Annotated in this window: 53 protein-coding genes, 1 tRNA gene, 3 other RNA genes and 1 pseudogene (1 of these 58 cut by a window edge); 34 read left to right on the top strand and 24 right to left on the bottom strand. The window is 56.7% G+C overall.

The window, feature by feature from the left end; translation table 11 throughout:
* A protein-coding gene (gene dauA, locus ABFX35_RS00290; RefSeq protein WP_346078496.1) for a C4-dicarboxylic acid transporter DauA crosses the window boundary here: on the bottom strand, positions 1 to 933 show its 5' portion. Its footprint begins 756 nt before the window's first position; only the first 933 of its 1,689 coding nucleotides appear in the window; the start codon lies at positions 931 to 933; its stop codon lies beyond the left edge, outside the window.
* Positions 934 to 1,604: 671 nt separating this feature from the next.
* On the opposite strand from dauA, the gene ABFX35_RS00285 reads away from it, so the two are divergent.
* Positions 1,605 to 2,690 (top strand): GGDEF domain-containing protein, encoded by a 1,086-nt coding sequence (locus ABFX35_RS00285; RefSeq protein ID WP_279025718.1) that lies wholly within the window; start codon positions 1,605 to 1,607, stop codon positions 2,688 to 2,690.
* 43 nt (positions 2,691 to 2,733) lie between these two features.
* Here the strand turns inward: ABFX35_RS00285 and ABFX35_RS00280 are convergent.
* From ABFX35_RS00280 to ABFX35_RS00255, 6 genes are all read right to left on the bottom strand, one after another.
* A non-coding RNA gene (locus ABFX35_RS00280) (RtT sRNA) lies at positions 2,734 to 2,855 on the bottom strand.
* Positions 2,856 to 2,901: 46 nt separating this feature from the next.
* Positions 2,902 to 3,003, bottom strand: a non-coding RNA gene (locus ABFX35_RS00275) — RtT sRNA.
* A gap of 46 nt (positions 3,004 to 3,049) precedes the next feature.
* Positions 3,050 to 3,171: non-coding RNA, RtT sRNA (locus ABFX35_RS00270), on the bottom strand.
* A gap of 45 nt (positions 3,172 to 3,216) precedes the next feature.
* A tRNA-Ser gene (locus ABFX35_RS00265) sits at positions 3,217 to 3,306 on the bottom strand.
* Between the two features lie 208 nt (positions 3,307 to 3,514).
* Positions 3,515 to 5,881 (bottom strand): glycoside hydrolase family 31 protein, encoded by a 2,367-nt coding sequence (locus ABFX35_RS00260; RefSeq protein ID WP_346078493.1) that lies wholly within the window; start codon positions 5,879 to 5,881, stop codon positions 3,515 to 3,517.
* A 27-nt stretch (positions 5,882 to 5,908) separates the two neighbouring features.
* Positions 5,909 to 7,246 carry an MFS transporter gene (locus tag ABFX35_RS00255; RefSeq protein ID WP_341464498.1) on the bottom strand — a complete coding sequence of 446 codons (1,338 nt, stop codon included), beginning with the start codon at positions 7,244 to 7,246 and terminating at the stop codon, positions 5,909 to 5,911.
* A gap of 309 nt (positions 7,247 to 7,555) precedes the next feature.
* On the opposite strand from ABFX35_RS00255, the gene ABFX35_RS00250 reads away from it, so the two are divergent.
* The 8 genes from ABFX35_RS00250 (at position 7,556) to ABFX35_RS00215 (ending at position 16,434) form a co-directional block, all read left to right on the top strand.
* Positions 7,556 to 8,626, top strand: a complete 1,071-nt coding sequence (locus ABFX35_RS00250) for a LacI family DNA-binding transcriptional regulator (protein WP_346078491.1) — start codon at positions 7,556 to 7,558, stop codon at positions 8,624 to 8,626.
* Between the two features lie 265 nt (positions 8,627 to 8,891).
* Positions 8,892 to 10,076, top strand: a complete 1,185-nt coding sequence (uxuA, locus tag ABFX35_RS00245; RefSeq protein ID WP_279027769.1) for a mannonate dehydratase — start codon at positions 8,892 to 8,894, stop codon at positions 10,074 to 10,076.
* Positions 10,077 to 10,157: 81 nt separating this feature from the next.
* A complete protein-coding gene (locus tag ABFX35_RS00240) occupies positions 10,158 to 11,624 on the top strand; it encodes a fructuronate reductase (protein ID WP_346078488.1) in 1,467 nt (488 codons plus the stop codon).
* 16 nt (positions 11,625 to 11,640) lie between these two features.
* Positions 11,641 to 13,056 (top strand): glucuronate isomerase, encoded by a 1,416-nt coding sequence (gene uxaC, locus ABFX35_RS00235; protein ID WP_346078486.1) that lies wholly within the window; start codon positions 11,641 to 11,643, stop codon positions 13,054 to 13,056.
* A 139-nt stretch (positions 13,057 to 13,195) separates the two neighbouring features.
* A complete protein-coding gene (locus ABFX35_RS00230; protein ID WP_346078484.1) occupies positions 13,196 to 13,969 on the top strand; it encodes a GntR family transcriptional regulator in 774 nt (257 codons plus the stop codon).
* Positions 13,970 to 14,051: 82 nt separating this feature from the next.
* Positions 14,052 to 14,993 carry a glyoxylate/hydroxypyruvate reductase GhrA gene (gene ghrA, locus ABFX35_RS00225; protein ID WP_346078482.1) on the top strand — a complete coding sequence of 314 codons (942 nt, stop codon included), beginning with the start codon at positions 14,052 to 14,054 and terminating at the stop codon, positions 14,991 to 14,993.
* A 99-nt stretch (positions 14,994 to 15,092) separates the two neighbouring features.
* Positions 15,093 to 15,830: a phosphatase gene (locus ABFX35_RS00220; protein ID WP_095844558.1), complete on the top strand. Its 738-nt coding sequence runs from the start codon at positions 15,093 to 15,095 to the stop codon at positions 15,828 to 15,830.
* 43 nt (positions 15,831 to 15,873) lie between these two features.
* Entirely contained in the window at positions 15,874 to 16,434 is a 561-nt protein-coding gene (locus ABFX35_RS00215; RefSeq protein WP_346078479.1) for a TorD/DmsD family molecular chaperone, read from the top strand.
* 73 nt (positions 16,435 to 16,507) lie between these two features.
* On the opposite strand, the gene ABFX35_RS00210 is transcribed toward ABFX35_RS00215, so the two are convergent.
* The 3 genes from ABFX35_RS00210 to mdtH all read right to left on the bottom strand — a co-directional run bounded on the left by ABFX35_RS00210 (position 16,508) and on the right by mdtH (position 19,281).
* On the bottom strand, positions 16,508 to 17,071 hold the full coding sequence (locus ABFX35_RS00210; RefSeq protein ID WP_346078477.1) for a lipoprotein: 564 nt from the start codon (positions 17,069 to 17,071) through the stop codon (positions 16,508 to 16,510).
* A 200-nt stretch (positions 17,072 to 17,271) separates the two neighbouring features.
* Positions 17,272 to 17,916 (bottom strand): glutaredoxin 2, encoded by a 645-nt coding sequence (gene grxB, locus ABFX35_RS00205; RefSeq protein ID WP_279027749.1) that lies wholly within the window; start codon positions 17,914 to 17,916, stop codon positions 17,272 to 17,274.
* Between the two features lie 159 nt (positions 17,917 to 18,075).
* A complete protein-coding gene (gene mdtH / locus ABFX35_RS00200; protein ID WP_279027747.1) occupies positions 18,076 to 19,281 on the bottom strand; it encodes a multidrug efflux MFS transporter MdtH in 1,206 nt (401 codons plus the stop codon).
* 318 nt (positions 19,282 to 19,599) lie between these two features.
* Here mdtH and rimJ point away from each other — a divergent pair, with 318 nt between their 5' ends.
* From rimJ to murJ, 4 genes and pseudogenes are all read left to right on the top strand, one after another.
* Positions 19,600 to 20,184 carry a ribosomal protein S5-alanine N-acetyltransferase gene (gene rimJ / locus ABFX35_RS00195; protein ID WP_279027772.1) on the top strand — a complete coding sequence of 195 codons (585 nt, stop codon included), beginning with the start codon at positions 19,600 to 19,602 and terminating at the stop codon, positions 20,182 to 20,184.
* An 8-nt stretch (positions 20,185 to 20,192) separates the two neighbouring features.
* Entirely contained in the window at positions 20,193 to 20,834 is a 642-nt protein-coding gene (locus tag ABFX35_RS00190; protein WP_279027745.1) for a YceH family protein, read from the top strand.
* Positions 20,831 to 21,751: pseudogene (locus ABFX35_RS00185) on the top strand (Gfo/Idh/MocA family protein). Before ABFX35_RS00190 ends, ABFX35_RS00185 begins: the two are co-directional and overlap by 4 nt.
* A gap of 123 nt (positions 21,752 to 21,874) precedes the next feature.
* A complete protein-coding gene (murJ, locus tag ABFX35_RS00180; RefSeq protein ID WP_346078475.1) occupies positions 21,875 to 23,413 on the top strand; it encodes a murein biosynthesis integral membrane protein MurJ in 1,539 nt (512 codons plus the stop codon).
* Between the two features lie 113 nt (positions 23,414 to 23,526).
* Here the strand turns inward: murJ and argS are convergent, their stop codons facing one another.
* Complete coding sequence (gene argS, locus ABFX35_RS00175) at positions 23,527 to 25,257, bottom strand: arginine--tRNA ligase (RefSeq protein WP_346078473.1); 1,731 nt, start codon at positions 25,255 to 25,257, stop codon at positions 23,527 to 23,529.
* 867 nt (positions 25,258 to 26,124) lie between these two features.
* Here argS and ABFX35_RS00170 point away from each other — a divergent pair.
* Positions 26,125 to 26,688, top strand: a complete 564-nt coding sequence (locus ABFX35_RS00170; protein WP_346078471.1) for a VOC family protein — start codon at positions 26,125 to 26,127, stop codon at positions 26,686 to 26,688.
* Here the strand turns inward: ABFX35_RS00170 and ABFX35_RS00165 are convergent.
* Positions 26,685 to 27,833: a MalY/PatB family protein gene (locus ABFX35_RS00165; RefSeq protein WP_346078469.1), complete on the bottom strand. Its 1,149-nt coding sequence runs from the start codon at positions 27,831 to 27,833 to the stop codon at positions 26,685 to 26,687. The two genes, ABFX35_RS00170 and ABFX35_RS00165, sit on opposite strands and share 4 nt — an antisense overlap.
* A gap of 106 nt (positions 27,834 to 27,939) precedes the next feature.
* Here ABFX35_RS00165 and cutC point away from each other — a divergent pair, with 106 nt between their 5' ends.
* Positions 27,940 to 28,698, top strand: a complete 759-nt coding sequence (gene cutC, locus ABFX35_RS00160) for a copper homeostasis protein CutC (protein ID WP_121525830.1) — start codon at positions 27,940 to 27,942, stop codon at positions 28,696 to 28,698.
* 51 nt (positions 28,699 to 28,749) lie between these two features.
* Here cutC and cmoB read toward each other — a convergent pair whose 3' ends face one another.
* From cmoB to ABFX35_RS00135, 5 genes are all read right to left on the bottom strand, one after another.
* Positions 28,750 to 29,721 carry a tRNA 5-methoxyuridine(34)/uridine 5-oxyacetic acid(34) synthase CmoB gene (cmoB, locus tag ABFX35_RS00155; protein WP_346078467.1) on the bottom strand — a complete coding sequence of 324 codons (972 nt, stop codon included), beginning with the start codon at positions 29,719 to 29,721 and terminating at the stop codon, positions 28,750 to 28,752.
* Positions 29,718 to 30,461 carry a carboxy-S-adenosyl-L-methionine synthase CmoA gene (cmoA, locus tag ABFX35_RS00150; RefSeq protein WP_346078465.1) on the bottom strand — a complete coding sequence of 248 codons (744 nt, stop codon included), beginning with the start codon at positions 30,459 to 30,461 and terminating at the stop codon, positions 29,718 to 29,720. Before cmoA ends, cmoB begins: the two co-directional genes overlap by 4 nt.
* Before the next feature lie 317 nt (positions 30,462 to 30,778).
* Positions 30,779 to 31,174, bottom strand: a complete 396-nt coding sequence (locus tag ABFX35_RS00145) for an MAPEG family protein (RefSeq protein ID WP_121554594.1) — start codon at positions 31,172 to 31,174, stop codon at positions 30,779 to 30,781.
* Positions 31,175 to 31,276: 102 nt separating this feature from the next.
* Complete coding sequence (locus tag ABFX35_RS00140; protein ID WP_346078513.1) at positions 31,277 to 32,092, bottom strand: DUF72 domain-containing protein; 816 nt, start codon at positions 32,090 to 32,092, stop codon at positions 31,277 to 31,279.
* A gap of 272 nt (positions 32,093 to 32,364) precedes the next feature.
* A complete protein-coding gene (locus tag ABFX35_RS00135) occupies positions 32,365 to 32,937 on the bottom strand; it encodes a hydrolase (protein ID WP_346078463.1) in 573 nt (190 codons plus the stop codon).
* A 140-nt stretch (positions 32,938 to 33,077) separates the two neighbouring features.
* On the opposite strand from ABFX35_RS00135, the gene ABFX35_RS00130 reads away from it, so the two are divergent.
* From ABFX35_RS00130 to ruvB, 7 genes are all read left to right on the top strand, one after another.
* Complete coding sequence (locus ABFX35_RS00130; protein ID WP_341464483.1) at positions 33,078 to 33,446, top strand: FmdB family zinc ribbon protein; 369 nt, start codon at positions 33,078 to 33,080, stop codon at positions 33,444 to 33,446.
* 16 nt (positions 33,447 to 33,462) lie between these two features.
* Entirely contained in the window at positions 33,463 to 35,244 is a 1,782-nt protein-coding gene (aspS, locus tag ABFX35_RS00125; protein ID WP_279027482.1) for an aspartate--tRNA ligase, read from the top strand.
* Positions 35,244 to 35,690 carry a dihydroneopterin triphosphate diphosphatase gene (gene nudB / locus ABFX35_RS00120; protein WP_095844539.1) on the top strand — a complete coding sequence of 149 codons (447 nt, stop codon included), beginning with the start codon at positions 35,244 to 35,246 and terminating at the stop codon, positions 35,688 to 35,690. Before aspS ends, nudB begins: the two co-directional genes overlap by 1 nt.
* Before the next feature lie 19 nt (positions 35,691 to 35,709).
* Positions 35,710 to 36,453: a YebC/PmpR family DNA-binding transcriptional regulator gene (locus ABFX35_RS00115; protein WP_279027479.1), complete on the top strand. Its 744-nt coding sequence runs from the start codon at positions 35,710 to 35,712 to the stop codon at positions 36,451 to 36,453.
* 64 nt (positions 36,454 to 36,517) lie between these two features.
* On the top strand, positions 36,518 to 37,039 hold the full coding sequence (ruvC, locus tag ABFX35_RS00110; protein WP_095844537.1) for a crossover junction endodeoxyribonuclease RuvC: 522 nt from the start codon (positions 36,518 to 36,520) through the stop codon (positions 37,037 to 37,039).
* A 113-nt stretch (positions 37,040 to 37,152) separates the two neighbouring features.
* Complete coding sequence (gene ruvA, locus ABFX35_RS00105; RefSeq protein WP_279027476.1) at positions 37,153 to 37,767, top strand: Holliday junction branch migration protein RuvA; 615 nt, start codon at positions 37,153 to 37,155, stop codon at positions 37,765 to 37,767.
* A gap of 19 nt (positions 37,768 to 37,786) precedes the next feature.
* Positions 37,787 to 38,794, top strand: coding sequence for a Holliday junction branch migration DNA helicase RuvB (gene ruvB, locus ABFX35_RS00100; RefSeq protein ID WP_346078460.1), 1,008 nt, complete (start codon positions 37,787 to 37,789; stop codon positions 38,792 to 38,794).
* A gap of 50 nt (positions 38,795 to 38,844) precedes the next feature.
* On the opposite strand, the gene znuB is transcribed toward ruvB, so the two are convergent.
* From znuB to ABFX35_RS00085, 3 genes are read right to left on the bottom strand one after another with little or no spacing between them, the layout of a single operon-like run.
* Positions 38,845 to 39,630 carry a zinc ABC transporter permease subunit ZnuB gene (znuB, locus tag ABFX35_RS00095; RefSeq protein WP_346078458.1) on the bottom strand — a complete coding sequence of 262 codons (786 nt, stop codon included), beginning with the start codon at positions 39,628 to 39,630 and terminating at the stop codon, positions 38,845 to 38,847.
* Complete coding sequence (znuC, locus tag ABFX35_RS00090) at positions 39,627 to 40,385, bottom strand: zinc ABC transporter ATP-binding protein ZnuC (protein WP_346078456.1); 759 nt, start codon at positions 40,383 to 40,385, stop codon at positions 39,627 to 39,629. The genes znuB and znuC overlap by 4 nt, the downstream gene beginning before the upstream one ends.
* Positions 40,386 to 40,425: 40 nt before the next feature.
* A complete protein-coding gene (locus ABFX35_RS00085) occupies positions 40,426 to 40,548 on the bottom strand; it encodes a hypothetical protein (RefSeq protein ID WP_346078516.1) in 123 nt (40 codons plus the stop codon).
* Here ABFX35_RS00085 and znuA point away from each other — a divergent pair.
* From znuA to lpxM, 3 genes are all read left to right on the top strand, one after another.
* Positions 40,514 to 41,422, top strand: a complete 909-nt coding sequence (gene znuA, locus ABFX35_RS00080) for a zinc ABC transporter substrate-binding protein ZnuA (protein ID WP_346078511.1) — start codon at positions 40,514 to 40,516, stop codon at positions 41,420 to 41,422. The genes ABFX35_RS00085 and znuA overlap by 35 nt on opposite strands.
* Positions 41,423 to 41,443: 21 nt before the next feature.
* Positions 41,444 to 42,766, top strand: a complete 1,323-nt coding sequence (gene mepM, locus ABFX35_RS00075) for a murein DD-endopeptidase MepM (RefSeq protein WP_279027597.1) — start codon at positions 41,444 to 41,446, stop codon at positions 42,764 to 42,766.
* A 133-nt stretch (positions 42,767 to 42,899) separates the two neighbouring features.
* Positions 42,900 to 43,868 carry a lauroyl-Kdo(2)-lipid IV(A) myristoyltransferase gene (gene lpxM / locus ABFX35_RS00070; RefSeq protein ID WP_346078454.1) on the top strand — a complete coding sequence of 323 codons (969 nt, stop codon included), beginning with the start codon at positions 42,900 to 42,902 and terminating at the stop codon, positions 43,866 to 43,868.
* A 59-nt stretch (positions 43,869 to 43,927) separates the two neighbouring features.
* Here lpxM and pyk read toward each other — a convergent pair whose 3' ends face one another.
* Both pyk and ABFX35_RS00060 read right to left on the bottom strand, forming a co-directional pair.
* On the bottom strand, positions 43,928 to 45,370 hold the full coding sequence (gene pyk / locus ABFX35_RS00065) for a pyruvate kinase (RefSeq protein ID WP_346078452.1): 1,443 nt from the start codon (positions 45,368 to 45,370) through the stop codon (positions 43,928 to 43,930).
* Between the two features lie 251 nt (positions 45,371 to 45,621).
* Positions 45,622 to 46,494, bottom strand: a complete 873-nt coding sequence (locus ABFX35_RS00060; RefSeq protein WP_279027593.1) for a MurR/RpiR family transcriptional regulator — start codon at positions 46,492 to 46,494, stop codon at positions 45,622 to 45,624.
* A gap of 354 nt (positions 46,495 to 46,848) precedes the next feature.
* Here ABFX35_RS00060 and zwf point away from each other — a divergent pair, with 354 nt between their 5' ends.
* Both zwf and ABFX35_RS00050 read left to right on the top strand, forming a co-directional pair.
* Positions 46,849 to 48,324, top strand: a complete 1,476-nt coding sequence (gene zwf, locus ABFX35_RS00055; protein WP_095844527.1) for a glucose-6-phosphate dehydrogenase — start codon at positions 46,849 to 46,851, stop codon at positions 48,322 to 48,324.
* Positions 48,325 to 48,451: 127 nt separating this feature from the next.
* Positions 48,452 to 49,093, top strand: a complete 642-nt coding sequence (locus ABFX35_RS00050) for a bifunctional 4-hydroxy-2-oxoglutarate aldolase/2-dehydro-3-deoxy-phosphogluconate aldolase (protein WP_095844526.1) — start codon at positions 48,452 to 48,454, stop codon at positions 49,091 to 49,093.
* Between the two features lie 213 nt (positions 49,094 to 49,306).
* On the opposite strand, the gene ABFX35_RS00045 is transcribed toward ABFX35_RS00050, so the two are convergent.
* Positions 49,307 to 49,576: a hypothetical protein gene (locus tag ABFX35_RS00045; RefSeq protein ID WP_346078449.1), complete on the bottom strand. Its 270-nt coding sequence runs from the start codon at positions 49,574 to 49,576 to the stop codon at positions 49,307 to 49,309.
* Between the two features lie 135 nt (positions 49,577 to 49,711).
* Here ABFX35_RS00045 and mdtJ point away from each other — a divergent pair, with 135 nt between their 5' ends.
* Positions 49,712 to 50,080 (top strand): multidrug/spermidine efflux SMR transporter subunit MdtJ, encoded by a 369-nt coding sequence (gene mdtJ / locus ABFX35_RS00040; RefSeq protein ID WP_346078447.1) that lies wholly within the window; start codon positions 49,712 to 49,714, stop codon positions 50,078 to 50,080.
* Positions 50,067 to 50,396 carry a multidrug/spermidine efflux SMR transporter subunit MdtI gene (gene mdtI / locus ABFX35_RS00035; RefSeq protein WP_121554604.1) on the top strand — a complete coding sequence of 110 codons (330 nt, stop codon included), beginning with the start codon at positions 50,067 to 50,069 and terminating at the stop codon, positions 50,394 to 50,396. The genes mdtJ and mdtI overlap by 14 nt, the downstream gene beginning before the upstream one ends.
* Positions 50,397 to 50,445: 49 nt before the next feature.
* Here the strand turns inward: mdtI and ABFX35_RS00030 are convergent, their stop codons facing one another.
* Positions 50,446 to 50,790 (bottom strand): RidA family protein, encoded by a 345-nt coding sequence (locus tag ABFX35_RS00030; RefSeq protein ID WP_095848854.1) that lies wholly within the window; start codon positions 50,788 to 50,790, stop codon positions 50,446 to 50,448.
* A 137-nt stretch (positions 50,791 to 50,927) separates the two neighbouring features.
* Between ABFX35_RS00030 and yoaA the strand changes: the two genes are divergently transcribed.
* From yoaA to ABFX35_RS00005, 5 genes are all read left to right on the top strand, one after another.
* On the top strand, positions 50,928 to 52,832 hold the full coding sequence (yoaA, locus tag ABFX35_RS00025) for a DNA repair helicase YoaA (protein WP_279027586.1): 1,905 nt from the start codon (positions 50,928 to 50,930) through the stop codon (positions 52,830 to 52,832).
* A 78-nt stretch (positions 52,833 to 52,910) separates the two neighbouring features.
* Complete coding sequence (gene tsaB, locus ABFX35_RS00020) at positions 52,911 to 53,612, top strand: tRNA (adenosine(37)-N6)-threonylcarbamoyltransferase complex dimerization subunit type 1 TsaB (RefSeq protein WP_346078445.1); 702 nt, start codon at positions 52,911 to 52,913, stop codon at positions 53,610 to 53,612.
* Positions 53,613 to 53,715: 103 nt separating this feature from the next.
* Positions 53,716 to 54,306 (top strand): Slp family lipoprotein, encoded by a 591-nt coding sequence (locus ABFX35_RS00015; RefSeq protein ID WP_346078443.1) that lies wholly within the window; start codon positions 53,716 to 53,718, stop codon positions 54,304 to 54,306.
* Between the two features lie 399 nt (positions 54,307 to 54,705).
* Entirely contained in the window at positions 54,706 to 55,221 is a 516-nt protein-coding gene (locus tag ABFX35_RS00010; RefSeq protein WP_346078441.1) for a type VI secretion system amidase effector protein Tae4, read from the top strand.
* Complete coding sequence (locus ABFX35_RS00005) at positions 55,218 to 55,466, top strand: hypothetical protein (protein WP_346078439.1); 249 nt, start codon at positions 55,218 to 55,220, stop codon at positions 55,464 to 55,466. The genes ABFX35_RS00010 and ABFX35_RS00005 overlap by 4 nt, the downstream gene beginning before the upstream one ends.
* The last annotated feature ends 530 nt before the right edge of the window (positions 55,467 to 55,996 follow it).

The raw sequence follows: 55,996 nt of genomic DNA, 5'->3' as shown, positions 1-55,996 counted from the left end.
GTGTTTTTTCCCGGTCATGCCGTCGAGCACTACCGCGCACAGCAGGGATTCGATCGCGCCAAGCACCGCCATCGAGAATGCCGCCGGCAGAAGGGCAGAAACTGTCTGCCAGCTTAACGCCATGTGTTTGCCATCGGCGTTGGGGATGTCCCACGGCAGAACCAATTGCGGCAGGATCGGTGGGATGCCCTGGCCGTGGGTGCCATCGGCCAGAATATAGCTAAAGCGCGAGCCAATGGTGGCGACGTGATGGTCAAACATCGCCAATACACCCATCACCGCCGTACCTGCCAGCAACGCAGGCAGGTGGCCGGGAACGCGCAGGCCCAGCTTAGGCCAGTAAATCAGGACCGCTAACGTCACCACGCCAATCAGCGTATCGCCGTAATCCAGCGTGGGCAGGGCGTGCAATAACGCATAGACCTTGCCGATATAGTTTTCTGGCAGGGCGGTCAATTGCAGGCCAAAGAAGTCTTTAATCTGCATTGTCGCAATGGTGATGGCGATACCGGAAGTAAAGCCCAGCGTGACCGACAGCGGAATGTATTCAATCAGCCGGCCAAAGCGCGCCAGGCCCATGATCACCAAAAACACCCCGGAAAGCAGTGTGGCAATGAGCAGGCCCGAAAGGCCAAACTGTTGCGATACCGGGAACAGGATCACCACAAAGGCGGCGGTGGGGCCGGAAACGCTAAAGCGGGAGCCGCCGATAACCGCAATGACAATCCCTGCGATGGCGGAAGTATACAGGCCGTATTGCGGAGGAACGCCACTGGCAATCGCCAGCGCCATGGCCAATGGGATGGCGATAATACCGACGGTAACGCCGGCAATGGCATCTTTTAATAAGCGATTCAGAGAATAGGATTCCCGCCAGCAGGCATTTATTAATGCGCTGAAGGGACGAATGTCGTTTATTTCGTGCGTTTTCATCTAAGGTGCAAACCAAGTCTGGAAAAGAGAACGGAATGGCGGGCCAGCTGAGGTCCGTCTCGAATAGCTGCCTATCAGCATACGCCTTTCCAAGTCGTGATTTCTAGATGTATGTCAATTGGTATGCGAAATAAGATTTTCGCCACTTTTGGAATTCGCTATTTTTTTTGGGGCTATAGCCAGCATGGGATTGCGGAGAGTAACTATTTTGTTACCTCTGCTTTTGTGGGTTAACGTGCCATTGGCAGGGATAAGGCGAAAAAGTGTATGCCGCTTCCGGTGGGCTGTGGAACAAACCAGGCGTCAGGCGGATCGTCGGGCACGCGTTTGGATTGCAAGCCGTCATACTTTTGTTCTTTCGCACGGTGTTGTTTCCTGGGCGGCAAAGCCGCTGCGGCGGTATGCCACAGGGGCTAGATGAGCAAGGGGTATACGTTTTTATTGCAACGTATCGTCAATATTTATGCGGCTTTCTCTGCTATCTTGCCGAATAACGGCTATCCTGAACGCTGCCTATAGCAAAGTTCGCCCGGTAATAACGTTGCGCTGCTGACCTATTACCTGGCTTAATGCCCCAAGATCAATGGGGCGACAGCGCGCTCGGAACACAGAGATGCTACGACAACAATCACAAAGCACAACGTTATATCCGTGGGGCCAACCGAGAGCTTATGATTTATGATGTATTAATACCTTCTTTATACAGGGACGTGTGTATTACCTGTGCCACATTGTCGGTCAGTTATTTTGCGTTAAGTAATAAAGCCCCGTTTTCCTACCAGTCGGAGTGGTGGCGCCGCGTGTTGTTCGGCATCTTTGCCGGCGTGGCGATGATCGTGCTTAGCCAGCATCGGCAGTTTTTTAGCGCCAGCATGTATTACAGTTTTGCCGCGTTGCCGATGATCCTGGTGGTGTTTTTCGGTGGGGGATTAAGCGGGCTGGTCGCTTTCTTGCTCTGTGCCATTTTCACCGGCGGTTTGACCGTGGATAACCTGTTTACCGCTTCCATTCTTACGCTGTTGCTATTAACACAGGTGTGGCTGAAAAGATCGAACCGTGTTTTTTACACCACGATCGGCCTGATTGCGCTGTATCGTATCGCGGTGGTCAGCAATGAAGTTGATGTCGCCGTACAGTGGCTGGACATTTTGCTGTATCAGGCGGTTTCGTTGCTTTTCCTGGCGGTTTGTTACCATGCGCTGAGCTTTAAGGAACGCTATATCCAAACCTTTTTTGCCATGCGCGACAAAGCAACCCTGGACAGCCTGACCCATATCAATAACCGCGCCAGCGTGGATTACAAGATGATGCTGCAACACGCCCAGCGCAAGCCCTGCGGGATGCTGATTATCGATCTCGACAATTTCAAAACGGTGAATGATACCTACGGCCATGTCTCGGGCGACATGCTGCTGGCCAGCGTGGCGCGGCTGCTGCAGGATGGGGTACGTAATGAAGACTTTGTCGGCCGTTATGGTGGGGAAGAGTTTATTGTGATCACCGCCAGCCACGATCCCAAAGTGGTTCACGCGGTGGCGGAACGCATTCGCCAGGACGTTCAGGATACGCTGTTTATCGTTGCGGAAGGCGAAGAGATCCGCATCACCTTATCGATAGGCGCTTCGCTGTATTTGCCGGGGATGGGGATAGATAAAGCGGTCGAAATTGCCGATGAAGCTTTGTACCGGGCGAAACACGCCGGCAAAAACAACGTGGCGTGCAGCCGGCTGATGCAGCTTTCCGAGTTGATCAGTTAATACGAAAAAGCCTGAACTTACGCTCAGGCTTTCTCTTTGAATATGGCGGTGAGGGAGGGATACATTCGCTGCGCTCACCCTGCGGGCCGCCTGTGGCGGTGCAAAACGCCGGGGCGTTTTGTCGAACCCGGTCGAGGGTTCTCACCCTCCCGGTAGGTGCAATATAAATGCAAAAAAGCCTGAACTTACGCTCAGGCTTTCTCTTTGAATATGGCGGTGAGGGAGGGATACATTCGCTGCGCTCACCCTGCGGGCCGCCGGCNGTTTTGTCGAACCCGGTCGAGGGTTCTCACCCTCCCGGTAGGTGCAATATAAATGCAAAAAAGCCTGAACTTACGCTCAGGCTTTCTCTTTGAATATGGCGGTGAGGGAGGGATACATTCGCTGCGCTCACCCTGCGGGCCGCCTGCGGCGGTGCAAAACGCCGGGGCGTTTTGTCGAACCCGGTCGAGGGTTCTCACCCTCCCTGTATGTGCAATATAAACGAAAAAAGCCTGAACTTGCGTTCAGGCTTTCTCTTTGAATATGGCGGTGAGGGAGGGATTCGAACCCTCGATACGCTTTCGCGTATACACACTTTCCAGGCGTGCTCCTTCAGCCACTCGGACACCTCACCATATTGTTGCCGCAGCGGCCTGGCCGCTCTCGACGGGCGCTAATGTAGGAGAAACTGATCCCAGCGTCAACACTCTTCACGCAAATCCGTGCGCGTTTAGCTAAAGTTACAGCAATTTGTTGGTTTCACGAGCGATTCCTCTACCGTAACGCGTACCGCCACCCCGGCGGGTATCTTGCCGGGGTGGCGGTATCACCAAGTAAGCGGCTTACTCCCGCTGCCAACGGGATTGCTGTTGCCCGTTGATATACAGCGTGCGCTGCTCGCTGGCCGGCAGCCGAACATCGAGCGTGCGCCATGCCGGCTGGTAATTGCCTTCCGCCTCGAACTGTACATCAATGCGTTGATTGTCACTGGTGATTTGCCAACGCAACCACAGCGCGTCACCCTGTTGCCAGCCGTTGGATTCGCCGTCGTCTTCAAACAGCAGGCCGCTGTCCTGGCCTTTCCCCATCGGCGGGAACAGCAGCATCTCGCGGCGATCGTCAGCCCAGTGCTCAACATGCGCAATGCGCCCGGAGAGCGGCAGCATCGCGCCGGCTCTGACCAGCAGTGGCAGCCGCTCAAGCGGTGCGTCCAGCGTGATGGTTTGTCCGCCGCTGAACCACGCACCGCTGTAAAAGTCGTACCAGCCAGACGCATTGCGCGGCAGGTACACCGCGCGCTGGCGCTGGCCCGGTTCGACCACGCTGGCCACCAGCAGATCCCGCCCCAACATAAAGTCATCGGTTTCATTAAAAGTGACGTCGTCACTTTCATGATCCAGGAAAGTGGGGCGCAGCATCGGTTCATCATCATGGCTGGCCTGCCACAGCAAGGTATAGAAATAGGGCAGCATGCGGTAGCGCAGCGCAATAGCCGCGCGGATAGCCGGCGTGACGGCCGGGTACATCCAGGGCTCATTGACGGTATGATCGTCATTCCAGGAGTGAATGGTAAAGCGCGGGTGCATGACGCCATTTTGCACCCAGCGAACAAACAGTTCGGCATCGGGCTTGTCGCCAGAGAAGCCGCCGACGTCATGGCCCACGTTGTATAAACCGGAAAGGCTCATACCGACGCCCATGCGGGTGTTGTAGCGCAGGGTTTGCCAACTGGTGCGGTTGTCGCCGCTCCAGGTTTGCACGTAACGTTGCATGCCGGCGCAGCCGGAACGGGAGATCAGATAGGGGCGTTTTTCCGGCGCAAAACGCTGCTGTGCTTCCATCGAGGCGCGCATCATCAGCAACGGCATCACCGGGCGGATGTGCTTGATGGCAATCTCCTTGCCGAAACCGTGGCAACGTGCTTCGCTGTCCCACACTTCATATTCGTTGTTGTCGTTCCAGGTGGAGTCGATGCCCATGGCCAGCAGTTGCTTTGTGACATTGTCTTGCCACCAGGCCACCGTTGCCGGGTTGGTGAAGTCAAGATGTGAGCCTTCGTCATCCCAAAAACACGAACGCTCCGGCGCGGCGTTTTGCGAATCGCGGATGAACAGGTTTTGCTCGGCGACTTGGGGATATAGCGGATGGTCCTGCAGCAGGCAGGGCTTGATGTTGGCCGCCAGTTTCAACCCGGCATCATGAAACGCCTGGCTCATCACCTTGGGCTGCGGCACTTTGTCGTAATTCCAGTTGAACACGTAACGCTTATCGTTGATCGAGGTATAACCGGAAGAGAGCTGGAAGGAATCGCAGGGAATATCATGCTGTTGGCACAGCGCAATGAATTTCATCAACTGCTGCTGTGCATCGGGCGCGTCAGTATAGTGCATGGTAGAGCCGCTGTAGCCCAGGCTCCATTTAGGGCCAAACAGCGTTTTGCCCGTCAGGCGCACGAAGGCCTTGGTGACGTCGAGTACCCGCGTGCCGAGGAATAAATAGTAATCCAGATCGCCGGCTTCGGCGTGGTAACGGCGGTAGGGCTGATGATAGTTGTCCAGCTCGTTGCCCAGATCGAGCCGTGTGGTGCTCAGGTTATCGTAAAACAGGCCAAAGCTGACATCGCCGCGCCGGGTAATGGTAAAGGGCACATGCTTGTAGAGCGGATCGGTACTGGCCGCGTTGTAGCCCATGGCGTCCAGGTTACGGAACTCAAAACGGCGGCCAGCGCGGTTAAGATCCCCGGCCTTTTCCCCCAGCCCATAATAGCGCTCCTGCGGGTAACGGCGCTGGTAGTGCTCCACGCCGTCGCCAAATGGATTGAGTAGATAGGCGCTGGTGGGCCGATCGGCGGCCAGCGGTTGCCATATGCCTTGTTGATCGCGATATTCCCACTCCAGCCACAGCGGCTGGTGCAGGGTAACGCGCAGTTTTTCACTGCTCAGGCGCAATTCATTGCCCAACGGTTCCAGTTCAAAGCCCGGCAGGCTGAACCCTGCGCAGCTTTCCCGCGGGCGCCCCTCCCAGGGAACATCCTGCTGCGGCGCGATGCTCCAGGTACGATCCAGCGCCAGTTCGCCCTGGCGTTTGATCAGCACACGGAACATATCCGCTTCCAGCACGTAAATGCGGAACAGGTGCTGCCCATCCACTTTCAGTTCGGCAAACTCGGCGGTGTGCTGATTCAATACCCAGTGTTTCAACATTTTCATAAACGATTACCCCAACAACTCAGACAGTTAAACGTTGCGCGCTTTGCTGCGGCGCTCGGCGATGAAGGCGATCAGGAACACGGCACCGATCAAGTCAAAGAACCCCATCGCGATAAATAGCGGGTTATAGCCGATGGTATCGGCCGTCAGCCCGATCAGCAGCGAGAACAGGAAGCTGGCAATCCAGGCAAAGGAGCCGCGCATGCCGTTCACCGTCGCCATCTGGCCCTTATCAAAGGATTCCACCACCAGGGCGCTGAGCATGCAGGAGATCACCTGGTGGCCAAAGCCGCCAATGGAGATCAGCAAAATGGTGATGTAGGGATCGCGGGTGAGCGCCACCAGCGCCAGGGAAATCATCAAAAATGCGCCGGTCACCGAACTGGCGATAATCGAGTTAACCCGTGATCCATTGAAAAATCTGCCGTACAGCCGGGTTAAATAACCGCTGGCGACGCTGCCCAGATCGGCGGCCAGGAACGGCAGCCAGGCGAACATGGCGATCTGTTTAAGATCCATGCCGCGTTCGTTGGCCAGATACAGCGGCACCCAGAAGCTGAGTACTGCCCAGGCCGGTTCTGCCATAAAGGCGGGAATGGCGATGCCGTAAAAACGTTTGTTTTTGCATACCGTCTTCAACGCGGTGAAAAAGGGGAGTTTGACCGGTTCCGGTTCGTTATCCTGTTTGATGTATTCCAGTTCGCTACGGCTCAGGTTGGGGTGCTTTTCCGGGCTGTGGTAGAACAGCCACCACAACACCACCCAGGCCATGGCCAGCAGGCCGGAGAACAGGAAGGCGCCTTGCCAGCCAAAATTGATATGCGCGATCACGATAATCGGCGGAGCCAGCATGGCGCCGATGGAAAAGCCGACGCCAGCCCAGCCAGCGGCGATCGGACGTTCTTTTTTCGGGAACCAGTCGCCCAGGGTTTTGGCGTTGGCCGGTGTCGCTGCAGCTTCAGCCGCGCCCATAAAGAAGCGCAGCACGGCCAGTTGGAACCAACTGCCGGCGCCGGCATGCAGCATACACATCAGCGCCCAGATACTGGCGCAAATCAGAAAGCCCAGTTTGAGCCCGATAACATCGATCAACCAACCACACAGCGGTTGAAAAAGGGTATAGGCCAATTGAAAGGCGCCCACCACCCAGGAATATTGTTCAGTCGTCATCCCCAGGCTGTCTTTCAGCTCCGGGGCCAGAATGCCCAGTGAGTTACGCGTAATATAGTTTACCGTTACCCCCAGCAGGAAAATGCTCAGTATCCACCAACGTAAATTTTTGATTTTGCGTTTTTCCTGCGTTGTAACCGCAGCATTATCAAGATTGAGATTCACCGTCATATCCTCATTTTCTAGCCGCTGAATGGTGGCCCTGGCATTGGAACCCACCGTATTTGGCTGCGTGATGATCCGTAATCACTACAGAGCCGGCACTGTGGCGCATCTTTTTTTATCTCTAGATTCAGTCAATTAGATGGCACCAATTGAAATACCAGTTATGTAAATTGGTTTACCAATTCAGAGTAGATGAGTTGAAAACGTGGTGATACGCACTTTTTTGCAAATTTTTTCATGGCAGACTGCGGCGGTGTGGAAAAGAGCGGGAAATGCTTATTACCGTAGTTTTTTTGCCGTGAAAACTTTGTCATTTTCAAACTTGAACTGGATCACAAAATGAACGGAAAGTTAAAAATCAAAGAGATCGCCCTGCAAACCGGGCTTTCGATCAGTACCGTTTCCCGCGTGTTGTCAGGCAAAGCCAATTCCAGCGACAAAGCCAGAAGCAAGGTGTTGGCCTGCGCGCGCCAACTGGGCGTATTGGATGAGTTGGCCGATGGTCGGCTGCTGCTGAATGGGGTGATGATTTTCGCGCCGGCGCGGGCGTTTGATGCGCGCACCGACGTTTTTTACTACCAGGTGATCCAGGGGATCCTCACCGCGCTGCGCGCCTATGAGGTGCGGGTGCGTTATTGCGCGTTAGAAGAGTACGACAGCGACGCAGCGCTATTTATGGAGAAAACGCGCGATCCGCTAACGGAGGCGGTACTGATGATAGGTATCGACGACAGCTACATCCATGCGCTGGCAGCCGATTTGGGCAAGCCCTGTGTGCTGATTAACTGCCGCGATCACAAGATGCGTTTACCCAGCGTGGCGCCGGATCACCCGGCGATTGGCGAGGCGGCGGCCAGCTATTTGCATGAGTTGGGGCACCATCACATCCTGAGCTTGCTTTGCCTGCGGCGCTACACCATGGAGCATCGGCTGCAGGGCATTAAAGCGGCGATGAAGGCCCATAACCTGGCGTTTGACGAGCAGCGCCATCTGTTGCCGGTCGCCGGATTCAGCGCCGCCGAAAGCTATCAGGCGGTGAGCGAATTTTTGCGCGGCTGCCCGCCGGAGGAGCGGCCCACGGCTCTGTTGGCCGGTGGCGACTTTATCGCCGCCGGCGCGGCGGCGGCGTTGCTGGATGCCGGGCTGCGCGTGCCGCAGGATATCTCGCTGATGAGCATGGATGGCTTTAATTCACCACTGGTTCATGACATTCCGCTGACCGCGCTGCACGTTCCGCGTGAAGAGCTCGGGGAAGAAGCAGTGCGTATGTTGCAGCGCCGCGTTATCAGCCCCACACAGCCCAGCGGGAATCTGTTACTGCATGGCGCGCTGGCGGTGGGGAAATCCGTTAAGCGTATTCGAGCCGATCACGCGCATACCCCGGTTAATGAAGAAGGGTTGTATGACTAGATGGCTAAAACGCGATCTTTATCACAGATAAAGCCGGCCGCGACGGCAGCGTCGCTGTACCCGCGTTATTTTGGTTGACTAACATTTTTCAATGGTTAGTATCTCGGTTAAATTGGTTGACCAATATTGCAATACCGAACGTCCGCCGGCCACGGCGGGGGATTGCACCGGGCAACCGCCACCGTTAACTCCCGTTTTTGCTGGCCGCCAAACGGCGGCGCAATCAGAAAGGGAAGGCGATCACCATTATTGTGAGGTATTCAGCATGAAGCAGACCTGGCGTTGGTATGGACCGAACGATCCCGTTAGCCTGGCCGATGCCCGGCAGGCAGGGGCCACCGGCATTGTCACCGCGCTGCACCATATCCCGAACGGGGATGTCTGGCCGGTGGACGAGATCCGCAAGCGCAAGGCTGAGGTGGAAGCGGCGGGGATGGAGTGGGCCGTGGTAGAGAGCGTGCCGATCCATGAAGAGATAAAGACACACACCGGGCAATATGAGCGCTGGATCGCCAATTACCAGCAAACGCTGCGCAACCTGGCCGAATGCGGCATTGGCATCGTGTGCTACAACTTCATGCCGATCCTCGACTGGACCCGTACCGATCTGGCGTACGGCCTGCCGGACGGTTCAAAAGCGTTGCGTTTCGATCAGATCGCGTTCGCCGTTTTCGAACTGCACATCCTGCAGCGCCCCGGCGCAGAGGCCGACTACACCGCCGAAGAAATTGCCCAGGCGCAGGCCCGTTTCGCCACCATGTCCGAAGCGGAGAAAACGCAGCTCACCGGCAATATCATCGCTGGCCTGCCCGGCGCCGAAGAGGGCTATACCCTGGATCAATTCCGTGCGCAGTTGGCGCGTTATGAAGGGATCGATAAAGCAAAACTGCGTGAGCATTTCGCCTATTTCCTGCATGCCATAATTCCGGTTGCGGAAGAAGTGGGCATCCGTATGGCCGTTCACCCGGACGATCCACCACGCCCGATCCTGGGTTTGCCGCGCATTGTCTCCACGGCTGAAGACATGCAGTGGATGGCGGATACGGTACCCAGCGCGGCCAATGGCTTCACCATGTGCACTGGCTCCTATGGCGTGCGCGCCGATAACGATCTGGTCGCGATGATCAAACATTTTGGCCCGCGTATTTATTTCCTACACCTGCGCGCCACCAAACGGGAAGAAAACCCGCGCAGCTTCCACGAGGCGGCGCATCTGTATGGCGATGTCGACATGTTCAACGTGGTGAAGGCCATTGCCGAAGAAGAACACCGGCGCAAGGCGCTGGGCGAAACGCAGCCGATCCCGATGCGCCCGGATCACGGCCACCAGATGCTCGACGATCTTAAAAAGAAAACCAACCCAGGCTATTCGGCAATCGGCCGCTTGAAAGGGCTGGCGGAAGTGCGTGGGGTGGAACTGGCTATCCACCGCGCTTATTTCAACCACTAACGATGCTTGGCACGGCGTGCGGCTCCCCGCAGCCCACGCCCCGCGGCCTGACTTCTGGCCGCGGACTTAAAGGAGTCCGTCATGGAAAAAAATCTTGCCAATAGCCCGGTTTCCGTCGCCCGCCCTGGGTGGGATAAATCGCGGCTGGTGGCGCGCATTGTTCATCTGGGGTGCGGCGCGTTCCATCGCGCTCATCAGGCGTTGTTCACCCACCATTTGTTGGAAAGTTCCGACAGCGATTGGGGCATTTGTGAAGTGAACCTGATGCCGGGCAACGATGCCACGCTGATCGCCAACCTGAAGGCGCAAGCGCTGCTGTATACCGTGGCCGAATGCGGCGAAAAGAGCACGGAATTGAAAATCATCGGTTCCATGAAAGAAGCGCTGCATCCGGAATTCGATGGTTGCGCAGGGATCCTGCAGGCGATGGCGCGCCCGGAAACCGCCATCGTTTCCTTAACCGTGACCGAGAAAGGCTACTGCACCAACGCGGCGAATGGTCAGTTGGATCTGGCCAACCCGCTGATTCAACACGATCTGAGTCAACCTGCCACACCGAAATCCGCCATCGGCTACATTGTCGAAGCCCTGAATATTCGCCGCCTGAAAGGGGAAAAAGCGTTTACCGTGATGTCGTGCGACAACGTGCGCGAAAACGGGCACGTGGCGCGCGCCGCCGTGCTGGGGCTGGCGCAGGCGCGCGATCCGGCGTTGGCCGCCTGGATTGAGCAACAGGTAAGCTTCCCCTGCACCATGGTCGATCGCATCGTGCCGGCGGCCACGGAGCAAGCCTTGCAAACCATCGCCGGCCAGTTGGGCGTTTACGATCCCTGTGCTATCGCCTGTGAGCCGTTCCGCCAGTGGGTGATTGAAGACAACTTCGTCAATGGCCGGCCGGCCTGGGACAAGGTCGGCGCCCAGTTTGTCGAAGATGTGGTGCCGTTCGAAATGATGAAGCTGCGAATGCTCAACGGCAGCCACTCGTTCCTGGCCTATCTGGGTTACCTGGGGGGTTACGAAACCATCGCGGAAACTATGACAAACCCGGCGTATCGCAAGGCCGCGCTGGCCTTGATGCTTAATGAGCAGGCCCCGACGCTCGCCATGCCGGAAGGCACCGACCTGGTTAAATACGCCCATCTGTTGATTGAGCGTTTCAGCAACCCGGCGCTGCGGCACCGCACCTGGCAGATCGCGATGGACGGCAGCCAAAAACTGCCGCAGCGCATGCTGGATCCGTTGCGTATCCATTTGGCGAACGGCGGCGGCTATCGGCATTTGATCCTGGGCGTGGCCGCCTGGATGCGTTATGTCGGGGGCGTGGACGAGCAGGGCGCGGCCATTGATGTGGTCGATCCTCTGGCGGGTGAATATCAGCGCATTTATCAACAGCAGGCTGAACCGGCGGCGCGGGTAAAGGCGTTGCTGGCCATCGAAGGCATCTTCGGTACTGATTTATCGCAGAACCAAGAGGTTGTCTCTGCAATCACCGATGCCTATCAGCGGTTATTGCGCGACGGCGCGCGTGCCGCCGTTGAAGCCCTTTAAACGCGAGGAACAGGTTATGGCACGGTTTATGACAGAAGACTTCCTGCTGAAAAACGCCACCGGCCGCGCGTTGTATCACGACATCGCGGCAGGCATGCCGATTTATGACTATCACTGCCATCTAAGCCCGCAGGAGATTGCTGAAGATCGCCGCTTCGACAACCTGGCGCAAATCTGGCTGGCCGGCGATCACTACAAATGGCGGGCACTGCGCGCTGCCGGTGTGGCTGAAGCCCTGATTACCGGCAACGCAACCAGCGATTATGAAAAATACATCGCTTGGGCGAATACGGTGCCGATGACGCTGGGCAACCCGCTGTATCACTGGACGCACCTGGAGCTGCGGCGGCCGTTCGGCATTACCGATACCCTGTTCGGGCCGCAAACGGCCGATCGCATCTGGCATCAGTGCAACGAACGGCTGGCGGAGCCGGCGTTCTCTGCGCGCGGCATCATGCGGCAAATGAATGTGCGCATGGTGGGCACCACGGACGATCCGGTTGATTCGCTCGATTATCACCGCCAGATCGCCGCTGATAGCCAGTTTGATATTGAGGTTTTGCCCAGTTGGCGGCCGGACAAAGTGTTTAAAATCGAACTGGATGGCTTTGCCGACTATATCCACAGATTGGAGCAGGCGGCGGATATCGCCATCAGCCGGTTTGAGGATTTGCGCGCCGCGTTGCTCAAGCGCCTGGATCACTTCACGGCGCATGGCTGCCGGGCGGCCGATCATGGCATTGAACAATTGCGTTTCGCGCCGGTGCCGGACGATAGTCGCCTGGATGCGATTCTGGCCAAGCGCCTTGGCGGCGCGAGCTTGAATGAGGATGAAATCGCACAGTTTACCACCGCCGTATTGGTGTGGCTGGGGCGCCAGTACGCTGCCCGCGGCTGGGTAATGCAACTGCACATCGGGGCGATCCGCAACAACAACACGCGCATGTTCCGGCGGTTGGGGCCGGACAGCGGTTTTGATTCGATTGGCGACGGTACGATTGCCTGGCCGCTGGCGCGCCTGCTCGACAGCCTGGACGTTACGGATGAGCTGCCGAAAACCATTCTCTACTGCCTGAACCCCCGCGACAACGAAGTGCTGGCGACGATGGTGGGCAACTTCCAGGGCGAAGGCGTTGCCGGCAAGGTGCAGTTCGGCTCCGGCTGGTGGTTTAACGATCAGAAAGACGGCATGCTGCGCCAATTGGAACAGCTGTCGCAGATGGGGCTGTTGAGCCTGTTTGTCGGTATGCTGACGGATTCACGCAGCTTCCTTTCTTATACTCGGCATGAATATTTCCGCCGCATCCTTTGCAACCTGGTTGGGCAGTGGGTGGAAGAGGGGGAGATCCCCGACGATAGCGCGATGCTGGGCGAACTGATTCAGAATGTTTGCTTCAACAACGCGGCGCGTTATTTTGCCCCCGCCGGTTAACCGCCAGACGTGCACACGCCCACAGGGACAGTGGGCGTAATCTGGCCGTGCGCCTGTAATTGGCAGACCAATCGTGCCATAATTGCACCACTTTTTTCACTGCCGGCCCCAGCGCAAAGCAACGATGAAAATACAGCCTATGACCACGCAACCCGCAGCGGCGCTCCAGCGGCCTTATCAGGAGGTCGGGGGCATACTGCGTTCAATGATTTCGCAACAGCAGTATCGCATCGGCCAGCGCTTGCCGCCGGAGCGGGAGTTGGCGGAGACGTTGAACGTTTCACGTACCGTGGTGCGTGAGGCACTGATCATGCTGGAAATAGAAGGGCTGATTGAAGTCAAACGCGGGGCGGGCATTTTCCTGCTGAAGAACCCGCTTGAGCACGCGCCCGGCGCAGCGCTCGACGCGCAGAGCAATAATGCCGGCCCGTTTGAAATGCTCCAGGCGCGCCAACTGCTTGAAAGCAATATTGCGGAGTTTGCCGCGTTGCAGGCCACGCGGGAAGATATCATCAAAATGCGTCAGGCGCTCCAGGTTGAAGAGTATGAGCTGGCGCACAATGGCAAGGAAAGCGGCGATATGCAGTTCCACCTGGCGATTGCCGAGGCGACGCATAACAGCCTGATGGTGGAGCTTTTCAAGCATTCCTGGACATGGCGCGAAAATAATCCGATGTGGATGCAACTGCACAGCCGCCTGATCAACAACGATTACCGCAAGGAATGGTTGACCGATCACAAGCACATTCTCTCTGCCCTGGTGAAAAAAGATCCTGGTGCCGCCAAACTGGCCATGTGGCAGCACCTGGAAAACGTGAAAAATCGCCTGCTGGAGTTTTCTGACGTCGACGACATCAACTTCGATGGTTACCTGTTCGAGTCCTGGCCGCTTAGCAACGCGGGTGCTGACTGACGCCGGGCCGGTGTGAATGTACTTGCATTGGCGCTGAAATCAGGGAAGGCTTAAAGGCATTTGACGCGCAGAGACTCTGGTTATGGACATCATTTTCTACGATCGCACCACCGATCCCGATATCTGGTTTGCCGGCTTAACCCGGCGTTTGCCGCAGGCTAACGTGCGCCAATGGCTGCCCGGCGATCGGCGCCCGGCCGACTATGCGCTGGTGTGGCGGCCGCCGTTCGACATGCTGGCGGGCCAGCCGCAGTTGAAAGGCATTTTTTCGTTAGGCGCCGGGGTTGACGCCATTTTGCAGCAAGAGCGGGAAAACCCTGGCCTGCTGCCGGAGGGTGTGCCGCTGTTTCGGCTTGAGGATACCGGCATGGCGCAGCAGATGCAGGAGTATGTGTTGAGCTATGCGCTGCGCTATTTCCGGCGCTTCGATGAATACCAACTGCAGCAACAGCTGGGGTGCTGGCAACCGCTGGCGCCCCATACCTACGCTGATTTTACCGTGGGGATACTGGGGGCGGGCGTGTTGGGTAAACGCGTTGCGCAGGCATTGGCGGCATTGGGTTTTAACGTGCGCTGTTGGAGCCGCAGCCCCAAGCAGATTGCGGGAGTGGCAAGCTATGCGGGCGAAGAACAGCGAGCGGCCTTCCTGCACGGCGTGAAGTTGCTGATCAATCTGTTGCCCAACACGCCGCACACGGCCGGCATCCTGAATAATGCGCTATTTTCCCAACTGGCCCCGGGCGCCTACCTGATTAACATCGCCCGCGGTGGCCATCTGGTGGAAGACGATTTACTGTCTGCGTTGGCATCCGGGCAGATCACGGCGGCGGTGCTGGATGTTTTTGTCACCGAGCCATTGCCGGCGCAGCATCCGTTTTGGCGTCATCCGCGTGTCACGCTAACCCCGCATATTGCCGCCATGACATTGCCGGAGCCGGCAATGGATCAGATTGTGGCCGCCATTCGGGCGCTTGAAGCCGGGGAGGCGCCGGCAGGCAGGGTTGACCGTCTGCGTGGCTACTGATGAGTTCATTTTTTGCATCGCGCCCGGTCACCGTTTTTGACGCTAAAGCCCGGTAGCCCCGGTCCGCGATGCACCGCGGGTAATTAAACAGGAGAGCCCATGTACCCCGTTGATTTACATATGCATACCGTCGCCAGCACCCATGCCTACAGTACGTTGCATGACTATATTGCCGAAGCCAAACGCAAAGGGATCGCGCTGTTTGCCATCACCGATCACGGCCCGGATATGGCGGATGCGCCGCATTATTGGCACTTTATGAATATGCGGGTATGGCCGCGCCTGGTGGATGGCGTGGGCATCCTGCGCGGCATTGAAGCCAACATCAAAAACCTGGAAGGGGATATCGACTGCACCGGCCCGATGCTCAATGAGCTGGATCTGATCATTGCCGGCTTTCATGAGCCGGTATTGGCGCCGCAGGATAAGGCGGCCAATACCCAGGCGATGATCGCCACCATGGCCCAGGGCAACGTGCATATCATAAGCCACCCCGGCAACCCCCGTTATCCGATCGACATTGCCGAAGTGGCAGCCGCCGCCGCCAAATACAATGTGGCGCTGGAGCTGAACAACTCGTCTTTCACCCATTCGCGCAAGGGCAGCGGGCCCAATTGCCGGGCGATCGCCGCTGCCGTGCGCGATGCCGGCGGCTGGCTGTCATTGGGCTCTGATTCGCACATTGCCTTTTCATTGGGCAACTTCGCGGAGTGCGAGCGCGTTATCGATGAGGTAGGATTCCCGCAGGCGCGTATTTTGAACGTCAGCCCTCGCCGCCTGTTAAATTTTCTTGAGCAGCGCGGCAAACCGGCAATTGCGGAACTGGCGGATTTGTGACATCGTCACGCAAATTTTTTACGTTATTGAATAGGCCGCTATTATGAATGAATTTTCCATCGTCTGCCGCGTATTGGGGACGCTGTTTTACCGCCAGCCGCAGGATCCTTTGCTGGTTCCGCTGTTCACCCTGATTAAAGAGGGCAAGCTGCAGCAGAACTGGCCATTGGAACAAGACGCCCTGCTGGCGCGTTTGCAGCAAGACTGTGAGCCGCCACTGCTGGCTGCGGATTTCAACGCCCTGTTCGTGGGCAGTGAATGCAGCGTGCCGCCATTCCGCTCCGCCTATGTCGAAGGGGCAGACGAAGCGCCGGTCAGGGCTTTTTTACAGCAGCGCGGCATGCCGCTGGCGCCATCGCCGGTGGACCATTTTGGCCTGCTGCTGTTGGCCGCCTCTTGGCTGGAGGACCAATCTCAGGAAGACGAAACGCTGGCGCAGATAACCTTGTTTGATGAATACCTGTTGCCGTGGTGCGGCCGTTTTCTCGGCAAGGTGGAATCGCACGCCAACAGCGGTTTTTACCGTACGCTGGCCGAAATCACGCGCGCCGCGTTGCAGGCGATGCGTGATGAACTGGCGGAGTATCAGCAGGGCGAAGAGTAAGCATGTGAACATCGGGCGCAACAGCGCGCCCGTTTGGCGTTGCCCCGCTGGTGGTCGCGGGGCAAACGGTGAGTTAGTCGGTAAAAGGGATCACCAATTCACCCGGTTTCACTTCCAGCCCCTTCGCCAGTTTTCTTGCCAGCGCTTCGGTTTTGCTGTTTTCCGGGTTTAGCACATAGGCCGGTTTCTGATTGAAATAGCTCTTCAATGACTGGTTCAGATACGGCGTTAATGCTTTCATTACGGTATCCATTTTTTCTGGCTGCACTTTATAGTCGGTCAGCTCCATGTCTTTCAGGTACACCGCGCCTTGCTCACGATCGTAAACCGGCTGTGCCTTCAGCGACAGTTGCAGATCGGCTTCCTGCGGGCCGAGGATCGACGTAATGTTCACTTTGGCATTGCCAGACAGCGTAACCTTGCCCGGCTCGCTGCGGCCGATCTGGCTTTGCAACTGGGTTAGCACGATGTTGGCATCCACCAGCCCCGGCACCCCAATCTGTTTTTGGTAATCGTTATGCTTTTGCAGGTAGTCGTTTACTTCCTGCTCGCTGAGCGTGTACTGGGTCAGTTGGTTGCAACCGGCGATGGCGCCGGTGAACACCAGGGCTGCCACGCCCATCCAAATCTTTTTCATTTAAGCCTCATCAAGCTGTCGGTGCACAAAACCGCTTAGTATACCCTGCGGCACCCGCGGGCGAAACGGCAGGCCGTCGGGGGAACGATCGTGCGTGAGATGGCGGCGGGAGCCTATCGGAAAACGCTGAAACCAGGCGCTGGGGGAAGGCGATGGCAACGCGCAATGCCGGCGGCACCCGCCGTTGCCCATCGTGGTGATTATTGTTCCATATCCAACAGCAGTGGAATGTCGCTGCGTTCAGCCATGCGGTTACGGTAGGCTTCCACATTGGCCGGCAGGGTGACGCCGGCGACGATCGACAACGAACGCAAGGTGGGGAACAGGTGAATATCATCGTCGGACAGCTCGCCGTTTACCGCCTCGGCGGAAACGATCAGCGGGGAAAGCCGCTGTAAATCTGCTTCAAGCTGGTCGATCAAATCAGCACTGTTGGCCAAATGCGCCTCGAAGTCGCCAATGGCGGCCTGTTTCTTATGGGTGAAGTATTGGCGCGCGCTGTCGGTGGCGAACTCTTCGAAATCGGCATGGGCAAAGCGCGGCAAGAGTAATTTATTGATGTAGCCGGTTTGATTCAGCCAATCGGCGATAGCCGGGTTGCCTGGCCCGGTCAGCACCGGTTTGCCGTCAAGCCGATCGACGTAGTGCACGATGTCCATGCTTTCCGGCATGTAAGTGCCATCGTCCTTTTGCAGGATGGGCGCCATTTTTTTGCCGATCATGGTAATTGGCGTGGTTTCATCGTCGTTCAGCAGGGTAATCAGGCGGACTGGCAAATTTTTTAAGCCAAAAATCATGCGCGCTTTCACGCAAAATGGGCAATGGTCATAAATAAACAGTTTCATATTTGCTCCCTTTCCTGTAACTGAGGTAACAGCAATGGTTACTATGGCATTGCGCAGTGGTTGAGCAATGTTGCTGCCAGATAATCTACTAATGATAGCGGTTTTGTGTGGTAATTACATATTTTATAGTGGGTTATTTGGCTCCGGGCGGGGCCGGGCTTAATGGCCGCGCAGCACCGCCGGCGCGGCCGAGCGCACTGTGAACTGCCGGTAAAGCGCCGCCAGCGTGGCGAAACCAACGATCCCCAGCATCAGCCAGGGCATTTCCGGCATGGCCAGGGCGCGGCCGGTATCATACATCCAGCCGCCGCCGGCATAGCCCAGCGCCCCGCCAAGCGCCAGCCCCAGGCGGCTAAAACCCATGTAGCTGCCGCGTGAACGCGGGTCTGCCAGCGAAGCACTCAGGGTTTCACGCGCCGGTTCGGCGATAATGGAACCCAGATAGAAGCAACAAATCAGGGTAAACAGCCCCTGTAAATGGGTCACCAGCCCGATAGGCAACAGGCTTAGCGTCATCAACAGCAGGCCTGCCATCAGCCGCTGTTCCAGCCGGAAGTGCTTTTCGCTCCAGCGCGCCAGCGGGTAGAGCAAAGTCAGCGACAGCGTGGCTTCGATGGCGTACATCCATTTCACCGCTGCCGCGGAGCCACTGACTTCATTAACCACAATTGGCAGCATCAGCATCACCTGCACGGCCAGCATGTAATAGCCGGTTAGCGTCAGCACATAGGTCAGGAAGCGGCGATCGCGCACTACGCGCATGACGCCGTCTTTCATCGGGGCGCGCACGGTAGATATGCGATACGCCGGCAGCAGCCAGGCGTTGCAACCGGCGGCGAGCACGAAAAGCCCTGCGCCGGCCCAACAGACGAAGTGGAAGTCATACTGCAGTAGCCAACTGCCGAGTAAAGCGCCAACCACGGCGCCTGCGCTGTCTTGCATCATCAGCAGGGAATAAAAACGGCTGCGTTCGCGTGGGCGCACCAGCTTGATAACCAGTGCGGTGCGCGGCGGATCAAACAGCGTACCGCCAAGGGCGGAAAGCAGGCAGGATGCCCACAGCAGCCAGGGTTTATCCGCCATCGCCATGGTGGCAAAGCCCGCGGCACGCAGCAGCATCCCACTTACAATCATCGGTTTTGCGCCGAAGCGATCGGCGATTGCGCCGCCAAACACCCCTAATCCCTGCTGCACCAGTTGGCGCAGCCCCAACGCAATACCGACCACCAGGGCCGCCCAGCCGAGCTGATCGACAAAACGAATTGAAATAAGCGGAAAGACGACAAAAAAGCCTAAAACCACTAACAGGTTATCGAGTAATAAAAAGCCTTTACCCAAGCGCCGCGCTTGCGAGACCAAAGACATGCTTCACCACGAGCAATAATAAAAGAAGGAAAGGGGGAGATTAATCCTGCTATTTTGCGCCCAATATCCTTGTTCGGCTAGGGGAGTTGGGTGAATATTTTTTAGCTTAATCGGCGGCTAGCACGCTGAAAATGTACAAAAATCAAGAAAAATGCCTGAATGGCGATTTCCTGAGCGCCGGGGGTTTTACCTGCGGGGGCGGCTGTGGGTATATTACCTAAAGATATCCTTTATTTTCATCTTGCGCGCACCGGCAAGGTGAAGCGCCGATGGGCACGCCCTTTCTTTAAATGAATCGCTCAGACCACGAGGGAAATGATGTTTGGCTACCGCTCTGCATCACCAAAAGTACGCCTTGCCACCGACAGGCTGGTTGTCCGTTTAGTCCATGAACGGGATGCCTACCGCCTGGCCGATTATTACGCGGAAAATCGCGCCTTCCTCAAGCCCTGGGAGCCGGTGCGTGATGAAAGCCACTGCTATCCTTCCGGCTGGCAAGCGCGCCTGGGTATGATTACGGATATGCAAAAGCAGGGCAGTGCCTACTACTTTATCTTGTTGGATCCCGATGAACAGGAAGTGCGCGGCGTGGCTAACTTCAGCAATGTATTGCGCGGCTCGTTTTACGCCTGCTTTCTTGGCTATTCGCTGGGGGAAAAGTGGCAAGGGCAAGGCCTGATGCATGAAGCCTTGCAGGCCGCCATACGTTACATGCTGCGCCAACAGCGTATGCACCGCATTATGGCCAACTACATGCCGCATAACCGGCGCAGCGGTGCGTTGCTCACCCGCCTGGGTTTCGAGCGCGAGGGCTATGCCAGGGATTACCTGCTGATTGACGGTAAATGGCAGGATCACGTTTTGACCGCCTACACCAATAAAGAGTGGCTACCGCCACGCTGAGAGCTGATATGAAATATGAACTGAGCGCCCCGGAAGCCCGGGTTATCGGCTGCCTGTTGGAAAAGCAGGTCACCACACCGGATCAGTACCCGCTGTCGTTGAATGCCATTACGCTGGCCTGCAACCAGAAAACCAACCGCGATCCGGTGATGGAGATGGCTGAAACGGACGTGCAGCAGGTGATCGATCTGTTGCTAAAGCGCCACTTCCTGCGCACGCTAAGCGGTTTCGGCAACCGGGTGGTGAAATATGAACAGCGCTTTTGCAATTCCGAATTTGGCCAGCTCAAGCTTTCGCCGGCTGAAGTGGCGGTGATCGCAACGCTGCTGTTGCGCGGGCCGCAGACGCCGGGCGAGTTGCGCACCCGCACCAACCGGATGTATGAATTCAGCGACGTCGGTGAAGTTGAGCAAGTATTGTCCACCCTGGCCGAGCGAGAAGACGGGCCGTTCGTGGCGCGGTTGGCGCGCGAGCCTGGCAAGCGGGAAAGCCGTTTTATGCACCTGTTCAGCGGCGCGGCGAGCGATGTGCCGCCGCCAGCGGAAGACGGCGGCGATAGCACATTAAGCGCGCGGGTTGCCCAACTGGAAGACGAGGTTGCGGCGTTGAAGCAGCAACTGGCGCAACTGTTGGCGCGGAGGGAGGCATGAGCAAGCTACGCATTGGTGTGGTTGGGCTGGGCGGTATTGCGCAAAAGGCCTATCTGCCGGTGCTTAGCCAGGCGGCGGACTGGCAACTGGTCGGCGGGTTTTCCCCTAACCAGCATAAGGCGCAGGCGGTGTGCGACAGCTATCGCATGGCGTGCTTCCCGCGCCTGGATACGCTGGCGCGGCAGTGCGATGCCGTATTTGTGCACAGCAGTACCGCCAGCCATTATCCCGTCGTGCAGGAACTGCTGAATCTTGGCGTGCATGTGTATGTCGATAAACCGCTGGCGGAAACCCTCGAATAGGGCGAACGGTTGCTGGCGCTGGCCGCCGCGCGTGGCAAAGCGCTGATGGTCGGCTTTAACCGCCGTTTTGCGCCGCTGTATCAGCAGCTAAAGCAGCAGATGCAGGCACCGGCCGCTATCCGCATGGATAAACACCAGGCCGACGGCGTTGGCCCGGGAAAGCTGCGTTTTACCCTGCTGGATGATTACCTGCATGTGATCGATACCGCGCTGTGGCTGGCGGGGGATGAAGGTAAACGGCTAAGCGGGGCGTTGCGCACCAACGAGGCCGGTGAAATGCTGTATGCCGAACACCATTTTCAGTGCGGCGAAGTGTGGGTGACCACCAGTATGCACCGCTGCGCAGGCAGCCAACGTGAAAGCGTGCAGGCGGTGACCGAGGGCGCGTTGTATCAAATCAATGATATGCGCCAGTGGCTGCGCGAGGATAAGCAGGGTATTACCGAGCAACCGGCGCCAGGTTGGCAAAGCACGCTGGCGCAGCGCGGTTTCACCGGCGCCATCCAGCATTTTATTGCGGCGGTCGGCAACCAGACGGCGCCGGACACCAGCGGTGAGCAGGCGTTGATGGCCCAGCGGGTGGTCGAAACGCTGTTGCGCGAAGCCGGTGTGTAAGGCAACCCTATGTAACATATGGCGGTAGCTATTCTTTTGCAGATGCGTAAACTGACTCGGCATCCTTCACTGGCGCCTGCAGCTTGCAGGCGTTGATATTTCAGTACTCACCAGAAAAACCACATGAATCTATTAAAATCACTGGCCGCCGTAAGCTCCATGACGATGTTCTCACGGGTGCTGGGCTTTGCCCGCGATGCAATCGTGGCGCGCGTGTTTGGCGCGGGTATGGCAACCGATGCCTTTTTTGTGGCGTTTAAACTCCCCAATCTGCTGCGGCGTATTTTTGCCGAAGGGGCATTCTCTCAGGCGTTCGTGCCGATCCTGGCTGAATATAAAAGCCAGCAGGGCGAAGAGGCGACCCGCACCTTCATTGCCTATGTCTCCGGCCTGCTCACGCTGGTGCTGGCGTTGGTCACCGTGCTGGGCATGGTGGCGGCGCCCTGGGTTATCTACGTCACCGCGCCGGGCTTTACCGATACGCCCGATAAGTTCGCGCTGACTTCGGCGCTGCTGCGCGTGACTTTCCCTTATATTCTGTTGATCTCGCTGGCCTCGCTGGTGGGGGCGATCCTCAATACCTGGAACCGTTTTTCTATTCCGGCGTTTGCGCCAACTCTGCTGAACGTCAGCATGATTGGTTTTGCGCTGTTTGCCGCGCCGTATTTCCACCCGCCGGTGATGGCGCTGGCCTGGGCGGTGGTGGTCGGTGGCCTGTTACAGCTGTTCTACCAACTGCCGCATTTGAAGAAAATCGGTATGCTGGTGCTGCCGCGCGTCAAATGGCGCGATGCCGGCGTGTGGCGGGTTATGCGCCAGATGGGGCCGGCGATCCTGGGCGTGTCGGTCAGCCAGATCTCCCTGATTATCAATACCATCTTTGCCTCGTTCCTGGTCTCTGGCTCGGTCTCCTGGATGTACTATGCCGATCGCCTGATGGAGTTCCCCTCCGGCGTGCTGGGCGTGGCGTTGGGCACCATCCTGCTGCCTTCGCTGGCGAAAAGCTTTTCCAGCGGCAACCAGGATGAGTATTCGCGCCTGATGGACTGGGGGCTGCGCCTGTGCTTCCTGCTGGCGTTGCCGAGCGCCATCGCGCTGGGTATTCTGGCGAAACCGCTGACGGTGTCGCTGTTCCAGTACGGCAAATTCACCGCGTTTGATGCCGCGATGACCCAGCGCGCGCTGGTAGCCTATTCGGTGGGCTTGATAGGGCTGATCGTGGTGAAAGTGTTGGCGCCTGGTTTTTATTCGCGCCAGGACATCAGAACGCCGGTCAGGATTGCCATCGTCACGTTAATCATGACCCAGGTGATGAACCTGGCGTTCATCGGCCCGCTGAAACATGCGGGCTTGTCGTTGTCCATCGGCCTGGCCGCCTGCTTGAACGCCTCACTGCTGTATTGGCAACTGCGCAAGCAGAAAATCTTTCAGCCACAACCGGGCTGGGGCAAGTTCTTTGGCAAACTGGTGATCGCGGTGTTGGTGATGTCTGCGGTGCTGGTGGCCTTGATGTGGGTGATGCCGGCCTGGGATCAGGGTTCGATGCTGGCGCGCCTGTTGCGCCTGGCGGCAGTGGTGGTTGCCGGTATCGTCGCGTATTTCGGCGTGCTCGGGCTGCTGGGGTTCCGCCCGCGCGATTTCGCGCGCCGCGTTGCGCAGTGAGCGCCGGGGCGGAGGGATTCCCCCGCCGCGGTTAGCATAGCGGCTTAAAAAAAGCCCCCTTATCGGTAACGGTAAGGGGGCTTTTTAACATCTGGTGGCCGCAGGGCCGGCGGTTACATGCGCTCGACGGTTTCGATACCCAAGGTATCCAGGCCGGTTTTCAGCGTTTTCGCCGTCAGCAGCGCCAGCTTCAGCCGGCTTTGGCGCACGGCGTCGCTTTCTGCATTAAGGATTTGGCAGTCCTCATAGAAACCGGAGAACAGGCCGGCCAGATCGTACAGGTAGGCGCACATCACGTGCGGGGTGCCTTCACGCGCTACGGTGGTGATGGTTTCTTCAAACTGCAGCAGGCGGGTCGCCAGGGCGATTTCACGATTTTCGCTCAACTGCATCGGCAGGGTGAGGTCGCTTTCTTCCAGGCCGGCGCGTTTGAACACCGAAGACACGCGGGTATAGGCATACTGCATGTAAGGGGCGGTATTGCCCTCAAAGGCCAGCATGTTGTCCCAGTCGAAGATGTAGTCGGTGGTGCGGCTTTTTGACAGATCGGCATATTTCACTGCGCCGATGCCAACCGCATTGATCAACTGCTGCAGTTCTTCCGCTGGCAAATCCGGGTTCTTCTCGGCGATAAGCTTACCGGCGCGCTCAACGGCTTCATCCAGCAGATCGGCCAGCTTGACGGTGCCGCCGGAACGGGTTTTAAACGGCTTACCGTCTTTGCCTAACATCATGCCGAACATATGGTGCTCAAGCGAGACGGAATCGGGCACGTAGCCGGCTTTGCGCACGATGGTCCAGGCCTGCATCAGGTGCTGGTGCTGGCGTGAGTCGATATAGTACAGCACGCGATTGGCGCCCAGCGTTTCGTAGCGGTATTTGGCGCAGGCGATATCGGTGGTGGTGTACAGGTAGCCGCCATCCTTTTTCTGGATGATGACCCCCATCGGTTCGCCTTCTTTGTTTTTGTATTCATCCAGGAATACCACGGTGGCGCCTTCGCTTTCCACCGCCAGCCCTTTGGCTTTCAGATCGGCGACGATGCCCGGCAGCATCGCGTTGTACAGGCTTTCGCCCATCACGTCATCTTCAGTAAGCGTGACGTTCAGGCGGTTATAGGTTTTCTGGTTTTGCGCCATGGTGACGTCCACCAGCTTGCGCCACATCTTCAGGCAGTAGTCATCGCCACCCTGCAGTTTTACCACATAGGCACGTGCACGCTCCGCGAAGGCCGCGTCTTCATCGTAGTGTTTTTTGGCTTCGCGATAGAACTGTTCCAGATCCGCCAGTTCCATATCGCTGGCGCTCTCGTTTTGCATTTTTTCCAGATAGGCGATCAGCATGCCGAACTGGGTGCCCCAGTCGCCGACGTGGTTGGCGCGGATCACTTTATGGCCGAGAAATTCCTGCGTGCGGGCGGCAGCATCGCCAATGATGGTGGAGCGCAGGTGGCCGACGTGCATTTCTTTTGCCACGTTCGGCGCCGAGTAGTCGATCACGATGGTCTGCGGTTCAACCGGCGTAATGCCAAGCTTCGGTGCGGCCAGGATACGTTCGGCCTGTTGAGCTACCCATGTGCTATTCAAAAAGATATTGATGAAGCCAGGGCCGGCAATTTCAACTTTGCTGGCGATATCGCCAAGATCCAACAGTTGCACGACCTTTTCGGCCAATTGGCGCGGCGGCATGCCAAGTTTTTTGGCCACGGCCATCACGCCGTTTGCCTGATAATCACCAAACTGGGCCTTAGCGGACTGGCGCACCTGCGCTTCGCAATCGGCTGGCGCGCCTGCGGCAATCAGCGCCTGGCTGATTTTATCTGAAAGAAGAACCTGAATATTCACCGGGTTACCTTAAATGACAAACGAGGGACGCTGGCGCGCCCCTCCGGATTCAATGCGGGTTAACTGGCCGTGTTGAGAAACGGCGGCCAACCACAAAACAGCGCATAATTGTAACTGATCTGCGGCGCCGCGTCAGTAGTTGCCGCGCAGGAAGCGGTGAAGGAAGAGGGAAATGCCAAGGCCTTGGCGGTGATAGATAGGAACGATAACCTGTTAAAAATCCGACAGCCGGTTGGTTAACTAAAAATAATAAATACGCGTTAGTGTTTTTTATTATGACGGCCAGAACTGAGCGTGTTATTGCGGCGCGTTTTGAAATGCCGGTAAATCGCATAGCTTGCGACCACGATCAGAACTAAGCATATCGTTAAGAGCAACATGTTTATCTATCCCGTATTTTTAACATTTCGTCAAAGTAGCCTAATAGTAATTTTGAATCAATTAGCCGGAACGCATTTAAGATAAGTCTCATCAGGGGTAAATAATAAATACAATAAAAACAGGTATATAGTTTGTTTTTTGGTCGTTTTTTATCGTAAAGTTAATATTATGCTATTAAATGACGATTAGTGCCGGTTAACTGTTATTTTTTACGTGACATATCGCCGGTATAGGTCCTCCTGCGTTGATAGCAATCCCTGATATCCTAACGTATTCCTGGTGAGATAAATCTTAAAATTGGAATGAAAATGGCGTGGCGCCGGCGGTTTCAATAAAGTGCCGTTTTTGTTGTGTCTTTATTTTTTGTGGGATTAAAGAACGCAAAGCCGTAAATCCTGGCACAGCAACATGCGCTGCGCGTGGATACGCGCAGCGTAAACAGGTAAATTAGGCGCCCATGGTCTTTTGTTTACTATCGGGAGAGTTATGGCCCCTTTATCAGCCGTTGCAGAGCTGAATGATTTAGCGCTGGATTTACCGCGTTTTACCCTGGCGCTGGCGCAATTTGCCGACAAGCTCGATCTGGATTTGTCTTTGTTTACCGCCGATCACATCGCCGTGCGTTGCCACCAGAATGCCACCGCAGAACGCTGGCATCAGGGGCTGCTGCAGTGCGCCACGCTGTTATCGCAAGCCATGATTAACGGGCGGCCGATTTGCCTGTTTGATTTGGCGACGCCGTTGCAGATTGGGCCGTGGCAGATCGATTGCGTTGAGCTGCCGTATCCCGGTGAGAAGCGCTATCCCCATGAAGGCTGGGAACATGTCGAACTGGTGATCGGCGGCGAGCCGGCCGCGTTATACGCCAATGCGCTGCAACACTTGCCGGATGCGGCGTTACTGGCGCCCGGCATCAAGCTGAAATACAGTGCGCCAAAAGGGGAAGGGGAACGCCTGGCCAACCCGACGCTGGCGATTAGCGACGGCAGCGTGACCCTGAAATTCCATCCGTACTCTATTCGCGAGGTGGTCGCCAGCGAACGCGGTTAAGGCGCCAGCGCAGCAATTGCCTGCTCCATGCGATCGAGCGCGCTATCAAGCAGTTCACGCCGGCAACCGAAGTTGAGCCGTACAAAATGGCGGTTGCCGAATTCCAGCCCGGGGCTGAGCCCCACGCCGGCTTGTTCAAAGAACGCGTGTGGGTTTTCTACCGGCAGCCCGCTGCAATCGCACCAGGCCAGATAGGTGGCCTCTATCGGCTGCAACTGCAAGCCGGGCATCGCGTTGATCCGTTGGCTAACGCGATCGCGGTTAGCCCGCAGATAGTCCAGCAGTTCATCCAGCCAGGCTTGGCCATCACGGTAGGCGGCATGGGCGGCGGTCAGCGCCAATATGTCCACCGGTGGCACAAGGCCGCTGCGTTGGCGGTTGAAGCGCTGGCGCAATGCCGGATTGGGGACAATCGCCATCGCTGCGCCTAAGCCGGCGATGTTAAAGGTTTTCGACGGCGCCATTAATGTGATGCTGCGCTGTTCGGCGTCGGCGTTGAGGCTGGCGAAAGGAATATGGCGCAGGCCCGGCTCCAGCAGCAGATCACAGTGGATTTCATCGGAACAGACAACCAGATTGTGCCGTTGGGCAAAGGCGTGTTGCGCCAAGAGTTCATCGCGGCGGTAAACGGTGCCGCCGGGGTTTTGCGGATTGCACAGCATCAACAGCCGTTCTTTGCCGGTGAGCTGGGCTTCGGCGGCCGTGAGATCCATCACCCAGCGCCGCTGGCGCAGCGTCAACGGAATAGCAATCTGCGAGCGGCCGGAAAATTTCGCCGCTTTGCGAAAGGGCGGGTAGATGGGGTTGGGCGCCAGTGTGCCTTCCCCCGGCGCGCTGAACGCCTGCACACTCAGGTTCAGGCCGCTGATAAGTCCCGGCAGAAACACCAGCCATTCCGGTTTGATGTGCCAACCGTATCGCTCTACCATGCGCTGGACAAACACCGCGCTCAGATCGGGCGAAGGGTGGCCGTAGCCAAATACACCGTGTGCGACGCGCTGTTGCAGCGCCGCAATCACGGCCGGCGGCGAGCGAAAATCGGTGTCGGCCACCCACAGCGGAATAATATCGCGGCCATGATATTTATCCCATTTAACGCTGTCACTGTGACTGCGGTCTATCTGTTGATCAAAATTGAATGCCATAGTGTTTCTCCTAAGCCCAGGATGAGTGGGTGAGATCTTGAGCCTACGCGAGAATTCTTGCGGATAACAACTGCGTTGTATTTTGGCCGTCATTGAGGAGGTAATGATGATAAAACTGGAAGTTTGCTGCTATAGCGTCGCGTGTGCGCTGACGGCTGAACAGGCGGGGGCCGATCGCATTGAACTGTGCGCCAGCCAGAGCGAAGGGGGGCTAACGCCGAGCTATGGCGCATTGCGCCTGGCCAAAGCGCAGGTTAAGGTGCCGGTGCACCCGATTGTGCGCCCGCGCGGCGGCGATTTTTGCTACGGCGAGGAAGATTTTGAGGTGATGAAATACGATATCGCCCAGATCCGCGATATGGGCTTCCCCGGCGTGGTGTTCGGCATTCTGGATCAGGACGGGCACATCGATTTGCCGCGCATGCGCGAAATAATGGCGCTGTGCGGCCCGATGGCCGTGACCTTTCATCGCGCGTTTGATATGTGCCAAAACCCGATGGTGGCGCTTGAGCAACTCACGCAGCTTGGCGTGGCGCGCATTCTGACCTCTGGGCAACAGCAAAACGCCGAGCTTGGCCTGCCGCTGCTGCGCGATCTGGTTTACGCCAGCCAGCGGCCGGTGATTATGGCCGGTGCCGGGGTGCGGTTGAGCAACCTGCAAAAGTTTGTTGATATCGGCATTCAGGAGTTGCATAGCTCATCAGGGCACAGCATCCCTTCGTTTATGCGTTATCGCAAAGCGGGGGTCACCATGTGTGCAGATAACGATTTTGATGAGTTCAGCCACTATTGCGTGGATGGGGATATGGTGGCGGCGATGAAAGACGCGCTGTTGCAAGCCAACCCGCTGGCAAAAAGCCTGTAGCGAATAGGGCGACGCAACGGCAGGCGTTTCACCTGCCGTTGCATATTAGGCCTAGGGTTTTCTTGCCACTAGCACCGCGCGCAGCGGCGCCGGGTAGCCTTCCACGGTTTTGCGGCGATCGTCGGGATCGAGAAAATCCGCCAGCGATTCGCTGGTCATCCAACCGGTGCGGCGCTGTTCTTCCGTGCTGGTGACGCACACATCCGCCACTTTTACATCAACAAACCCGCATTTCTCCAGCCAGGATTTCAGGGCTTCGGTCGACGGAATAAAGTACACGTTGCGCATCTGCGCATAGCGGTCACCCGGTACCAACACCTGATGGCGATCGCCTTCCACCACCAGCGTTTCCAGCACCAGCTCACCGTCATGCACCAACTGGTTTTTCAACTGGTAGAGATGATCCAGTGGTGAACGGCGGTGGTAGAGCACGCCCATGGAGAACACGGTGTCAAACGCCGCCAGTTCCGGCAGTTGTTCAATGCCCAGCGGCAACAGGTGCGCGCGCTGATCGCCGCCCAACAGTTTGCGCACCGCCTCGAACTGGCACAAAAATAGCTGCATGGGATCAATGCCCACCACCAAATGGGCGCCTGCGCCGACCATGCGCCACATGTGGTAGCCGCTGCCGCAGCCGACGTCCAGGATCGTGCGGCCGACCAGTGGGGAAATGTGCGGCAGCACGCGATCCCACTTCCAGTCCGAATGCCATTCGGTGTCGATATCAATGCCGTACAGAGAAAACGGCCCTTTGCGCCAAGGCATCAGGTTACGCAGCATGTTCTCAATGCCTTCCCGCTGGCCGGCCGACAGCGGCTGCTCCAGCGCGGCGCACACGCCGTTTTGCAGATCCAACTGCGTGGGCGTGAGGGCCGGCAGATGCTCAACGGCGTTAAACCACTGTTTGAATTTGCCGTGCAGCGATTCGCGCTGCCAACTGCTTATCTGCGCCGGCAGGGTATCCAGCCAGTGGCTGAGCGGGCTTTTCGCGATGTGCTGATAAAAATCGCCAAATTCAATCATACCGCATCCTCCGCTTTCAGGGCGATCAGGGAACCGAAGTTGAAGCACTGGAACCAGACTTCCGCATGCTGGAAGCCCGCCTGCTGCAAACGCGCTTTATGCACCTGCACGGAATCGGTCAGCATCACGTTTTCCAGCATGCTGCGCTTCTGGCTGATTTCCAGCTCGCTGTAGCCGTTAGCACGCTTGAAATCGTGATGCATGTTGAACAGCAGTTCGCCGACGTTGGCGTCTTCAAAACTGAATTTTTCCGACAGCACCAGCGCGCCGCCTGGGCGCAGGCCGCGGTAAATCTGCTGCAGGATACGCAGGCGTTCGGCCGGTTCGAGGAATTGCAGGGTAAAATTGAGCACCACCATGGAGGCGTTTTGAATGTCGATGTCCAGAATATCGGCTTCAACCACCTCAACCGGCGTGTCGGCGCGGAAGGCATCAATATGGCGACGGCAGCGTTCAACCATCGCCGGCGAGTTATCAACGGCAATGATGTTGCACCCCGTTACCCGGATATTCCGGCGCATTGACAGCGTTGCGGCGCCGAGTGAACACCCCAGATCATAGACCTGGCTATCGGGCTGTACGAAACGTTCGGCCAACATACCAATCATGGAAATGATGTTGGAGTAGCCGGGAACGGAGCGCTGAATCATGTCGGGAAAGACTTCAGCGACGCGCTCGTCAAAGGTCCAGTCGCCCAGTTTGGCGATTGGCGCAGAAAAAAGGGTATCGCGGTTTGGCATAGCGGCAAATCAGATAAGAATTCGAGGGGGCATATTCTAGCAGATAACCGCAGTAAGCATGTATACCCTTCATACTTCAAGTTGCAGGTGTGTTGGCTTTATTACTCGGCCCATCCCTGGGACTCGCCCCGATGGGGCCGCTGCCAGCAGCGTTCAAATCTGCTCCCGGCAGATTTGTCGCTCACCCCAGTCACTTACTGGAGTAAGCTCCTGGCGATTTGCTGCGTTGCCGCCTGCCTGCAACTCGAATTATTTTGGGTATATACCCCGTCAATTTTATGCCGGGCCGGGAAAATTAGCCGGCGGGCGAGGGCCGGTTAATACAGGGTGAAAATCAGTTCCCAGGGCAGATAGAACAGGTTGGCTAACACCATCAGCACCAGTGAAAGATAGGTGGCGGCCATGCCCGAGCGGCGCCAGCGAATTTCCCGGTTTTGCAGGCCGTAGTAGTGGAGCAACCGCCCGGCAATCAACAGTATGCCGCAAATGTGAACCATCCAGACCTGCGCGCCGTTCATTTCCATCAGCACCAGCAGCACGGCGGCAATCGGGATATATTCCACCGCGTTGCCGTGCACCCGGATAGCCGTTTGCAGTTCGTAAAAGCCACCGTCGCCATAGGCCACGCGGTACTGCATTCTGAGTTTCACTACGTTATAAGAGAGTTTTATCAACAACAATGCGCCGAGCACCACATAAAGCGCGCTTACCATTTCTAACTCCATTCCCTAACCAAAACTGGCACTGAGCATGATAGCCGTCATTCTGGAAACTGTCGCGCGGAAAAACAGAAATTTATCCCGCTGGGCAACGGGTTAAAACAGCGAGTCCTGTTCCGGCCAGTCCGGCGCGGGCGGCAAGGTTGGGATCGCCTGGCGCAAGCGTTGCCAGATCTTCTGCGCCTGCTGGGGGGAGTCACCGTTGTCCGGCGTGTGGATAAACAGATAGGGCTGATACTGCTGTTGCCACTGGGGCAGCTTCTGTTGCCAGGATTCAAACCAACGCAGGTTGTCTTCCAGCCGATCGCCGCCGATAAAACGCACCAGCGGGTTCCTGGCGGTAACCAGCGCATGCACCGGCACCTTGGGTTTTTTCTGTTGCGCATCACGTACCGCCGGGCTGGTGGGGGCGGCGTGATGCACCGGGCGGCTGTCCATCACCACGCGGTTGATGCCGCGCTGATGTAAGCCCTGATTAAGCTGCCGTTCGGCTTCCCCTTTGGCATAGAATTCCGGGTGGCGCACTTCAACGCCGTAAGTGAATTCGTTGGGCAGCGCGTCGAAAAAGGCCCACAGGGCGGGCAATTCGGCCGGGCCGAATGCGGCGGGCAGTTGCAGCCACAGTTGGCCGATGCGCTGATGCACCGGGGCCAGGCAGTGGTAAAATGCCTGAATTTCCGCCGCGCAGTTGCGCAGCGCCGCTTTATGGCTGATGTCGGCCGGGAACTTAAAACAAAACCGGAAGTTATCATCGGTCATGTCGTGCCAGCGCTGCACAATTTCCTGCCGGGGCAAAGCATAAAAGGTGGTATTGCCTTCCACGCAGTTGAAATAGCGGCTGTAGTCCGCCAGATCGCGCAGCCCAATGCGGTTCCAGGCCGGGTGTTGCCATTGAGGTAAGCCGATATACATCAACGCCGTTCTTTTCCTTATACTCGTCATACTTCAAGTTGCAGGTGTGTTTCCTTTCCTCTCTCACCCCAGTCACTTGACTTCGGTAAGCTCCTGGGGATTGATGAGAGACATCCTTGTCTCTCACCGGAGGCTGGCCAGAGGCCAGGCAAATTCGTTCCTGACGAATTTGTCGCAGCAAAGCCGCCTTCCTGCAACCCGAATTATTTAGAGTATATCTGCTATGTGATGCCGGGCAAGGCAAGGACTCGTTCATCACGCTAACCCGGCCGTTACAGCGCGGCAAGGATTTCGCTGGTGCTGCGTACCCGTGCCAGGCGCGGGAAGATATGGTCAAACGCAAACTGGTGCATTTCGGCGTTTTGCGCGCTGCACATGTCTTCGGCAATCACCAACTCGTAGCCATGCTCCCAGGCGGCACGGGCGGTGGATTCTACACCGATATTGGTGGATATGCCTCCCAGCACCAGGGTTTTGATACCGCGGCGGCGCAGTTGCAGATCAAGCTCGGTGCCATAGAACGCCCCCCACTGGCGTTTGGTGATCAAAATGTCGCTGTCGCTGACCGCCAGGGTTTCCGGCTGTTCCCACCAGGCTGCGGGCAGCCCGCCGGCCGGCTCCGGCACCGGGCGATCGACAGCCTGTTTGAGCGCATCGGCAAATGTGGCAGACCAGCCTACCCGTACCAGGAACACCGGCGCGCCAAGCGCGCGAAAACGCCCGGCCAGATGGGCGGCGTGGGTGACGACCTGTTCCGCGCTGTGTGGGCCGCCGGCATAGGGCAAAATGCCTTTTTGCAAATCGATCAACACCAGTGCGGTGGTTTGGGCATGAAGTGTCAGCATTAGGATAATTCCATTGATAAAGATCGCATGATAACGGTGTGCCGGGCCGCCTGCACAACCTGTAACCCCGGCCGGCCCGGCGAGGGGGTTTACGATTATGTGCAAATTCTGCCGCAAGTTAATGCTAAATTTGTTAATCAATGTATGGTTTCGGCTATCACCCGCGATTTAGTGTATCAACAATGCCGTGTTCGCACTTATCGACCGGGGGAATTTCCTTTATAATGCCTGCCTTTTTTCAACACTCTTTAATCAAACGACCTATGCCGATTTACGAATATGCATGTGGTGCTTGCAATCATCGGTTAGAGAAATTGCAGAAATTTTCCGACGCGCCGCTGACAGTCTGTCCGGCGTGCGGGCAGCCCGCGTTGGCGAAATTGATCTCCGCCGCCGGTTTCCAACTCAAGGGCACCGGCTGGTATGCGACAGATTTTAAACCGGGTAGTAAAGGTTCATCAGATAATAGCCGGGCCAAGGGTAAACCATCTGGCCCGGAGTCGGCTTAAGCCAAAAGGATAGCGTATGCGTACTGAATATTGCGGGCAGTTGAATCTGTCCCACGTGGGCCAGGAAGTCACTTTGTGTGGTTGGGTCAACCGCCGCCGCGATCTGGGCGGCCTGGTCTTTATTGATATGCGTGACCGTGAAGGCATCGTGCAGGTATTCTTCGATCCCGATCAGAAAACCGCTTTCGACAAAGCGTTCGAATTGCGCAACGAATTCTGCATCCAGATCGTCGGTACCGTGCGGGCGCGTCCGGGTAGCCAAATCAATAAAGATATGGCCACCGGTGAAGTGGAAGTGTTCGCCCATCAGCTTGAAATTATCAACCGTTCCGAGCCGCTGCCGCTGGACTCTAACCAGAACAATACGGAAGAAGCGCGTCTGAAGTACCGCTATCTGGATCTGCGCCGCCCGGAAATGGCCGATCGCCTGAAAACCCGTGCCAAAATCACCAGCTTTGTGCGCCGCTTTATGGACAGCCACGGTTTCCTGGATATCGAAACCCCGATGCTGACTAAGGCAACGCCGGAAGGCGCGCGTGATTACCTGGTGCCAAGCCGTGTGCACAAAGGCAAGTTCTATGCGCTGCCGCAGTCGCCGCAGCTGTTCAAACAACTGTTGATGATGTCCGGTTTTGATCGCTACTACCAGATTGTGAAATGTTTCCGTGATGAAGACCTGCGTGCCGATCGTCAGCCGGAATTCACCCAGATCGATGTTGAAACCTCGTTCATGACTGCCGAACAGGTGCGTGAAGTGATGGAGCAACTGGTGCGTGAACTGTGGCTGGAAGTGAAGGGCGTGGATCTCGGGGCCTTCCCGATCATGACCTTTGCCGAGGCGATGCGCCGTTACGGCTCCGACAAGCCAGACCTGCGCAACCCGTTGGAATTGGTGGACGTGGCCGATCTGGTTAAAGATGTCGAATTCAAAGTGTTTGCTGGCCCGGCCAACGATGCCAAAGGCCGGGTTGCGGTGATCCGCGTGCCGGGCGGCGCGCAGTTGACGCGTAAGCAGATCGACGAATACGGTGCGTTTGTCGGCATTTACGGCGCGAAAGGCTTGGCCTGGCTGAAAGTGAACGATCGCGCTGCCGGCATGGATGGCGTACAAAGCCCGATCGCCAAGTTCCTGAGTGCGGAAGTGCTGGAAGCGATTCTGGCGCGCAGCGGCGCGCAAAGCGGCGACATCCTGTTCTTCGGCGCCGACAGCGCCAAGATCGTGACCGACGCCATGGGCGCGTTGCGCCTCAAGCTGGGCCGCGATCTGGCACTGACCCAGCTCGACAGCTGGCAGCCACTGTGGGTGATTGACTTCCCAATGTTTGAAGACGATGGCGAAGGCGGCCTGGCGGCCATGCACCACCCGTTTACTGCGCCGCGCGACACCACACCGGAAGAACTGGCCAAGGATCCGACTGCGGTCACGGCCAACGCCTACGACATGGTGCTCAATGGCTACGAAGTGGGCGGCGGTTCGGTGCGTATCCACCGCAGCGAAATGCAGCAAACGGTGTTCAGCATTCTGGGTATTGATGAACAACAACAGCGTGAGAAATTCGGCTTCCTGCTGGATGCGCTGAAATACGGTACGCCGCCGCATGCTGGCCTGGCCTTTGGCCTGGATCGCCTGGTGATGCTGCTGACCGGCACGGAAAACATCCGTGACGTGATCGCGTTCCCGAAAACCACCGCTGCCGCCTGCCTGTTGACCGATGCGCCAAGCTTCGCCAACCCGGCATCGTTGCAGGAATTGTCCATTAGCGTAGTGAAAAAAGCCTCAGAGCAAGAGAGCGAGTGATGAATTACAAGCGGCCCGAGTCGATTCTGGTGGTGATTTATGCGCAGTCCAGCGGCCGGGTGCTGATGTTACAACGGCGTGATGACACCGAGTTCTGGCAGTCGGTTACCGGCAGCCTGGAGGCGGGCGAGTCAGCGTTGCATGCCGCACGGCGTGAGGTCAGGGAAGAAGTCGGCATCGATATCGAAGCAGAGAATCTGCCGTTGTTTGATTGCCAGCGCTGTGTGGAGTTTGAACTCTTTGTCCATTTGCGACATCGCTATGCGCCGGGGACCACGCGCAATAAAGAACATTGGTTCTGTCTGGCGTTGCCCGAAGAGCGGGTGCCGGTGATCACCGAGCACAACGCTTATCAATGGCTTGCGGCGGCGGATGCCGTCAAACTGACCAAGTCATGGAGCAACCAGCAGGCGATTGAAGAGTTTGTGATTAATTCAGTGCAGTAGTCCTTTTGGAGATATTTTTATGGCAGGTCATAGTAAGTGGGCCAACACAAAACACCGCAAAGCAGCACAGGATGCCAAACGCGGTAAGATTTTCACCAAGATTATTCGTGAGCTGGTGACGGCCGCCAAACTTGGCGGCGGCGATCCGGACGCTAACCCGCGCCTGCGCGCAGCCATGGACAAAGCGCTGGCCAACAACATGACGCGCGATACCATGAACCGTGCAATCGCGCGTGGCGTTGGCGGCGATGATGATTCCAACATGGAAACCATCATTTATGAAGGCTACGGCCCTGGCGGCACCGCGGTAATGATCGAATGCCTGAGCGATAACCGCAACCGCACCGTGGCGGAAGTGCGCCACGCGTTCAGCAAAGCTGGCGGCAACCTGGGGACCGACGGTTCCGTGGCCTACCTGTTCAGCAAGAAGGGCGTGATCACTTATGAACCGGGCCTGGATGAAGACGCGGTGATGGAAGCGGCGCTGGAAGCCGGTGCCGAAGACATCATTACCTATGACGACGGCGCTATCGACGTTTACACCGCCTGGGAAAACCTGGGTGAAGTGAAAGACGCACTGACCGCGGCCGGTTTCGTCGCTGAAGCGGCGGAAGTGTCGATGATCCCATCGACCAAAGCCGATATGGATGCCGAAACCGCGCCGAAACTGCTGCGCCTGATCGATATGCTCGAAGACTGCGACGACGTGCAAGAGGTTTACCACAACGGTGAAATCTCTGACGAGGTGGCGGCAACGCTGTAATGCGATTTTTGCGCGCAACGGCTAACCGGCGCCAGGCTGCGCCTGACACAGGGTGGATGTAGGGATGGCGATCATACTCGGTATCGATCCTGGTTCGCGCATTACCGGCTATGGCCTGATCCGCCAGCAAGGGCGCCAGTTAACTTATGTCGCCAGCGGCTGCATCCGCACCGCGGTGGATGATATGCCAACGCGGCTGAAGCTGATTTATGCCGGCGTTAGCGAGATCATCACCCAGTTCAAGCCTGATTTCTTCGCCATCGAGCAGGTGTTCATGGCCAAGAACGCAGATTCTGCGCTAAAACTTGGCCAGGCGCGTGGGGTGGCGATTGTCGCAGCGGTGAACCAGAATCTGGAAGTGTTTGAATATGCGGCACGCCAGGTGAAGCAAACCGTGGTCGGCACCGGTGCGGCAGAAAAGAGCCAGGTGCAGCATATGGTGCGTTCGTTGCTCAAGCTCTCGGCCAGCCCGCAGGCTGATGCCGCCGATGCGCTGGCGATCGCCATTACCCACTGCCACCTGAGCCAGAACGTGCTGCGCATGCGGGAAGGGCGCTTGAATCTGGCGCGCGGGCGGTTACGCTAAAACAAAATTCGCGTTAACACAGGCTGGATATTCATCCAGCCTTTTTTATGGTATAAGCTGTAGCAACAAAACGCGGCGTTCAGCCGCGTAGATGAATCCGAGCAGGAGGGTAAATGATAGGTCGTCTCAGAGGGATTATTCTGGAAAAGCAGCCGCCGCTGGTGTTGCTGGAAACAAACGGCGTAGGTTATGAAGTCCATATGCCGATGACCTGCTTTTATGAACTGCCGGAGCTGGGCAAAGAAGCGATCATATTTACCCACTTTGTAGTGCGTGAAGACGCGCAACTGCTGTATGGTTTTAACGATAAACAAGAGCGCGCCTTGTTCCGTGAGTTGATCAAGGTTAACGGCGTGGGGCCGAAGCTGGCGTTGGCGATTCTGTCGGGTATGTCCGCGCAGCAGTTCGTGAGTGCGGTTGAACGTGAAGAAATCGGCGCGTTGGTCAAATTGCCGGGCGTGGGTAAGAAAACCGCCGAACGCTTGGTGGTTGAGATGAAAGACCGCTTTAAAGGGCTTAATGGCGATCTGTTCAACAACAGTAGCGAAATCAGCCTGCCTGCCGCTGCGCAAAAAACGGCGGAAATGGACGCCGAAGCCGAAGCCGCTTCTGCGCTGGTGGCTTTGGGCTATAAGCCGCAAGAAGCCAGCCGCATGATCAACAAGGTGGCCAAAGCGGGCGCCGACTGTGAAACCCTGATCCGCGACGCCTTGCGCGCCGCCCTGTAAGGCCCAGAAGGGATAGAAGATGATTGAAGCCGATCGCCTGATTTCTGCCGAACCCATCAGCGAAGAAGAGGTGCTGGATCGTGCCATTCGCCCCAAGCTGTTGGGGGAATACGTCGGGCAACCGCACGTGCGCGAGCAGATGGAAATCTTTATCCAGGCAGCCAAGCAGCGCGGTGATGCGCTGGATCATCTGCTGATTTTCGGCCCGCCGGGGCTGGGCAAAACCACGCTGGCGAATATCGTGGCCAATGAGATGGGTGTTAATTTGCGCACCACCTCTGGCCCGGTGCTGGAGAAAGCGGGCGATCTGGCGGCGATGCTGACCAACCTTGAACCGCACGACGTGCTGTTTATTGATGAAATTCACCGCCTTTCGCCGGTGGTTGAAGAAGTGCTGTATCCGGCGATGGAAGATTATCAGCTGGATATCATGATCGGCGAAGGGCCGGCGGCCCGTTCGATTAAGCTGGAACTGCCGCCGTTTACCCTGGTGGGGGCGACTACGCGCGCCGGCTCGCTGACTTCACCGCTGCGCGATCGTTTTGGCATTGTGCAACGGCTGGAGTTTTATCAGGTGGCTGATTTAGAGCACATCGTCGCGCGCAGCGCTAACTGCCTGGGGCTGAATCTGTCGACCGATGGGGCACACGAAATTGCTCGCCGCGCGCGCGGTACGCCGCGTATCGCCAACCGGTTGCTGCGTCGGGTGCGCGATTTCGCGGAAGTGCGAGCCGGCGGGCTGATGAACGGCGATGTCGCCGAACAGGCGCTGAACATGCTCAACGTGGATGCCGAAGGGTTTGATTACATGGACCGTAAGCTACTGCTGGCGATTATCGAGAAGTTCACCGGCGGGCCGGTCGGGCTGGATAATCTCGCGGCGGCGATTGGCGAAGAGCGGGAAACTATCGAAGATGTGATTGAACCCTTCCTGATCCAGCAAGGGTTTATCCAACGTACTCCCCGCGGGCGCATGGCGACCAACCACGCGTACAAACATTTTGGCATCGCACCCAACGACGCTTAACGGGCTTTATCCCAGCGCCTTCACGTAATGTGAAAGCGCTGGGCAATTCATTATCCCCGCTGTTTTTTCACCAGGCTCAATACAAACAGGATGGCGGCGCTCAGCACCACCGAAGGGCCGGCCGGCGTGTCGTAAAACGCAGAGAAGGTTAGCCCGCCGGTAACCGCAATCACCCCTAGCAGCACCGCGTAACCGGCCATCTGTTCCGGCGTGCGGGCAAAGCGGCGGGCGGTGGCCGCCGGAATAATCAGTAACGAAGTAATAATTAGCGCGCCGACGAACTTCATGGCCAGCCCGATGGTTAACGCGGTAACCAGCATCAGCACGGTACGCGCCCGCGCCAGGTTCACGCCATCGACATGCGCCATTTCCGGGCTGATGGTCATCGACAGCAGATCGCGCCATTGCCACCACAGCACCAACAGCACGACTGCCACGCCGCCGGCAATCATGCCGATATCGCTTAGGGTTACCGACAGCAGATCGCCAAACAGGTAGGCCATCAGATCGACGCGGACGTTGGACATTAGCGCCACCACCACCAGGCCGAGCGACAGCGCGCTGTGCGCCATAATGCCCAGCAGGGTATCAACAGACAACTGCGGGCGGCGCTCCAGCCAGACCAGGATCAGCGCCAGCACCAACGTAACGGCGATCACCGCATAAAATGGGTTTACGTCCAGCAATAACCCGAACGCCACGCCGAGCAGCGACGCGTGCGCCAGCGTATCGCCGAAGTACGACATACGGCGCCACACCACAAACGATCCTAACGGACCCGCCGCGCCCGCCAACAAGGCGCCGGCCAGCCAGCCGGGTAAAAGCAGCTCAATCATGCCTCGCGGCCCCCGGTTTTTTTCAACACAATTTTTCCTTGCAGATCGTGACGGTGATTATGGTGGTGGCGATAAATTGCCAACTGCTCGGCGCCACGGTTGCCGAACATGGCAATGAATTCCGGATGTGTGGAAACCACTTCCGGCGTGCCGGAGCAGCAGATGTGCTGGTTGAGGCACAGCACTTCATCGGTTTTTGCCATCACCAGGTGCAGATCGTGCGAGACCATCAGCACCGCGCAGCCCAGCTCTTGGCGCAGCCGATCGATAAGATCATACAGCGCGACCTGGCCGTTAACGTCCACTCCCTGGGTGGGTTCATCCAGCACCAACAACTGCGGCCGGTTGAGCAAAGCCCGCGCCAACAGCACGCGCTGGTTTTCACCGCCGGAGAGTTTTTGCATCGGCTGTTCAAGCAGATGCGCGGCGTGCACGCGTTTTAGCGCCGGCAGGATATCGGCTTTTTTCACCCCGGGCTTGAGGCGCATAAAGCGGTTGACGGTCAGCGGAAGGGTGGCGTCCAGGTGCAGCTTTTGCGGCACGTAGCCGATACGCAGCCCCGGAAGGCGTTCAATGGTGCCCTCGGTGGGCGGCACCAGCCCGAGCACCACGCGCACCAGCGTTGACTTGCCCGCGCCGTTAGGGCCCAGCAACGTCAGGATGCGCCCCGGCTGAAGGTTAAGCGATACGTTCGCCAAAACCCGCCGGTTGCCGAAGGCCACGGAAATATTTTTTAGCGTTGTCAGTGTAGACATGTCTTGATTACGTTTGCAGAAGTTACCGAATGTTATAATATCACGCACTGCCGATGAAAACGATGGGATAACTGACGATGGTACAGAAAAAGAGATGGTTACGAAATGCCTTGCTGGCCAGCGCGTTGATGGTGGCCGGCAGCGCTTCCGCTGCGGTGCTCACTTCAATCCGCCCGCTGGGGTTTATTGCCTCGGCGATCGCCGATGGCGTAACGGAAACGGAGGTGATGCTGCCGGATGGGGCGTCGCCGCATGATTTCGCGCTGCGCCCTTCGGACATCCAGCGCCTGCGCGCCGCCGATCTGGTGATTTGGGTCGGGCCGGATATGGAAGCCTTCCTGACCAAAGCGGTGGCGCCGCTGCCGGCGAACCGGCAACTGGCGATCAGCGAACTGGCGGCCGTGAAACCGCTGTTGATGAAAGGCGATGACGACGACGATCACGATCATCATCATGACCATGGCGAAGCGGCGGATAATCATACTGAACATGACCACGATCATGACGATGGCCATCACCATGGTGCATATAATTTACACGTCTGGCTGTCGCCGGAGATTGCGAAACTGACTGCGATCGCAATTCACGACAGATTATTGGAACTTATGCCGCAAAATAAGGACAAATTAGACGCAAACCTGCGCCAGTTCGAGAATCTGCTGACGCAAACTGACAAAAATGTTGTTAAGATGCTTACGCCTGTGCAGGGCAAGGGATATTTTGTTTTTCACGATGCTTATGGCTACTTTGAGAAACACTACGGGTTGAGTCCGTTGGGCCATTTCACCGTTAATCCCGAAATTCAGCCCGGAGCACAGCGTTTACACCAAATTCGAACACAGTTGGTTGAGCAGAAAGCCGTATGTGTTTTCGCTGAGCCACAATTCAGGCCAGCCGTAATCAATGCCGTTGCCAAGGGAACCGCTGCGCGTTCTGGAACGCTGGATCCGCTGGGCATGGGCATCGCATTGGGGAAAGACAGCTATGGCAACTTCCTGAGTGCCTTGTCAAACCAATACGTGAGCTGCCTGAAGTAAAGCTTATGAGGATAATATCGAGTGCAGCAGATAGTCAGAACTATCTCTCTGGCGTATAACAACCTGCCACGGCCCCATCGCGTTATGCTGGGGTCGTTGACAGTCGTGACATTGGCCGTAGCGGTTTGGCGGCCTTTTGTTTATCACCCAGAACAGAACCCCATCGTTAAAACCGTCGAATTAGAATCCAGCCAGTTACGCTCTTTGCTCCCCGAAGCCAGTGAACCGATCGATGCCGATCAACCCACCCCCGATGACGACATTCCCCAGGATGAACTGGATCAGAAAGTCGCGGGCGAAGACGGCGTGCATGAATATGTGGTTTCAACCGGCGATACGCTCGGCAGCATTCTGACGCAGTACGGCATCGACATGTCTGACGTGACGCTGCTGGCTTCGCAGAACCGCGATTTGCGTAACCTGAAAATCGGCCAGCAGCTGTCATGGACGGTCAACGACGCCGGCGATCTGCAACGCCTGACGTGGGAAGTCTCACGCCGTGAGAGCCGTACCTACGATCGCGTTGGCAATAATTTCAAAGAAACCCAGGAAACCCAGAAGGGCGAATGGCGCAACCACGTGCTGAACGGCCAACTGAACGGCAGCTTTGTCAACAGCGCTGCCGAAGCCGGCCTGAGCCGGGCGGAAATCAACGCCGTGATCAAAGCGCTGCAGTGGCAGCTCGATTTCCGCAAGCTGCGCAAGGGCGACCAGTTCTCGGTGTTGATGTCGCGCGAGCAGTTCGAAGGCAAGAATGAGCAAAGCCAACTGCTGGGGGTGCGCATGCGCAGCGGCGGTAAAGACTATTACGCGATTCGCGCTGAAGACGGCAAATTCTACGATCGCCAAGGTTCTGGCCTGGCGCGCGGCTTTATGCGTTTCCCTACCATGAAGCAGTTCCGTATCTCCTCCAACTTCAACCCGCGCCGGGTTAACCCGGTGACCGGGCGCGTCGCGCCGCATAAAGGCGTTGATTTCGCCATGCCGGTAGGTTCGCCGGTGCTGGCGGTTGGTGATGGTGAAGTGGTTATCGCCAAGCGCAGCGGCGCAGCCGGTAACTACGTGGCGATCCGCCACGGCCGCCAGTACACCACACGCTATATGCACCTGAAAAAGCTGTTAGTGAAACCGGGGCAGAAAGTGAAACGTGGCGATCGCATTGCGCTTTCCGGCAACACCGGTCGCTCCACTGGCCCACACCTGCACTATGAATTCTGGATCGGCCAACAGGCGGTTAACCCGCTGACGGCTAAACTGCCGCGTTCCGAAGGGTTGAGCGGTAAAGATCGCAGTGATTACCTGGCGCAGGTGAAAGAAGTGGTGCCGCAGTTGCAGTTGAACTGATTTCACATCGTCCGATCTTTTCTTCATCGGCCCGTGGCGGGCCGATGTTTTTTTATTGGTGATTTGGCGGGTTAATTGTAAATTCATCATCTGCAATTATTATTAGCCAAATCGCTGCGTTAAGAGTTTGTGCATGCAAAACGATAAAAAATCCAACGTTGAGTTTATTCCTCAATTCCAGAAAGCCTTTCTCCACCCGCGCTATTGGGGCGCCTGGCTTGGCATCGGGCTGATGGCCGGTGTTTCGCTGGTGCCGGCGCGGCTGCGCGATCCTGCCCTTGGGGCAATAGGTAAACTGGCTGGCAAAGTGGCCAAAGGCGCACGCCGCCGGGCGCGCATCAACCTGCTGTATTGTTTGCCTGAACTGCCGGAGGAAGAGCGCGAACGGATTATTGACGAGATGTTTGCCACGGCGCCGCAGTCTATGGTGTTGATGGCGGAGTTGGCCTGCACCAGCCCGGAAAGGGTGTTGCGCCGCGTGCGCTGGCACGGCGAAGAAGTATTGGAAAAGATCCGGGCCGAAGGCCGCAACGTGATTTTCCTGGTGCCGCACGGCTGGGCGGTGGACGTGCCGGCCATGCTGCTGGCCGCGCGTGGGCAGCCGATGGCGGCGATGTTCCATAACCAAAGCAATCCGTTGATTGACTATGTGTGGAACGCGGTGCGTCGCAAGTTCGGCGGGCGCATGCATGCACGCAACGACGGCATCAAGCCATTTATCAGTTCGGTACGCCAGGGCTATTGGGGCTACTACTTGCCGGATCAGGATCATGGCGCCGAGCACAGTGAATTCGTTGATTTCTTTGCCACCTATAAAGCCACCTTGCCGGCGGTTGGGCGGCTGAAGAAGGTGTGTCGGGCGGCGATCGTGCCTTTGTTCCCGGTGTATGACGGCAAAACCAGCATGCTGGATATTTATATTCATCCGCCGATGGACGATCTGGACGGCGCTGACGATGTCTATATTGCGCGGCGGATGAATGAAGAGGTTGAGAATCTGGTGCGGCCGAATCCGGAGCAGTACACCTGGATCCTCAAGCTGCTGAAAACTCGCAGGGAAGGGGAGATTGAACCGTACTCGCGTGATGATCTGTATCGCTAGCCGGCGGTAAAAAAAATGCCAGCCGATATGGCTGGCATGTTGTGCGGCTTGGCGTTGGGTTATTCCACCAGCAGAATACGCACGGTATTGGTGGTGCCGATGGTGCCCATGATATCGCCCTGGGTTACCAGCACCAGATCGCCGGACACCAGGAAGCCGCGATCGCGCAGGCGGTTGATGGCGTCATCGGCGGCCTCGGCACCGTCGGTGTGGCTGTCGTAATACACCGGCGTCACGCCGCGGTACAACGCCGTCAGGTTAAGCGTGCGCTCGTGCCGCGACATGGCGAAGATCGGCAGGCCGGAGCTGATGCGCGACATCATCAGCGCCGTGCGGCCGGATTCGGTCAGCGCGATGATGGCGGTGACGCCTTTCAGATGGTTGGCGGCATACATCGACGACATGGCGATCGCCTCTTCAACATTGTCGAACTCCGCGTCCAGCCGGTGTTTGGAAATATTGATGCTCGGGATTTTTTCTGCGCCCAGGCAAACGCGCGCCATCGCGGCAACGGTTTCCGCCGGGTATTGGCCGGCGGCGGTTTCCGCCGAGAGCATAACGGCATCGGTACCATCCAACACGGCGTTCGCCACGTCCATCACTTCGGCGCGGGTCGGCATCGGGTTGGTGATCATCGATTCCATCATTTGGGTGGCGGTAATCACCGCGCGGTTGAGCTTGCGGGCGCGGCGGATCAGCTTCTTCTGGATCCCCACCAGCTCCGGATCGCCGATTTCAACCCCCAGATCGCCGCGGGCCACCATCACCACGTCGGAAGCCAGAATAATGTCGTCCATCGCCTCATCGGTACAAACGGCTTCCGCACGCTCGACTTTGGATACGATTTGCGCGTTGCAGCCGGCATCGCGCGCCAGACGGCGGGCGTAGTTAAGATCTTCGCCGGTGCGGGGGAAAGAAACCGCCAGGTAATCAACGCCGATTTTGGCTGCGCTGACGATATCGGCCTTGTCTTTTTCCGTTAGTGCTTCAGCCGACAGGCCGCCGCCCAATTTATTGATGCCTTTATTGTTCGACAGCGGGCCGCCCACCGTGACTTCGGTGAATACCCGCATACCTTGCACTTCAATGACTTTCAACTGAACACGGCCATCGTCCAGCAGCAGTACATCGCCGGGGACAACGTCGGCAGGCAGGCCTTTATAGTCGATGCCGACTCTTTCTTTATCGCCTTCGCCTTTGGAGAGATTGGCGTCCAGCACAAATTTGTCACCAACGTTGAGGAAGATTTTGCCTTCTTTGAAGGTGGATACACGGATTTTCGGGCCCTGAAGATCGCCAAGAATAGCGACATGGCGCCCCAGCTTGGCGGCAATCTCACGCACTTTGTTTGCGCGTTGCAGGTGATCTTCCGCCGTGCCGTGAGAGAAATTTAGCCGAACTACGTTTGCGCCCGCGGCAATAATCTTTTCCAGATTATTGTCACGGTCAGTAGCTGGACCCAGGGTGGTAACAATTTTGGTTCTTCTGAGCCGTCTGGACATGCATTACTCCGTTGACTGGTGAAGCAAATAATGGTGATGCGATTATCTTGGATAACCAACGTAAAGATGAATGCCACTTCACTGGCGCACGCGATCCCCTGGGGTTATCCGTATATTATGTATCGGCTGCGAGCCACGATACGAACTGGCTGTCAGACGCATGGCGGATCACAGACTAACACGGTACAGCCAATGATGCCGCCGGGCAAATACACCTTATCATGCCGCCTGCCGGCGGTGTTTGTTGCGTATCAAGGTTCAAAGCCGTTGGGCAGAACCACGCCCTTATCAAAGCGCGATTCTTTCAACGCTTCCTTGACCCGCTTCAAGTTATCTCTGAATTTCGCGCCGCGGCGCAGAGTGAAGCCGGTCGCCAAAACGTCGATCAGCGTCAGTTGCGCGATGCGCGAGACCATCGGCATATAGACATCCGTATCTTCAGGCACGTCAAGCAGCAGCGCCAGCGTGGCTTCGTGGGCGAGAGGGGTATCGCGGGAGGTAATGGCGATCACCGTGGCGTCGTTTTCGCGTGCCAAATGCGCCAGCTCCACCAGGTTTTTCGTGCGGCCGGTATGGGAGATCAGCACCACCACGTCACCTTCGCCCGAGTTCATGCACCCCATGCGTTGCATCACGATATCATCGAGGTACACCACCGGGATGTTGAAGCGGAAGAATTTGTTCATGGCATCGTGTGCGACCGCCGCCGAAGCGCCCAGGCCGAAAAAGGAAATTTTCTTGGCCTGAGTGAGCAGATCCACCGCGCGATTGATGGCGGCAATGTCCAGGTTGGTTTTGACCGCATCCAGGCAGGCCATCACGGATTCAAAAATTTTACTGGTATAAGCGTCTACACTGTCATTTTCTTCCACGTTGCGATTTACGTACGGCGTGCCGTTCGCCAGGCTTTGGGCCAGATGCAGTTTGAAATCGGGGAACCCTTTGGTGTCGAGGCGGCGGCAGAAGCGGTTGACCGTCGGCTCACTGACGTCGGCCATACGCGCCAACGTCGCAATGCTGGAGTGAATAGCGGTTTGCGGTGAGGCCAGGATGACCTCGGCAACTTTCCTTTCAGATTTGCTCAGGAGCTCCAGATGGCTCTGGATCTTTTCCAGCGTATTCATATTGACGGGAGTCCCTCATGGATTTTGTCGATTTCAGTTAAAGGAGAAATCAATACCGGTTTAATGAAAATATACTACGTGCTGGTAACCGTTGGCAGTACTGACTGAGCGCATACTGGGTTTTTTCATCAGAATATGACTTGTGTCTAACTTTCATAACGGTAATCAAGCGCCAAAAAAGACAGAAAATTACAGCTTTCTCTGTGGAGGGCAGGTTTGGCGCCGTTTGCGGGGGTAACACCAGAGTTTTTGGGGCTTTTTTGCGTTTTTGATCCGGGTTTACTGGCCGTAGGCAAAGAGAGTACATTAGTAATGTAAGAAAATTACAAATATCCTGCAACGAGGAGATTGAACATGGCGGTAACCTCTACAGCCCAGGCGTGCGACCTGGTTATTTTCGGCGCGAAAGGTGATTTGGCGCGCCGTAAGCTGCTGCCTTCCCTGTACCAACTAGAAAAAGCCGGCCACATCCACCCGGAGACCCGCATCATTGGCGTGGGCCGTGCGGATTGGGATAAAGAAGCCTACACCAAAGTGGTGAAGGAAGCGCTGACCACCTTCATGAAAGAAGAACTGGATGATGCGCTGTGGGCGACGTTGAGCGAGCGTCTGGATTTCTGCAACCTGGACGTTAACGACAGCAAGAATTTTGTCAAACTGGGCAAGCTGCTGGACCAGAAGCACCGTACCACCATCAACTATTTCGCCATGCCGCCGAGCACCTTCGGCGCCATCTGCAAAGGGTTGGGGGAAGCCAAGCTGAATAAAGAGCCGGCGCGGGTTGTGATGGAAAAACCGCTTGGCACCGATTTGGCCTCTTCGCGCGTGATCAACGATCAGGTGGCGGAGTATTTTGACGAATGTCAGGTCTACCGTATCGACCACTATCTGGGCAAAGAAACGGTGCTCAACCTGCTGGCGCTGCGTTTCGCCAACTCGTTGTTTGCGTCCAATTGGGATAACCGCACCATCGATCATGTGCAGATCACCGTGGCGGAAGAGGTGGGCATTGAAGGGCGCTGGGGCTATTTCGATCAGGCCGGCCAGATGCGCGATATGATCCAAAACCACCTGCTGCAGATCCTGACGATGATCGCCATGTCGCCGCCGGCGGATTTAACGACTGACCGTATCCGTGACGAGAAAGTGAAAGTGCTGCGCTCGCTGCGCCGTATCGATCAGAGCAACGTGCGCGAAACCACCGTGCGCGGCCAGTACACGTCCGGCTTCGTGCAGGGCAAAAAAGTGCCGGGCTATCTGGAAGAGGAAGGGGCGAACAAAAGCAGCAATACTGAAACCTTCGTCTCTATCCGCGTGGATATCGATAACTGGCAGTGGGCCGGCGTGCCGTTTTATTTGCGCACCGGTAAGCGCCTGCCGACCAAATGCTCGGAAGTGGTGGTGTACTTTAAAAACCCACCGCTCAACCTGTTCCGCGATTCCTACCAACAGTTGCCGCAGAACAAACTGACCATTCGCCTGCAGCCGGACGAAGGGATTGAAATCCAGGTATTGAACAAGGTGCCGGGCCTGGATCACAAACATCGCCTGCAAACGACCAAGCTGGATCTGAGTTTCTCTGAAACCTTCAATCAGGCACACGTGGCCGACGCCTATGAGCGCCTGCTGTTGGAAACCATGCGCGGTATCCAGGCACTGTTTGTCCGGCGTGACGAAGTGGAAGAAGCCTGGAAGTGGGTGGATTCCATTATGGACGCCTGGAAAGCGGATAACGAGGCGCCGAAGCCGTATCAGTCCGGCACCTGGGGGCCGGTGGCTTCGGTGGCGATGATCACCCGCGACGGCCGGTCCTGGAACGAGTTTGCGTAGCTAATGCGTTACCGGCATTTTTTTACCGGTATTATGCAAGCCTGAGGTCCTGTTGCCGCGCCCTTGGTGGGCGTGGCATGCAGGGGCGTGCGATACCGTACACCAACCTCAATAATGGAGCCCTAAAATGAAAAACTGGAAAACCAGCGCAGAGCAGATCCTCACCGCTGGCCCGGTCGTCCCGGTGATTGTGATTAACCAACTGGAACATGCAGTGCCGTTGGCAAAAGCGCTGGTTGCCGGCGGTGTGAAGGTGCTGGAAGTGACGCTTCGTACCGCGTGCGCCCTGGAGGCCATTCGCGCCATCGCCAAAGAGGTGCCGGATGCCATCATCGGTGCCGGCACTGTGATCAATCCCCAGCAGTTGCAAGACGTTACTGATGCCGGCGCGCAGTTCGCCATCAGCCCTGGGCTGACGGCCGATCTGCTGCAAGCCGCCACCGCAGGAACCATCCCGCTGATCCCGGGCATCAGCACCGTTTCCGAACTGATGCTGGGGATGGATTACGGCCTGCGTGAATTCAAGTTCTTTCCGGCGGAGGCGAATGGCGGGGTGAAAGCGCTGCAGGCGATTGGCGGCCCGTTCCCGCAGGTGCGTTTCTGCCCGACCGGCGGCATCACGCCGAACAATTACCGTGACTACCTCGCGTTGAAAAGCGTGCTGTGCATCGGCGGCTCCTGGCTGGTGCCGGCCGACGCGCTGGAAAAAGGCGATTACGCACGCATCACCGAGCTGGCGCGCACGGCGGTTGCCGGCGCAAGCGCTTAACCGCAACTCGTCTGCTGATGCCAACCTCACGGGTTGGCATTTTTTTACCCCCGCCTGGATACCCATTGGCCTATTCAACATGGTGCGCCGACCCGCAGCCCGACAGGCTTGCGCTGTAATTTTGCACAATCCTTGCCGTAACCGTGCTATCCGCAGCTCCACGTTTTTTCATTTTTAAAAACAGTAACTTTATTATTTTTAAACGCTTTTTGCTTATTGATTGCTGAAAACGGCAGTTTGCTTTATTAAATCGGCTATGGTACAACTGATGCAGCTGAAAATTTTATATTGATGAGGATATTGGGCAAATCGCACGGTGTGCGGCTGAAGATAGAGAATAATTATGATGATAACTAATGGAATTATCCCCAGAACTTCTGGTTGCCAGCTTTTCCTTTCCGCCATTCTTGCCAGTGAACACCACTGGTCCAGCGAGCTATAGCGTCTTTCTCCCTTAACCGGTGCTGATGGCAGATCTGCCATTGCGTGTCGCCGGGCAAACCACCTTGATTATGTTTGGGTCAGTTTATCCCCAGAGATCTTCGTATCCGCTATGGATGAGATAAATCGGGATAAATATACCTTTGCGTGCGTTATTCGCCGTTTGGGAGAAAAATAATGATTTATTGGATTTTTTTAGCATTAGCCATCGTGACCGAGATTATCGGCACGCTTTCGATGAAATATGCCAGCGTGAGTGGCGGCATTACCGGCCATCTGGTGATGTATATGATGATTACGGCTTCGTATATGTTGCTGTCGGTGGCGATAAAACGCGTCGCGTTGGGGGTCGCCTACGCCCTGTGGGAAGGCATCGGCATCCTGCTGATTACCGTATTCAGCGTGGTGTGGTTCGATGAGCCGATCTCCCCGCTGAAGGTGCTGGGGCTGGCAACGCTGGTCGCCGGTATCCTGCTGGTGAAATCAGGCACCTGTAAAGCACGAAAACCGGGCAACGTTTCGGGTGGCGGCCATGCAACAGCTTGAGTGGTATCACATTGGCTTTCTGGCATTGGCTATCGTGCTGGAAATCATCGCCAACATTTTTCTTAAAATGTCCGACGGCTTTCGCAGAGTATGGCTGGGAGTGTTATCGCTGTTGTCGGTGCTGGGGGCCTTCAGCGCGCTGGCGCAGGCGGTCAAAGGCATCGATCTTTCGGTGGCTTATGCATTGTGGGGCGGTTTTGGCATCGTGGCGACCGTGGCCGCAGGCTGGATCCTGTTCGGGCAACGTTTGAACCATAAAGGCTGGATCGGGCTGGCCCTGCTGCTGTTGGGGATGGTGATCATTAAACTGGCCTAACCGCCAGCGTTTAAAACCGCGGGTGTGGATACCCCCGCGGTTTTGTGGCTTATTGCGCGGCGATGATTTTAATTTCCACCTTGTATTTGGGGTTCATCAACCTCGCCTGCACGGTGCAGCGGACCGGTGCACTGCCTGCGCTAACCCAGGCATCCCAGGCGGCGTTCATGGCGGCGAAGTCGGCGGCGTCGGCCAGGAATATCGTGGCGTCGAGAATGCGGCTTTTATCCGAACCCACCCGGGCCAACAGCACATCGACGGCCGCAAGGGCATTCGCCGTTTGCGCGGTGGCATCATCATCCAGATTGTCTGGCACGCTGGTGTAATAAACGGTGCCGTTATAGATCACGGCTTCAGACCAGCGCTGTTCCGCATCGATACGTTCAATACTCATGTCGGTTTTCTCCCGGTTAATCATCCCGCTAGGGTAACACAGCTATCGCCTGGCGTGGGGCGCGATCAAGACGGTGGTAGCCGTGGCAGGCCATGCTTGGCATAATCACCGCTGAATGTTCCTGGCAGAGAGATAGCGTGGCAGACGATTTTGCAACAGACGGCGCATTGGCGCAGGCAATCAACGGGTTTAAACCGCGAGAATCCCAACGGCTGATGGCCAACGCGGTGGCGGAGGCGATCAATTTTAAACAGGAATTGGTGGTGGAAGCGGGCACCGGCACCGGCAAAACCTTTGCTTACCTGGTTCCGGCGCTGCGGGCCAACCGTAAAGTCATCATTTCCACCGGCTCTAAGGCGCTGCAGGACCAACTGTACGCGCGCGATCTGCCAACGGTTGCAAAGGCGATAAAGTTCAAAGGCAAACTGGCGCTGTTGAAAGGGCGTTCTAACTACCTGTGCCTGGAGCGCCTGGAACAACAGTCAATGGCCGGCGGCGAGTTGGCCGGGCAGGCGTTGATCGATCTGGTTCGGCTGCGCACCTGGTCTTCGCAGACCACAGAAGGGGATATCAGCACCTGCAGCGACGTGGCTGAAGACAGCTTTGTCTGGCCGCTGGTGACCAGCACCAATGACAATTGCCTGGGCAGCGATTGCCCGCTTTACAAAGACTGCTTTGTGGTGAAAGCGCGCCGCCGGGCGATGGACGCCGACGTGGTGGTGGTGAACCATCACCTGTTCCTGGCGGATATGGTGGTGAAGGAAAGCGGCTTTGCCGAACTGATCCCCGACGCCGACGTGATGATTTTCGATGAGGCGCACCAGATCCCTGATATCGCCAGCCAGTATTTCGGCAAGCAGTTGACCAGCCGCCAATTGCTGGACCTGGCCAAAGACATCACCATCGCCTACCGCACCGAAGTGCGCGATATGGCGCAGTTGCAAAAAAGCGCCGATCGCTTAAGCCAAAGTACGCAGGATTTTCGGCTGGCGCTGGGTGAGCCCGGTTTTCGCGGCAACCTGCGCCAGGTGATGGGGCAGCCCAATGTGCAACGGGCCTTGCTGCTGCTCGATGATGCCCTGGAGCTATGCTATGACGTGGTAAAAATGGCCCTTGGCCGTTCGGCGTTGCTGGATGCCGCCTTTGAGCGTGCCACGCAGTACCGTGCGCGCCTGAAACGGCTGAAAGATATTAATGAACCGGGCTTCAGTTATTGGTATGAATGCAGCTCACGGCACTTCGTGATGGCGCTGACGCCATTGACGGTTGCCGAACGTTTCCGTGAACTGCTCAATGAAAAGCCGGGCGCCTGGATTTTTACTTCCGCCACGCTGTCGGTGAATGAACAAATGGGGCACTTTACCGAGCGCCTGGGGTTGAACAAGGCCAAAACCTTGCTGTTGCCTAGCCCGTTCGATTATGCCAACCAGGCGTTGCTGTGCGTGCCGCGTTTCCTGCCTTCGCCGAACCAACCCGGCGGCGCACGCCGGCTGGCCCAGATGCTGCGCCCTTTGATTGAGGCCAACCAGGGGCGCTGTTTCTTCCTGTGTACTTCACACCAGATGATGCGCGAACTGGCGGAAGAGTTCCGTGCCAGCATGACCTTGCCGGTACTGGTGCAGGGCGAAACCAGCAAAGGGCGCCTGCTGTCGCAGTTTGTTGAGGCCGGCAATGCCTTGCTGGTGGCCACCAGCAGTTTCTGGGAGGGCGTGGATGTGCGCGGTGATGCGCTATCTTGCGTCATCATCGATAAGCTGCCGTTCACCTCACCGGACGATCCGCTGCTCAAGGCGCGGATTGAAGATTGCCGCCTGCGCGGCGGCGATCCGTTCAATGAGGTGCAACTGCCCGACGCGGTGATCACCCTTAAGCAGGGTGTTGGCCGCCTGATCCGCGATACTGACGATCGCGGCGTACTGGTGATTTGCGATAACCGCCTGGTGATGCGCCCGTATGGCGAGGTGTTTCTCAACAGCTTGCCGCCAACGCCGCGCACCCGCGATTTGGCCCAGGCTATCGCCTTTTTGTGCGGCGCCGCTTAGCGGATAGGCTCGGTTCCGTGGCTGTGCTACAATGCGCGCCCTGATTGAAACCCATTGATTTTCACGCCAGAGGTTGGCATGTCCACGCGAATTTTAGCGATCGATACGGCAACGGAAGCCTGTTCCGTCGCCATTTGGAATCAAGGCGAAACCCGCGCCCTGTTTGAACTTTGCCCACGCGAGCATACGCAACGCATTCTACCGCTGGTTGAGCAGGTATTGGCCGAGTCTGGCCTGTCGCTCTCGCAACTGGACGCGTTGGCGTTTGGCCGTGGGCCGGGCAGCTTCACCGGCGTGCGTATTGGTATAGGTATCGCGCAGGGGCTGGCATTAGGGGCCGATCTGCCGATGATTGGTCTTTCCACCTTGCAGACGATGGCGCAGGGCGCGTGGCGGGTCAGCGGCGCACAGCGGGTATTGGCCGCCATTGATGCCCGGATGGGCGAAGTGTACTGGGGCCAGTTTGAACGCCAGGCCGATGGGCATTGGCTGGAAAGCGAAGGCGAAGCGGTACTTTCACCCCAGCAGGTGCAGGAAAGGGCGGCGCGGCTTTCCGGGCAATGGGCCACAGTGGGCACCGGTTGGCAAACCTATCCCGATCTGGTGGCCGGCCAGGCGCTGGCAATCAGCGATGGGCAAATACAGCTCCCTCATGCAGAAGATATGCTGCCGTTGGCGCTCCAGGCCTGGCAACAAGAGGCGGTGGTCAGCGTAGAAAACGCGCAGCCAACGTATCTGCGCAATGAAGTGACCTGGAAAAAGCTGCCGGGGCGTGAATAAGATGTCATCTGGTTGTGCTGCCGTTGAGGTTACGCTGGCCTGCGGCGGCAACTTGCCGGAATAATTGGGGTCTAATTAGCGGGTATTTCAGGAGATTACCACGATGCGAACCCGTACTGTAATGAACAAATGGCTGTTGTCCGCGGTGGTCGGCAGCGCGTTGGCACTGGCTGGCTGTGTGAGCGTGCCGGATGCCATCAAAGGCACCACCGAAACGCCGGTAACGGCGCTTTCGTCGGTGCAGGCAGCGCCGAAAACCTTCAGCGGCGCGGAAGGGCGCTTTGGCGGCAAGGTGGTTGGCGTCGCCAACGATCGCGGCAGAACGGTGCTCGAGATAGCGGCGTTGCCGTTAGATGGTGCAGCGCGCCCGCTGCTCGGCGAACCGTCCCAGGGGCGTCTGTTGGCTTCGGTAAACGGTTTCCTCGACCCGGTGGATTTCAAGGGGCAAATGGTGACCGTCGTCGGGCCGATCACCGGTTTGCATCCGGGCAAAATCGGCAATACGCCGTATGACTTCGTCACGCTGAACGTTACCGGTTATAAGCGTTGGCGCCTGGTGCAACAGGTGATGATGCCACCAGCTCCAATGGGGCCGTGGGGTTGGCGTCATGGCCCATGGGGCCCCGGCTGGGGGCCAGGCTACGGTTGGTACGGCCCAACCCCTGCACAGGTTCAAACCATCGTGACAGAATAAACAAGGCGTAGTTTCCCCTTGTGAATAAGGCGGCTTAGGCCGCCTTTGTTTTGATTTTATTTATTTGATTTATATTTTAGTGATCCACTAAGTGACACACGGGTGTACGTCTGCGCATCTCTTTCACTTAAAAAAATCCCTGCTCGCTTATCACTAACAGGGATGCCGCTTCGGTTACTGCTTGGCCTTTCCCAAACACCCTACATAGCAGGTGCTTTAGCTCTGCGCCTGTACATCGAGAGAGTTGCAGGGAATTGTTCATGATAATTAGCATGTTGCAGAGAAACGGTAGAAGGGATCGAAAGGGGACGCCTGATTAGGGAGGTAGTCATTCTTGGGGGGTTAGACATCGTCGCATTTAAAGGTTTATATTAGTCTTTTTTAAGTAAGGGATTGCCGATGAGTATTACGTTTTCCTCACTTTGGAATGCGCACCCGGAGGTTAACGGCGATGAGAATCCTTGCCGCCGTAAGAATGGGCACAAAGCCTTTGATGATCAGTGTGCGATACGGATCGGCACGGCACTGGCGCGCTGCGGGTATGACGTTACCCGATTACATGCGGAATTTTGTTGGTTGCACCCCAAGAGTGAGGGGCATGTCTTGCGGGCAGAAGAACTGGCAAATGCGCTAAAGCGTACTTCAATACCAGGTGTTTTCCCGGCAGTAAAAGTGAACGTTGATAACTTTGAACAAGTGCTTAAAAATCAAACGGGGATCATCTTCTTCAAAGATTACTGGCGCCGGGGTAATGAGAGTTTTACAAACCGCAGCGGCGACCATATCGACTTATGGAATGGCGACCGGCTGACAACGCGTTCAAGTTACTTCCGTATTCAGTGGGGGTTAAGCATTGAAGGCAGTTTCAGCAGCTTTTTCGATGCAAAAGAAATCTGGTTCTGGAAGGTATTATGAGAGCACTGAAGATCATATTTTTTGTCTTGTTCGGGGCCGTATGTGGTGTTGGCCTGATGTATGCACTGATGCCGGTTATCAGTCATTTCGTTGTTGGCCCGGTTCATGGCGAAGATCAGATGTCGCTAAATTTTGAGATTTTCTTTGTGGGCGCATTAGTCCTGGCTCTTTTGGGGGCAGGGATCGGCTGGAGGCTGGGTCAGGGCCGGAATGGACGATTCAATAACCGAACAGGAATGAATTAAAAAAAGTATCAGCTTAGACTTGAGCTGACAGTTTCGAGGTTAAGGGCTGTAGCTAATCTGACTGACCGCTTTGTGCCAAAAGCAGAAGTTTGCGATTTTAACTTATAGACAGTTAATTGAGTGTACCATCTGGAATATTTATTCCTACTATTGAATCACTATTGGTCTCATTATATACTCACTTCAGGTGTTAGATATTAATTAGAATCTAAACGTACACTCAGAAAACATCAGTGCAATTAACTTTATTCGGTAGTATAAATCAGAAACTCTTACGTTAAAAAAAAATACCAACCCGATACCACACAAAGAACATCGTGTACGTTACATAACGTAGTGCTGAATTGGGGAGTTTACGGAGCGACTCAAAAGAGACCGACAATTTTAATAAAACACTTCATATGGTAATCCCCCCGAAAAACCGGTGTGTTCATAAGTAGAATTTTCTCGTAACCTGAACCGGGGAGATCTCTATGAAAAAATCACGTTTCACTGACAGCCAGATCATGTCCATCCTGAAGCAAGCCGAG

The sequence above is a fragment of the Gibbsiella dentisursi genome, from assembly GCF_039539505.1.
GTDB classification, from domain to species: Bacteria; Pseudomonadota; Gammaproteobacteria; order Enterobacterales; family Enterobacteriaceae; genus Gibbsiella; species Gibbsiella quercinecans.
This window is presented reverse-complemented; position numbering and strand designations above follow the sequence as displayed.

What these genes read in the sequence shown, in the direction of transcription:
- ABFX35_RS00210 (WP_346078477.1), bottom strand. Translation starts at nt 17,071, where the DNA reads ATGAAAAAGATTTGGATGGGCGTGGCAGCCCTGGTGTTCACCGGCGCC.
- cmoB (WP_346078467.1), bottom strand. Translation starts at nt 29,721, where the DNA reads ATGATTGAATTTGGCGATTTTTATCAGCACATCGCGAAAAGCCCGCTC.
- ABFX35_RS00050 (WP_095844526.1), top strand. Translation starts at nt 48,452, where the DNA reads ATGAAAAACTGGAAAACCAGCGCAGAGCAGATCCTCACCGCTGGCCCG.
- cmoA (WP_346078465.1), bottom strand. Translation starts at nt 30,461, where the DNA reads ATGCCAAACCGCGATACCCTTTTTTCTGCGCCAATCGCCAAACTGGGC.
- zwf (WP_095844527.1), top strand. Translation starts at nt 46,849, where the DNA reads ATGGCGGTAACCTCTACAGCCCAGGCGTGCGACCTGGTTATTTTCGGC.
- ABFX35_RS00240 (WP_346078488.1), top strand. Translation starts at nt 10,158, where the DNA reads ATGGAAAAAAATCTTGCCAATAGCCCGGTTTCCGTCGCCCGCCCTGGG.
- ABFX35_RS00060 (WP_279027593.1), bottom strand. Translation starts at nt 46,494, where the DNA reads ATGAATACGCTGGAAAAGATCCAGAGCCATCTGGAGCTCCTGAGCAAA.
- znuA (WP_346078511.1), top strand. Translation starts at nt 40,514, where the DNA reads ATGGTGGCCGGCAGCGCTTCCGCTGCGGTGCTCACTTCAATCCGCCCG.
- ABFX35_RS00030 (WP_095848854.1), bottom strand. Translation starts at nt 50,790, where the DNA reads ATGAGTATTGAACGTATCGATGCGGAACAGCGCTGGTCTGAAGCCGTG.
- aspS (WP_279027482.1), top strand. Translation starts at nt 33,463, where the DNA reads ATGCGTACTGAATATTGCGGGCAGTTGAATCTGTCCCACGTGGGCCAG.
- ruvC (WP_095844537.1), top strand. Translation starts at nt 36,518, where the DNA reads ATGGCGATCATACTCGGTATCGATCCTGGTTCGCGCATTACCGGCTAT.
- grxB (WP_279027749.1), bottom strand. Translation starts at nt 17,916, where the DNA reads ATGAAACTGTTTATTTATGACCATTGCCCATTTTGCGTGAAAGCGCGC.
- ABFX35_RS00190 (WP_279027745.1), top strand. Translation starts at nt 20,193, where the DNA reads ATGAAATATGAACTGAGCGCCCCGGAAGCCCGGGTTATCGGCTGCCTG.
- ABFX35_RS00005 (WP_346078439.1), top strand. Translation starts at nt 55,218, where the DNA reads ATGAGAGCACTGAAGATCATATTTTTTGTCTTGTTCGGGGCCGTATGT.
- ABFX35_RS00145 (WP_121554594.1), bottom strand. Translation starts at nt 31,174, where the DNA reads ATGGTAAGCGCGCTTTATGTGGTGCTCGGCGCATTGTTGTTGATAAAA.
- uxaC (WP_346078486.1), top strand. Translation starts at nt 11,641, where the DNA reads ATGGCACGGTTTATGACAGAAGACTTCCTGCTGAAAAACGCCACCGGC.
- ABFX35_RS00015 (WP_346078443.1), top strand. Translation starts at nt 53,716, where the DNA reads ATGCGAACCCGTACTGTAATGAACAAATGGCTGTTGTCCGCGGTGGTC.
- znuC (WP_346078456.1), bottom strand. Translation starts at nt 40,385, where the DNA reads ATGTCTACACTGACAACGCTAAAAAATATTTCCGTGGCCTTCGGCAAC.
- ABFX35_RS00285 (WP_279025718.1), top strand. Translation starts at nt 1,605, where the DNA reads ATGATTTATGATGTATTAATACCTTCTTTATACAGGGACGTGTGTATT.
- znuB (WP_346078458.1), bottom strand. Translation starts at nt 39,630, where the DNA reads ATGATTGAGCTGCTTTTACCCGGCTGGCTGGCCGGCGCCTTGTTGGCG.
- lpxM (WP_346078454.1), top strand. Translation starts at nt 42,900, where the DNA reads ATGCAAAACGATAAAAAATCCAACGTTGAGTTTATTCCTCAATTCCAG.
- ruvA (WP_279027476.1), top strand. Translation starts at nt 37,153, where the DNA reads ATGATAGGTCGTCTCAGAGGGATTATTCTGGAAAAGCAGCCGCCGCTG.
- pyk (WP_346078452.1), bottom strand. Translation starts at nt 45,370, where the DNA reads ATGTCCAGACGGCTCAGAAGAACCAAAATTGTTACCACCCTGGGTCCA.
- tsaB (WP_346078445.1), top strand. Translation starts at nt 52,911, where the DNA reads ATGTCCACGCGAATTTTAGCGATCGATACGGCAACGGAAGCCTGTTCC.
- ABFX35_RS00165 (WP_346078469.1), bottom strand. Translation starts at nt 27,833, where the DNA reads ATGGCATTCAATTTTGATCAACAGATAGACCGCAGTCACAGTGACAGC.
- ABFX35_RS00140 (WP_346078513.1), bottom strand. Translation starts at nt 32,092, where the DNA reads ATGTATATCGGCTTACCTCAATGGCAACACCCGGCCTGGAACCGCATT.
- mdtH (WP_279027747.1), bottom strand. Translation starts at nt 19,281, where the DNA reads ATGTCTTTGGTCTCGCAAGCGCGGCGCTTGGGTAAAGGCTTTTTATTA.
- ghrA (WP_346078482.1), top strand. Translation starts at nt 14,052, where the DNA reads ATGGACATCATTTTCTACGATCGCACCACCGATCCCGATATCTGGTTT.
- rimJ (WP_279027772.1), top strand. Translation starts at nt 19,600, where the DNA reads ATGTTTGGCTACCGCTCTGCATCACCAAAAGTACGCCTTGCCACCGAC.
- mdtJ (WP_346078447.1), top strand. Translation starts at nt 49,712, where the DNA reads ATGATTTATTGGATTTTTTTAGCATTAGCCATCGTGACCGAGATTATC.
- mdtI (WP_121554604.1), top strand. Translation starts at nt 50,067, where the DNA reads ATGCAACAGCTTGAGTGGTATCACATTGGCTTTCTGGCATTGGCTATC.
- ABFX35_RS00215 (WP_346078479.1), top strand. Translation starts at nt 15,874, where the DNA reads ATGAATGAATTTTCCATCGTCTGCCGCGTATTGGGGACGCTGTTTTAC.
- ABFX35_RS00260 (WP_346078493.1), bottom strand. Translation starts at nt 5,881, where the DNA reads ATGAAAATGTTGAAACACTGGGTATTGAATCAGCACACCGCCGAGTTT.
- ABFX35_RS00230 (WP_346078484.1), top strand. Translation starts at nt 13,196, where the DNA reads ATGACCACGCAACCCGCAGCGGCGCTCCAGCGGCCTTATCAGGAGGTC.
- nudB (WP_095844539.1), top strand. Translation starts at nt 35,244, where the DNA reads ATGAATTACAAGCGGCCCGAGTCGATTCTGGTGGTGATTTATGCGCAG.
- ABFX35_RS00130 (WP_341464483.1), top strand. Translation starts at nt 33,078, where the DNA reads ATGTATGGTTTCGGCTATCACCCGCGATTTAGTGTATCAACAATGCCG.
- ABFX35_RS00045 (WP_346078449.1), bottom strand. Translation starts at nt 49,576, where the DNA reads ATGGCAGATCTGCCATCAGCACCGGTTAAGGGAGAAAGACGCTATAGC.
- ABFX35_RS00010 (WP_346078441.1), top strand. Translation starts at nt 54,706, where the DNA reads ATGAGTATTACGTTTTCCTCACTTTGGAATGCGCACCCGGAGGTTAAC.
- ruvB (WP_346078460.1), top strand. Translation starts at nt 37,787, where the DNA reads ATGATTGAAGCCGATCGCCTGATTTCTGCCGAACCCATCAGCGAAGAA.
- ABFX35_RS00220 (WP_095844558.1), top strand. Translation starts at nt 15,093, where the DNA reads ATGTACCCCGTTGATTTACATATGCATACCGTCGCCAGCACCCATGCC.
- ABFX35_RS00115 (WP_279027479.1), top strand. Translation starts at nt 35,710, where the DNA reads ATGGCAGGTCATAGTAAGTGGGCCAACACAAAACACCGCAAAGCAGCA.
- ABFX35_RS00170 (WP_346078471.1), top strand. Translation starts at nt 26,125, where the DNA reads ATGGCCCCTTTATCAGCCGTTGCAGAGCTGAATGATTTAGCGCTGGAT.
- cutC (WP_121525830.1), top strand. Translation starts at nt 27,940, where the DNA reads ATGATAAAACTGGAAGTTTGCTGCTATAGCGTCGCGTGTGCGCTGACG.
- ABFX35_RS00135 (WP_346078463.1), bottom strand. Translation starts at nt 32,937, where the DNA reads ATGCTGACACTTCATGCCCAAACCACCGCACTGGTGTTGATCGATTTG.
- ABFX35_RS00250 (WP_346078491.1), top strand. Translation starts at nt 7,556, where the DNA reads ATGAACGGAAAGTTAAAAATCAAAGAGATCGCCCTGCAAACCGGGCTT.
- murJ (WP_346078475.1), top strand. Translation starts at nt 21,875, where the DNA reads ATGAATCTATTAAAATCACTGGCCGCCGTAAGCTCCATGACGATGTTC.
- uxuA (WP_279027769.1), top strand. Translation starts at nt 8,892, where the DNA reads ATGAAGCAGACCTGGCGTTGGTATGGACCGAACGATCCCGTTAGCCTG.